Consider the following 57,077-nt stretch of genomic DNA (forward strand, 5'->3'; position numbering starts at 1 on the left):
GGCCGCCAGGAGGTAGCCGGTCGCGTGCGCGACGCGGGTTCCGGTCGGCGCGGGGATCTCAGCGGTCACGAGGCGGCGTCCGCGTCCTCGAAGCGGGCGCGCCATGCCGCAGCCGACGCGAGCCGGGGCGCCGCTGCACGATACTCGCGCGAGAGGGAGGGCCAGGCGAGCCAGAGCCGCACACGGAGTCCGATCGCCCGGCGCACGGCGCGGCCCGCGATCCCGCGGTCCCGTCGGGCGACGAAGACGCCGGTGCCCGTGGCGCTGTCGACCGTGGCGGCGTCGAGCCGCCCGAGCATCCACCATCGTCCTTCCGCCCGGGTGAGGGCGACGGGGGCATCGGGTCGAGGACGGCGCAGCTGGTGCAGGAGCACGGCGGCGAGACGGCTGACCGTCGCGGCCCGGCCGACCGGGCGTGCGGGGAGCCCTGTTCCCGGACGCCCCCGGGCTCCCGGCTCGGTCACGACGGTCTGACCGAACCGCTCGAGGATCTCCTGGGAGCGCCGCGGGCCGGCGCGCAGGGTGTGCTCGAGGTGCGCCGGCCCCTGCAGCACGTCGAGCAGCGCTCGACTGCGGACCGCGGTCGAGCCGTACTGCAGGCAGAGCACGTGATTGAGGTCCTGCGCGAGCGACGACAGCAGCATCCCGCTGCCGCGGCGTCGGGCACCGTGCACGAGCCCGGTCACCAGACGCCCGCGGAGCTGGAAGTACGCCTGCCAGTCCAGTCCGTCGTCCTTCGCGGTCCACGGCATGTGCCAGAGCGCGGCGCCGGGAAGCGTGACGGTCCGAACGCCTGCGTCGGCGCTGCGCAGCCCGTACTCCGCGTCGTCCCACTTCAGGAACAGCGGCAGCGAGGCCCCCGCACGACGGATCAGCCCGGTCGGGATGGCGCACATCCACCAGCCGTTGAAATCGACCTCGTGCACCCGGTGCAGGGCGGGCGTCGTCGCGAGCGGATGGGTCGCGAGGTCGACGGGCGCGAGGGCCGGGTCCACGGGCGTCCACCAGAACGCCCCGCGGTCGACGCGCTCGCCCATCGTGTGCAGCAGGGTGGGCTCGGTGAGGCTCAGCATCTGCCCGCCGACCACGATCTCGGCGGGAGACTGCTCCGCCAGCGAGAGCATGCGCAGGATGCTGTCGGTCTCCAGGCGCACGTCGTCGTCGAGCAGGATCGCATGCGTGGCGCGCTCCCGCGCCTCGAGCATGCCCCGGCTGAATCCGCCGGATCCCCCGAGATTGGCCTGCTCGATGAGGACGAGGAGCCCGTCCAGGGCGGCTGCGGCCTCCGCATAGCCCGCGGCGTCGCGGAGGCGACGGGATCCCTGATCGACGACGATGATCGCCGAGAGCCGGGCACGGACCTCGGCGTCGTCCGCGAGCCGGCGCAGCACCTGGATGCAGTCGTGCTCGCGATTGACCGTCGTGATGCAGACGGCGCCGGTGGCCGGGGTCTCGGGCGCCGGCGCGCTCCAGCGCGCGTCCCGCACGATGACGGCCTCGGTGGCGTCGACCTCCGCCCAGGCCCAGCCGAGGTCCTGCCCCTCCGGGATCTCGACGTGGAGGGCGACTTCGCCGGTCGCGCCGGCGATCGTCTGCACCACGGTCCTTTCGGCACGGGAGTTCGTGCGGATCAGGCGCACGTCGGCGATCCCCTCCACGACGAGGTCGAGACGGAACCGGCGCACGGGGGTGGCCGAGGCCCAGACGCCGATCGGAAGCGCGCCGAAGTAGGACGCGAGCGAGAGACCTCCCCCGGCCTGCACGCGCACCGACTCCCGCGAGAGCACCTCGACGCCGTGCGATGATCCCGCATCGAGGTACAGCGGGAGGACGTCGCCCTGCTCGCCCGTCGAGGGGAAGAGGACGCGCTGGACGGTCCTCCCGGCGGTCATCGCATCCGCCGTTCGCGACGCCAGCGACGAACCATGTCCGTCGCGCGCTCGCCCAGCGAACGGCGCTCGTCGAGCTGACGGGCGATCTCATCCTGGAGGAATCGGGTGAGATACAGCGGCAGACCTGCGCCGTGCTCGGCGACGTACGCACGAAGGGCCTCGTCGCGCACCATCATGTCGTAGTCGTCGTGGTCCTGGGCGAGCGCGAACATGCTGTTGCCGAGCTCCCCCTCGACGCCCGCGCGCTGGTGCCAGAAAGCCAGGGGCTCCTCGCCGAGGAAGCCGATCGGGTGCAGCGCCGCCACCCGGAGATTGAACTCCCAGTCCTCCGCCGCGTGCACGTCCTCGCGGTAGAAGCCGACCTCGTCGTGCACCGCGCGCCGGTAGAGGTACGCGATCGGCACGAAGCGGTTGACCCGGAGCAGCTCGGAATAGGTGATGCGGTGCAGTCCCGGCCAGAACGGCGCGCGGCCCACCTCGACGAAGGCCCCGTCGCGTTCGGCCTCGTAGACGATCTCCGTCCGGACCGCCACGCCGACATGACCCGGGTGGGCGTCGAGCCAGCGGACGGTCCGCGCCAGGAAGCCCGGTGCCCAGCGGTCGTCGTCGTCGTGCAGCACCGCGTACTCGGTGTCGAGCCGGCGGATCCCGGCGTTGGCCGCAGCGGAACGGCCCTGGGAGACATCGTGGTGGACGACGCCGACGCGCGCGCGCACGGCGTCCGGCAAAGCCGAGAGCACCCGGTCCACGGCGGCCGCGTCCCCGCCGTCGTCGACCACCTCGACCCGCCAGTCCTGATAGGTCTGGTCCGCGATGTCCGCGAGCGCCCGGGCGAGGAGCTGCGGGCGGTTCTTGGTGCGGACGACGATCCCCACGCGCGCCTCGGTCGGATCCATGCTCACCTCTCCTGCGGGAAGTCCCACGCCTGCGGGAAGCCCCAGCCGAGGGTATCAGCGCACTCCGAGCGAGAACCTCCCAGACGCGCGGCGGAGGGCCGGGTATCATCGTCGCGGAGGCGCACCCCTCACCGTGATCGGCATCGCTCTCGCCATGACTCGTCCGTCACAGCTCTCCCGCCCGAGCCCTCCCGGAACGAGAAGAACCATGACACCTATCGCCCGACTGCTGACCACCGTCCTCGCCGGGCTCGCCCTATTCCTCTCCCTCGGCGCCTGGTCGCTGAGCTCTCCGGTCGGGGCCGCACCCGACGACGACTTCCACCTCGCCAGCATCTGGTGCGGTGACGGCGTCCGGGAGGGACTGTGCGAGCCGGGCTCCGACGCGAAGCACTGGCAGGTCCCGAACAAGATCATCCAGTCGACCTGCTATGCGTTCCATCCCGAGGTCAACGCGTCCTGCCAGGGTCCCGGATACCTGGACGAGGGCTTCCGCCTCGCGGAGACGGATCGCCTCAATGCGGGTTCCCACCAGTACCCGCAGGGGTTCTACTGGTGGATGTCGCACCTGGCGGGTGACAATGTCGCGGCGTCCACGATCGCGATCCGGCTCGTGAACGCCGCCCTGTTCTCCGTGCTCATGGTCGGCACCTGGCGCCTGCTCCCCCGTCGGTTCCGCTTCACCCTCTCCGCCGGTGCGGCGCTGACCGCCGTGCCCCTGGCGATGTTCCTCATCCCGTCGGCCAACCCCAGCAGCTGGTCGATCATCTCGATGGCGATCATGTTCCCCGCGATGCTCGGCTACCTGGCATCCCGCGGCTGGCGTGCGGTCGCCCTCGGCGGGATCACGGTCCTGTCCGCCCTGCTCGGACTCGGCGCCCGGGGCGACAGCGCGGCATATGTCGTGGTGGCGGTGTGCGCGGCCCTGGTGCTCTCCTTCCGCCGCGAGCGGGACTTCTTCCTGCGCGCTCTCCTGCCCGTCGCCCTGGTCGTGCTGGCCGTGGTGGCCTTCCTCGGAGCCGGCCAGACCGGACTCGCGATCGGCGGGATGGGGCACACGCCGGCGACGAGCTCGCGGGCCGCCCTGATCCTCGCCAACCTGCTCGCGATGCCCAACCTCTGGGCGGGCATCTACGGACTCGGCTGGGGCCTGGGCTGGCTCGACACGCTGCTCCAGCCCGTCGTCTGGGCGGGGGCGCTGCTCAGCGTGTGCGGCGTGCTCTTCGTCGCCTTCCGCTGGCAGGGCTGGCGCAAGCTCGTCGCCGTCCTCGGCGTCGCTGCCGCAGCCCTCATCGTGCCGCTCTACATCCTCGTCTCGAGCAATGTGGTGGTCGGCTACGAGGTGCAGCCGCGCTACATCCTCCCGCTGCTCACCCTGCTCATCGCGACGGTCCTCGCGCCCTCCGAGGCGCCGGGCGGCCGGGAGCGCACGGGCATCCTGCTCTCCGGTCCCCAGGTCTGGTTGATCGCGGGGCTGCTCAGCGTCGCGAACGCGGTGGCCCTCTACGGCAACATGCACCGCTACACCGGTCAGGGGACGATGCGGCTGAGCGGCCAGGTCGCCTGGTGGTGGCATTCGGCTCCCACGCCGCTGATCACCTGGGTGATCGGCGCGGGCGCCTTCGCCGTGACCATGGCCGTGTTCGCGCGCTCCGCCACGCTGCGCGCCCGCTCGGACGCCCCCGCAGGGCCCTCCGGCTCCGCGGGCGAGAGCATCCCCGTCGCCCCCTCTGCGGATGCCGCCCCCGGCGCCTCCCGCGACGCGACCGGCACCGCCTCCGCCACGGCGTCGCCCGAGTCGTCGCCGCGGACCGCCTAGACTCCAGGGGTGCTGACCCGCCTGCGACGACTCTGGCGCGCCGCGCGCTCCCTGCCCGTGCTGCGCCCGCTGCTCGGCGCGGCGGATCGGCTCTGGTGGGCGCGGACGATCCGTCGCGCCCGGGTCGTCGACGTCGCGTACGTCGCACTGCAGCTGGGCAGGGCCGTCTCGCCGCGCGGCGCGGTCCGCGCCTATGTCACCGGCGGCTTCCGACGGGGACTGAGCCTGAATCCGCTGTTCTCCGAGCGCCTCGTCTCAGAGCAGCTCCCGGACTCGGCGCGGGTGCCCGCGCTGTACGCGTACCTGGTGACCGACCCCGCACGCATCGACACATCGCTCGCCTGGGACGCCCCCGCGCACGCCGCGCGCGCGGATTCCGCAGCCGTCCCCGGCTCCCCGCTCGCATCGGCGTGGCGCGCGCTGGAGGCGGGCGCGTCCGTCCCGCTCCGCGGCGGAGCACGGGTCGATCTGGCCGACCTGCACGCAGCCGCACGGTCCGTGCTGGAGGGCTCGGCCGACGCGTCGCCGGTCGACCTCACCGGCGCATCCCTCGTGCTGCGATGGACCCTCGACGCCGCCGACGCGGATGCGGCGGCGCTGCGCGCCCCCCTCGAGGTGCTCGACGCGGAGGGCGCAGACCGGGACTCGCGGCGGCTCGTGCTGGCGGTCGGCGACGCCCCCGCCGACGTGCGCCTCCTCGCCGCGCAACTCGCGCTCGGCGACCCTCGGATCGTGCTGACCGAGCGCATCTCCGACTCCCCCGGCGCCGTCGCCGCCGGGGTCCGGGTGATCGAACGCGACCCCGGTGGGATCCTCGACGCCGCGTCGCTGCACGCACTCGTCTCGGCCTCCGGCGGCCCGGTCGCGCCGATCTGGCTCGGACCCGACGGCACTCTCGTGTCCGCCGGCATCCTCGTCCGCGACGGGCGCCCCTGGCGCGCCTGGTCCGGGCACCCCCGCGAAGACGTCGAAGGCGCCGCGGCGGAGATCGCCGTCGCGGCCCTCGACGCACCGGTGCGCGCCTACACGGCAGGACGGGACGGAGAGCCCCGCACCCTCACGGCGGCGGCGGTGCGCGGCCGGGCGCCGTCACGTCCCCCGCTGATGCCCGCGGACGCCGAGGACTCCCCCGCACCGGCTGCCCGGCGCGGGCTCGTCCTGTCGCCCCCCGGCGATGTGCCGCGGATGCTCCGCCATCCCGAGTCCTTCGCTCTCCCCGACGGGACCGTGGTGCCTCGGCTGCGCTGGGCCATCAAGACCGGGGCGCCGGCCGGACCGCGTGGCGAGTCCTGGGGCGAGACGCACTTCGCCCGCTCGCTCGCCGCCGCTCTGGAACGGTTCGGTCAGTACGCGGCCGTGGACGCGCGCCCCGCCCTCGCGCGGGCGACGGGAGACCTCGACGACGTCGTGCTGTCCCTGCGGGGCCCGCACGAGCTGGCGCTTCCGCCTGCCGCCCATCGCCTCCTGTGGATCATCAGCCACCCCGACGAGGTCACCGCCGAGGAGGTCCGCGACGCCGACACGGTCTACGCGGCTTCGGCGCCGTGGGCGCGCCGGGCGACCGAGCGATTCGGCGTTGCCGTGCGGCCGCTTCTGCAGTGCACCGACGCGCACCGGTTCCGTCCGCAGGGGCTGCCGCGCACCGCGGACCTCGTCTTCGTCGGCACGGCACGGGGGATCGCCCGCCCCTCGGTCGTCGAACCGGTGCGGGCGGGCCGCCCGGTCCGCGTGTACGGCCCGGACTGGCGCGGTTACATCCCCGGCTCGGCGATCGCCGCGACGCACATCGCCAACGACCGTCTCCCGGCCGTCTACGAGGCCGCCGGCGCCGTCCTCAACGACCACTGGCCCGCCATGCAGCGCGAGGGGTTCGTCTCGAACCGCCTCTTCGACGTGGTCGCGGCGGGAGGCAGGGCGATCAGCGACGAGGTCGACGGGATCGCCGAGCTGTTCGGATCCGCGGTTCGCACCTACGCCGACGTGCCGGCGTTGCTCGAGCTCACCGCGGCGCCGCTCGACACGCATTTCGGGACGGACGCGGAGATCGCGGAACGATCCGAGCGGATCCGCGCCGAGCACTCCTTCGACGCGCGGGCGCGCACGCTCCTCGACGATGTGATGGCCGCCGCTGCCCGCATCTGACCCGATCGGTCGTTCCGTGTCCCGCGACGCGAGCCAGTAGCATCGAAGGACCTGTCCCGCTTCAGGGCCGTCCAGTTTCAGGGAGCATCTGTGCGCGTACTCGTCACCGGCGGAGCCGGCTACATCGGATCCCACACGGTCCTCACCCTCCTCGAGCGGGGCGACGATGTCATCGTCGTGGACAACTTCGCGAACAGCTCCCCGGAATCCCTCGAGCGCGTGGCCCGCATCACGGGGCGGCACGCGACGGTGCACCGCCTGGACGTCGCCGACCGGGAGGCGCTGGACGCCGTCTTCGCCGCCGAGCGTCCCGACGCCGTGATCCACTTCGCGGGGCTCAAAGCGGTCGGCGAGAGCGTGGCGCAGCCGCTGCGCTACTACTCCGAGAACCTCGGGACGACGTTCTCGCTCCTGGCGGCGATGGACCGGCACGATGTGCGCACCCTCGTGTTCTCCTCGTCCGCGACGGTGTACGGCGACCACCAGCCGGCGCCGTATCGGGAGGACGGCGGCCTGCTCGGCTCCACCAACCCCTACGGCGAGACCAAGGTGATGCTGGAGCGCGTCCTCACGGACGTCGCACAGGCCGATCCGCGCTGGCGCATCGCCCTGCTGCGCTACTTCAACCCCATCGGCGCGCATGAGAGCGGCCTCATCGGGGAGGATCCCCGGGGGATCCCCAACAATCTCGCGCCCTACGTCGCCCAGGTCGCGGTCGGCCGGCTCGCGGAGGTGGGCGTGTTCGGCGACGACTACGCCACCGCGGACGGCACCGGGGAGCGCGATTACATCCACGTCGTCGACCTCGCCGAAGGGCACGTCGCCGCGCTCGAGCACCTGCGCGACCACGAGGGCGTCCGCGCCTGGAACCTGGGCACGGGCCGGGCCACCTCGGTGCTCGAGCTCATCGCGGCCTTCGAGGCCGCCTCCGGGCGTCCGATCCCCTCGCGCGTGCTGCCCCGCCGCGACGGCGACCTCGCGCAGGCCTGGGCCGACACGACGCGCGCCGCGGAGGAGCTCGGCTGGCGCGCGTCCCGCGGCATCGCCGAGATGGCGCGGGACGCCTGGCGCTGGCAGTCCGCGAATCCGAACGGCTACGACGCCGCGAGCTGAGCCCCGGGGTCAGCCGGCGAGGGCGACGCGGGCGGAGACACTGCCCACGCTGGAACCCCCGCCGCGCACCGAGAACATGATGCCCTGCGACAGGCCGTGCGAGCTCGGCTCGCTGACGCCCGCCGCGTTGGCGTTCACGTAGTACTGCCCCTCGCCGAGGTGCACGCTCTCGATGGTGAGGTCGACGGACTGCGGTCCGTCGATCGGATCGAGGGTGACCCCGATCATCTCGGTGTTGCTGGCGAGCACCATCTGCCCCAGCGGGGTGTCGATGCTGAACCCGACCTCCCAGCGTTCGATCCGGTGGAGTCCGTCGACGTTGATGCGGATGGTGAGCGCATCATCGATCCCGATCTCGGAGGTGGGCTCGCCGGCGGCGTCGAGGAGCTCGATGCTCTTGACCTGGATGGGGTGCTGCGTCTCGTCCGGCGCGGCCTCGTCCGCACGGCGCCCCTCCAGCACATTGCGCAGCGCCCGCACCGCCTCGTTGGTGTCCCCGTCGAAGACGACCTCGCCGTGGCTCAGGACGATGCCGCGGTCGCAGAGCTCCTGCACCTGGTTGGCGGCGTGGCTGACCAGGATGATGGTGCGTCCCTCCTGGCGGAACTGCGCGATGCGCTCCATGCACTTGCGCTGGAAGGCCTCGTCGCCCACGGCGAGGACCTCGTCGACGAGGAGGATGTCGGGATCCGTGTGCACCGCGACCGCGAAGGCGAGGCGGACGTACATGCCGGACGAATAGAACTTGACCGCGGTGTCGATGAACTCGCCGATGCCGCTGAAGGCGAGGATGTCGTCGAAGCGCGCGGTGATCTGCTCCCGGCTGAGCCCGAGCAGCGAGGCGTTGAGGTAGACGTTCTCCCGCCCGCTCAGGTCGGGGTGGAATCCGGCTCCGAGTTCGAGCAGGGCCGCCATCCGCCCGCGGGTCTGCACGGTGCCGCGGGTCGGCGAGACGATGCCGCCGATGAGCTTGAGCAGGGTGGACTTGCCGGATCCGTTCGCACCCAGCAGACCCACGGTCGTCCCGGCCTCGATCGCGAGCGTCACGTCGCTGACGGCCGTGAACGTCGAGCGGTGCTCCTCGCCGAGCCTGCCGAAGTGGACGATCCTGTCCTTGAGGCTGTTGTCCTTGCGGACGCGGAACTCCTTCACCACGCCGTTCAGGCGGACGATGTCGGGACGGTTGTCGTTGTCGGTCATCACAGCTCCTGCGCGAAGTTCCCCTGCATCCGGGTGAACGCACGGTGCGCCCCCCAGAGCAGGACGACGCCGATCACGGCAGCGATCAGCATGCGGAGTCCGAGGTTCGCCGGATAGTCGGCGTCGGTGCCCGCGCCCCAGAAGGCGCGGTGGAAGCCCAGCACGCCGATCGTGAGGGGATTGGCCGCGTACACCTCGAGGATCCAGGTCGGCAGGTGGAAGCGCTCCAGGGCGCTGCGGACCATGGAGTACGAGTACACGATCGGGGACGCCCACATCGCGAGCATCATCACGACCTCGGTGAGGTACTGGATGTCGCGCAGGTACACGTTCAGCGCGGCGAGCAGCAGGCCGATCGCGACCCCGTAGACGATCACCACGAACAGCGACGGGAAGAACCAGAGCATCTCCACGGGTGCCGGAAGCGCTCGGAAGCCGATCGCGGCGACCAGCAGCACGAGCAGCTGGACGAGGAACATGAATCCCGCCGCGCCGATGCTGGCGAGCGGGAACACCTCCCGCGGGACGTAGATCTTCTTCACCAGCCCGGCGTTGCCGACGATGGATCCGGTCGCGCCGAACACCATGTCGCTGAAGAAGCCGAAGATCGTGAGTCCGGAGAAGAGGTAGATCGCGAAGTTCGGGACCCCCTCCGCCGCGCGCAGGAACTGCCCGAGCACGAGGTAGTACATCAGGAACTGGATCAGCGGGCGGATCACCGTCCAGAGGAATCCGAGCACGCTGTCCCGGTAGCGCGCCTGGAGGTCGCGACGGACCAGGAGGAACAGCAGCTGGCGGCGCGAGATGATCTCGCGGATCTTGCCGCCGCGGACGCGCAGCCCGCGGGCGTCGATCGTGGAGAACGGCTCGGCGGCGACGCGCGCGAATCTTTCCGTCGTGTCCAATGTGCTCATACTTCCGTGATTCCCGTCTCAGAGGGCTGCGGTTGCGGATCCGGCACGGTCATCATCGACCGAGGACCCGCCGCAGGGCCGTCCGCGGTCTCCTGACCGCTCGGGCGACCTTGCCGACGATGCTCGGTGAGGCCATGACGCTGCGCAACCGCGCGCCGGTTCCGGGAAAGTTGACGCGCATGTACATTCTCGCAAAGTCGCGCGCCGATCCGGTACCGACGAACCCGGCCTTGCGGATGAGCTCGATCTGCTCGTAGGCGTAGCCGGGCGTGGTCGCCGAGAGCTCGTCCAGCAGGAAGTCCATCGTCGTGTGGCTGAGCGCCATGTACTCCGCCGTCGCGACCGTGCGCACGTGATACCCGAGCTCCCCCGCCGCGTACACCGGCAGCCGCTCGAGGATGTGCGCGAGGCCGCCGTCGCGATACGCCTCCGCCCCGCCGAAGTCGGCGAAGGTCCAATCGTGCTCGAGCAGGATCCGCAGGGCCTCGGGACGACCGATGTACATGGATCCGAACGGCGCGAGCGGCGACACGTCGTCCAGCGGGACGCGGATGCCGAGCTCATCGCAGAGAGCCTGGGCGCCCTCCTTGTTCACGGACCAGCCCCGGCCCAGCGTGGGGTAGCCGATGTGGATCATCGGGGGGAAGACGAGCCCGAGCCCGGGCTCGCGCTGGAACAGCGCCACGAGGTTGGCGGTGTAGCCCGGCCCGTCGAGGAGGTTGAGGAACTGCTGCTCCTTGAAGTGGCGCCCGATGTTGAACCCGTCCTGCGGTGTCTTCTTCGAGTGGATCTTCACGAAGAGGTCGTAGCGGCCCGAGAGCAGCACGTCGCGGCAGGCGATGAGGAACGCGCTCTGGTCACGGCCGTCGTTCGACTCCAGCACTCGGACCTCGACCTCGCCCCTGGCGTGCCCGCGGCGGCGGATCGCCTCGCGGACGCCCTCGGCGCGATCGGGATCGGGGGTGGTCACGACGAGGTCGTAGCCGCCGGGGAGCGTATCGGCGCGATCGAGCATCTCGTCCGTCATCTCGACGTAGAAGATGTGCGCGAGCACGACCGTGCGCAGCGGGTGCGCCGGGTCGTAGGACACGTCGGCGTCCGGCAGCACCTCGAGCGCAGCCGCGTCCGTGTTCAGATCCTTCGGGGGGATGGTCCGCGCGGCGTGCTGCCAGAACAGCTCCATCGGATACCCCAGCTCAGCCGCCTTCTCCAGCGTCCACCGGCCGACGACCGCATGGCGATCCAGGTAGGGCGGCCACTGCAGGAAGGGCCGCCGCTTCAGGATCGGGCACCCGGCGTCCAGCAGCGCCTCTGCCCGATAGAGCGAGGGGTTCTTGGTGCCGATCTCGGCGGCCGGGTAGGCGACGTCGTGGGTGAAGCCGGCGTCGGCGAACACCTCCGTGAACACCGCCTCATGCTTGAGCACCGCATCGAAATACGTCGGCATCTCCGGCAGCTCCGCCCAATACCGCCGCCACGCCTCCGACAGGAACATCTCCCGCCGCACCGCGATCCAGAACGACTGCAGATGATACGGAAGAACACCCTTCCCCGTGAACGGATTCGGCTCCTGCCGCACATGATCCGTCATGCCCCAGAAATGAACCGGCCGCCCCGCCATCCGATCCAACACCGGACCGAACGACCCCACCGGACCGAACCACGTGTCATTCGTCAGCAGAACCTCATCGAACTCCGCGATCGACTCCCCCACATGATCCAGAGCCTCCTTGTGCGCCCAGATGTCGAACCCCGCATTCGAACGCACCAGGATCTCATCCGACACCGGCTCCAGCTTGGCCCGACCCTCCTCCGACAGAGAACCGTTCACCACCACCAGAACCCGCGACCCCTGCTCCCGCAACCCCGCCAGAGCAAAAGGAACGAAATCCTCCACACCCCCACGCCGATCCCACACCACATACACGACCAACCGACGACCACCCACAGGAAAAACCACCGGCACGGCTGCCTCAGTCATCGCGACCCCCCTTGACCGTCCGCACCGCGGCCTTGGCCGTACGCAGCCCGAATCGGGCGAACCGCCCGATCGGGTGCAGCACCGGGTGCAGACGGAGCACCACGTCACGGTGATTGATGTTCATGTACATCCGCAGCATCGCCACCGCACCGCCCGTCCCGAACCAGCCGGCCCGGTGCAGGAACTGGATCTGCTCCAGCGGGTAGCCGGGAGTGGTGGAGGCGAGCTGATCGACCTTGTACTCCATCGAGGTGTGGCTGATCGCCGCGTGCTCGCCGGTGATCACCGTCCGGGTGTGGAAGCCGTCCTCCCCGGCCGCATAGGAGACGAGCCGCTCCATGACCTTCGCGAGCGCCGGTACGGCCTTCGAGGTCGGCTTCGCGTAGTCGGCGGGACGGAATCCGGCCTCCACCAGGCGCCGGATCGCCTGCGGCCGCCCGATCCACATGCCGCCGTACGGCGCGAGGGGCGAGATGCCGTCGAGCGGAACCTGGATCCCGAGGCTCTCGCAGATCTGCTTCGCCCGGGGCAGGTAGAACGACCAGGCACGCCCCGGGAGGGTGTAGCCGACGTGCATCATCGGCGGGTAGACCACGCCGAGTCCCGGCTCCTTGGCGAACAGCGCGAGCACGTTGCGGACGTAGCCGGGCGAGTTCAGCAGGTTCTCCAGCTGGTAGCGGGAGAAGTAGCGCCGCGCGTTCGCGGACCGCTGCCTCGGGGTGCGACCATGCACCTTGACGATCAGGTCGTAGCGGTCTTCGGCGAGCACGTCCCGGCAGCCGATGAGCAGCGCGCTCATGTCGCGCCCCTCCGGCGGGACCACGCGGACATCGACGGCGGCCAGCCCGGTCAGGCCGAGCCCTGCCACGGCTGCGCCGACCTCCTCGACGGCTCCGGCGTCGGTCAGGGTGACGTACAGGTCGAACGGATGCGGGATCGCCCGCAGGGCACCGATGACGCGGGGGACGTCGTCGGTCTTGGTCAGGTGCGCCACCGCGGCGAGGCGGGGCGGGTGCTCCGGATCGGGCTCCCGCGCCTCGTCGGAGAGGACCTCGAGCATGCCGGCATCGGTGTTGAGCACCTTGGGCTGGACGTTGCGCGCCAGGTTGCGCCAGACGAGGTCGACCGGGTAGCCGTGCCGGGCCATCGCCGAGACCACCCGGCGCCCGCTCACCGCGTGGCGGTTGAGGAACGGCGGATAGTGGAAGAGCGGACGGCGCTTGACGAGCGGGCAGCCGTCGTCGACGAGGAGATCGGCGTTGAACAGCGCAGGGTGCTCGGTCGGGTAGTCGCTCTCCGGGTAGGCGACGTCGTGGGTGAAGCCGGCGTCGGCGAACACCTCCGTGAACACCGCCTCATGCTTGAGCACCGCATCGAAATACGTCGGCATCTCCGGCAGCTCCGCCCAATACCGCCGCCACGCCTCCGACAGGAACATCTCCCGCCGCACCGCGATCCAGAACGACTGCAGATGATACGGAAGAACACCCTTCCCCGTGAACGGATTCGGCTCCTGCCGCACATGATCCGTCATGCCCCAGAAATGAACCGGCCGCCCCGCCATCCGATCCAACACCGGACCGAACGACCCCACCGGACCGAACCACGTGTCATTCGTCAGCAGAACCTCATCGAACTCCGCGATCGACTCCCCCACATGATCCAGAGCCTCCTTGTGCGCCCAGATGTCGAACCCCGCATTCGAACGCACCAGGATCTCATCCGACACCGGCTCCAGCTTGGCCCGACCCTCCTCCGACAGAGAACCGTTCACCACCACCAGAACCCGCGACCCCTGCTCCCGCAACCCCGCCAGAGCAAAAGGAACGAAATCCTCCACACCCCCACGCCGATCCCACACCACATACACGACCAACCGACGACCACCCACAGGAAAAACCACCGGCACGGGAAGGGAAGTCATGAGGCGCATCAGCTCCGGATAAGAACACGGGTCGTCCGGTCGTCGCGTCCTGCACGACGACCGCGGATCATCCTAGATCGTGGCGGTTCAGCGACCCTGGGCGAGGGCCTTGAGCAGGTACGCGCCGTAGCCGCTCTTGATGAGGGGCTCCGCACGCTCGCGCAGCTCGTCGTCGGTGAGGAAGCCCATGCGCCAGGCGACCTCCTCCGGGCAGCCGATCGAGAGCCCCTGTCGCTTCTCCACGGTGCGGATGAAGTCGGTCGCCTCGGCGAGGGAGTCGAAGGTCCCCGTGTCCAGCCAGGCCGTGCCGCGGGTGAGCAGCTGCACCTGCAGCTTGCCGCGATCGAGGTACTCGCGGTTCACGTCGGTGATCTCGAGCTCGCCGCGCGGAGAGGGCTTCAGGTTCTTCGCGATCTCGATCACGTCGTTGTCGTAGAAGTAGAGACCCGGCACGGCGTAGTTGCTCTTGGGCTGGGCCGGCTTCTCCTCGAGGGAGACCACCCGTCCCGCATCGTCGAACTCGACCACGCCGTAGGCGGTCGCGTCGTCCACCCAGTAGCCGAACACGACGCCGCCGTCGAGCTCGGTGTACTGACGCAGCTGCGTGCCCATCCCCTGGCCGTAGAAGATGTTGTCGCCGAGCACGAGGGCCGCCGAGTCGGATCCGACGTGCTCCTCCCCGAGGATGAACGCCTGCGCGAGTCCGTCCGGAGAGGGCTGCGTCTTGTACGTGATGGAGACGCCAAAGCGCGAGCCGTCGCCGAGGAGGCGCTCGAACGCCTCTGCATCGTGGGGCGTGGTGATCAGCAGGATGTCGCGGATCCCCGCCAGGATGAGCGTCGACAGCGGGTAGTAGATCATCGGCTTGTCGTAGACAGGGACGAGCTGCTTCGACGTGCCGAGGGTGATCGGGTGCAGCCGGGAGCCGGTGCCACCGGCCAGGATGATTCCACGCATGGAGCCATTCTCCCCCATCCGCCCCGTCATCCTGGGAATTCGCCCCCGCTGCCGCACCGGTGCGGCCCCGACGCCCCACTACCCTGGAAGTCATGCAGAGACTGCTCGTCACCGGCGGGGCCGGCTTCATCGGTTCGAACTTCGTCCACCACGTCGTGGAGAACACCGAACACCACGTCACCGTGCTGGATGCGCTCACCTACGCCGGCAACCGCGCCTCCCTCGACGGTCTCCCCGCCGACCGGGTGACCTTCGTGCACGGCGACATCACCGATGCCGAGCTCGTGGACACGCTGTTCGCCGACGCCGACGCCGTCGTCCACTACGCGGCCGAGTCGCACAACGACAACTCGCTGCACAGCCCCCGTCCGTTCCTGGACACGAACATCGTCGGCACGTACACGCTGCTCGAAGCGGCCCGCAAGCACGACCGCCGGTTCCACCACATCTCCACGGACGAGGTCTACGGCGACCTCGAGCTCGACGACCCGGAGCGGTTCACCGAGAGCACCCCGTACAACCCCTCCTCCCCGTACTCGTCGACGAAGGCCGGATCCGATCTGCTCGTGCGCGCCTGGGTGCGCTCGTTCGGCGTGCGTGCGACGATCTCGAACTGCTCGAACAACTACGGCCCCTACCAGCACGTGGAGAAGTTCATCCCGCGTCAGATCACCAACGTGATCCGCGGCATCCGGCCCAAGCTCTACGGCGCCGGCGAGAACGTGCGCGACTGGATCCACGCGAACGATCACTCCTCCGCCGTGATGACGATCCTGGAGAAGGGCGCCATCGGCGAGACCTACCTGATCGGCGCCGACGGCGAGCGGAACAACAAGGACGTCGTCGAGCTCATCCTCGAGCAGATGGGCCAGCCCCGCGACGCCTACGACCACGTCACCGATCGCGCCGGGCACGACCTGCGCTACGCGATCGACTCGGCCAAGCTCCGCACCGAGCTCGGCTGGGCCCCGCAGTACGCCGACTTCGAGTCCGGGCTCGCCGCGACCATCGACTGGTACCGGGCCAACGAGGCCTGGTGGGCGCCCTCGAAGGACGCCACCGAGGCCTTCTACGCCACCAAGGGACAGTGATGACCGTCGAGTTCGGCAAGCAGCTCCAGGTCGTCGAGACGCCCATCCCGGGCATGATCGTCCTCGAGCTGCCGGTGCACGGCGATGCGCGCGGATGGTTCAAGGAGAACTGGCAGCGCGAGAAGATGACCGCGCTCGGCCTCGCGGACTTCGGCCCGGTGCAGAACAACATCTCGTTCAACGACGCCGTCGGCACGACGCGCGGCATCCATGCGGAGCCCTGGGACAAGTGGGTCTCGGTCGCGACCGGACGCATCTTCGGCGCCTGGGTGGATCTGCGCGAGGGCGAGAGCTTCGGCACCGTCTTCACGATCGAGCTGGATCCTTCGCGTGCGATCTTCGTGCCGCGCGGGGTCGGCAACTCGTACCAGACGCTCGAACCGGACACGGCGTACACCTACCTCGTGAACGACCACTGGTCGCCGGACGCGAGCTACTCGTTCCTGAACCTCGCCGATGAGACGGCCGCGATCGACTGGCCGATCCCGCTCGCCGACGTCGAGATCTCCGAGAAGGACAAGAACCATCCGCGTCTCGCGGACGTCACCCCGATCGCGCCGCGCAAGATCCTCGTGGTCGGCGCGAACGGTCAGCTCGGCCTCGCCCTGCGCGCCGAACTCGGCGAGGCGGCGCACATCGAGTACGCGACGCGCGCGGATCTCGACCTGGCGGACGCGCAGCTCGGCACGGCGCGCCGCTGGCGCGACTACGGCACGATCATCAACGCCGGCGCCTACACGGCCGTCGACCTCGCGGAGACCCCCGAGGGTCGTCGCGACGCATGGACCGCCAACGCCGAGGGCCCTGCGCGCCTTGCCCGCATCGCGGCCGAGAACGGCATCACGCTCGTGCACGTGTCGAGCGACTACGTCTTCGACGGCACGGCCGACCGGCCCTATCGGGAGGACGACGCCCTGGCGCCGCTCGGGGTCTACGGTCAGTCCAAGGCCGCCGGCGACATCGCCGCGGCGACCGCCCCGCGGCACTACATCCTGCGCACGTCGTGGGTCATCGGCGAGGGCAAGAACTTCGTCCGCACGATGGCCTCGCTCGCCGAGCGCGGCATCGACCCGAAGGTCGTCGACGACCAGACCGGCCGCCTGACGTTCACGGACGACATCGCCCGGGCCATCGCGCACCTGCTGCGCACGGAGGCGCCGTACGGCGTCTACAACGTCACCGGGTCCGGCGAGCCCGCCACCTGGGCGGACATCGCGCGCACCGTGTTCTCCGCGACCGGGCACGACCCCGCGCGGATCACCGGCGTGAGCACGGAGGAGTACTTCGCCTCCGCGAGCGCCCCCGTCTCGCCCCGGCCGCGCAACAGCGTCCTCGATCTGACGCGGATCACCGGCACCGGCTTCTCGCCGAGCGATCAGGACGCGGCGCTCGCTCGATACCTGAGCGCCTGAGACCGCGCCGGGCACCCGAGACCGCGCCGGCGCCGCCGCTCACCAGGAGCGTGCGGCGCCGGCGGCGTCCGAGGGCGGAGCGCGGAGGGGTCAGCCCACCGTGACGGAGAGGCAGCGGATCTCGACGTTCCCGCCGGCGCCGTTGTTGATCCCGTAGATGCACACATTGTGCGTGCCGGGCGTCGCGGTCATCTTCGCGGTGAAGCCGTGGTTCGTGCCGGTCCCCGGGTAGGCGGCGGCGACATCGGGGCGCGGTATGTCGGCCGTGAACGCGGCGCCGACGGAGTCCACGTACATGTGCACGGCGATCGGCGACGTCGTGTCAGGATCCAGCGCCCAGCCGCTCACCGTGATCGTGCCCGAGGAACTCGTGACCGCCTCGACGTTGCCGAACGGCACGCGACCGGCATCCACCGTCGGCGCCGACGGCACCGTGACCGAACGGCAGCCGAGCAGGACGTTCCCGCCGGCGCCGTTGTTGATCGCGTAGGCGCAGACGTTGTGCACGCCCGGGGTCGCGGAGACGCTGGCGGTGAATCCGTGGTTCGAGCCTGAGGCCGGATACGCGGCTCCGACGTCGCTCCGCGGCTGATTGGCGGTGTACGCCGCTCCCGCGGCATCGACGTAGACATGCACCGCGATCGGGTCGGCGGTGTCGGGATCGATCGCCCAGCCCGCCGCGGTGATCTTGCCGACGGTCGCGGAGGCGGCCTCGAAGTTCCCGAACGGCGGACGACCCTGATCCACGTTGCCGCCCGCAGTCACCGTCACGGTGCTGCACGCGAACTGCACGTTGCCGCCCACACCGGTGTTGATCCCGTAGACGCACACCGAATGGCTTCCCGGGCCGACCGCCACCGTGGTCGAGAAGCCGTGCTTCGTCCCGTACACCGCATAGGCCGCGGGGATCCCGCTGCGCGTCTGGTCCGCGGTGATCGGCTTGCCGACGCCGTCGACGTACACGTGCACGGGGATCGGATCCACGACATCGGGATCGAGGGCCCAGCCGCTGATCTGGAGGGAGCCGTTCGCCTGCTTGATCTCGTCCACGGCGCCGACCGGGCTGCCCACGAGCGGGGTGACCGTGCGGCATCCGAGGAGCACGTTGCTGCCCGGACCCTGGTTGATCGCATAGACGCAGACGTTCTGGTCGCCGGACGTGGTGACCGGCACCGTCGCGGAGTAGCCGTGCGCCGCTCCTCGGCCGGGATAGGCCGCCGCGACATCGGGGCGATTCGCGTCCGCCGTGACCGGGACGCCGGTCGCGCCCACGTAGACGTGCACCGCGATCGACGAGGTCGTATTGGGATCGAGCGCCCAGCCCGCGACCGCGATCTGCCCCGGCTTGGCCTGCAGCAGCTCGATGTTGCCGAACGGGTTGTCCGCCGCGGGGTTGCTCTGCGTCGATCCGAACCAGTCGGTGAAGTAGTTGTAGAAGTTCCGGTTGCCGTACGCGGAGCAGCCGTCGCCCTCGCCGTACCCGGCCCGCAGAGCGGCGGGGTTGGGCTGATAGGGCGTGTAGTAGTAGAGCGCCGCCGTCGCCTTGTTGGCGATGTAGACCGGACCCGAGCCGCAGCCCTGGTTCGGGTTGTAGAGGATGTTCCAGGTGTTGCCGGGCGCGTACCAGGTGAACCAGCGGCCCTCCATGTAGATCTGCATCTGGCGCGCCGCGCCGTAGATCTGCTGGAAGAAGCCCACGTAGCTCGGGTCGCAGGGCGCGTCGTCGGGGCAGCCCTGCCCCAGGGCGCTGTCGTAGCGCCAGCCGCTCGGCCAGGTGTGCGTGACGAGGCCCTGCTCCTTCTGGAGCATGACGATGAGCACCTGGGGGTTGATGTTGCACGACTGCGAGACGCGGTAGATGATGCTCGCCGCGCTCTCGTTCGCCGTTCCGGAGTATCCGCTGCAGTACGCGTCGGCCGGCCGGTTCTGGGACGTGACGCGGAAGTCCTTGAGACAGGTGTAGCCGCTCTGGCAGCTCGGCACCTTCGCGTTGAAGAAGTTCTGGATCTGGTCCGCCGACATCGTCGACTTGCTCGTGAAGACCGCATCGCTGATGATGTTGCCCGCGTTCCACCCGTCGAGGGTCATCGGACGGACCGAGCTCGCGGCGGCCGGAGCGACGGCGGCGGGGGCGGCCGAGGCGGGTGCGGCGCCGGCGACCGCGGGCGTCAGCAGGGCGAGGACGACGGCGGCGATGACGAGCATGCCGGTCGTCCAGCGTCGGGGCGCATGAGCGCGCACGGGACCCGGGACATGTCCAGTCATGGTGATATTCTGCGGCCCCTCCGCCGGTTTTCCCGGCGGGACACGCACAGATCCGCGCAAGAGCGCGGGCCGAGCCAATCGTCAGAGCTCGGCGTGCAGCGTCCAGACGCGCTCCGCGGAACTGTCCCACGCATAGGCGCGCGATCGATCCGCCGCGAGCACGGAGAGCCGTCGTGCTCCGTCCCCCGCCGCGTCGTGCACCGCGTCGGCGAATCCGTCGGGGCCGACGAGCACGCCCCCCTCGGCGAGCACGTCGCGATGCACCCCGCCGTCGGCGGCGATCACCGGCACGCCGAGGGCCAGCGCCTCGACCATCCGCCACGGCCAGGCCGCGACCTCGTCGGCGGCCGTGAACGCCAGCGCGCCCGCGAGCAGCGCGGCCCGGTCGGGCGTCTCGAGACGCGGGGAGACGTGCACGCGGGGAGCGGGGAGCCCGGCGGACGCGGCGGCCTCGGCGACGGCGGGCGCGGTCCCCTCGGGGGCGTCCCAGACGAACACGTCGGCATCGGCGGCGACCGCCGCGGCGAACACCGGTGTCAGTCCCTCCGCCCTCCCCGTCGCCACGAGATAGCGCGCCGGAGCCCCGAGCGCCGCCCGGCGCTCGGCCGCGTCGAGGGGGATCGAGAAGTCCTCGGCGGCCGCGCCGGGGATCACCCGGATCCGGTCCCCGAAGCGTCCCAGGTCGGCGATCCGCGCGGCCATCGCGTGCGTGGGCACGACGATGGCGTCGGCGTGGCGGACGGCGCGTTTCAGCATGCCGCGCTGCCACAGCGCGCTCGCCCGCGGCACCTGCTCCGGCGACGTCCACGCGCGGAGGTCCCAGACGGTCGCCACGGTCTGGTCGTAGTCGTTGGCCCTGTCGTGCTTCACGAGCGGGGCGAACAGGGTCGGCGCATGGATCATGCCGCCGCCGACTCCGGCGACCATGCCGAGCTGCCAGGCGGCGGCGAGCTCTCGACGGGCGAGCCCGAGCCGGTGCACGGCGCCCACGCCGTCGGACCCGGCGTCGCCGCCGGACGGCACGATCGCCTCGATCTCGCAGCGGGGCGGGGCGGTCCTGGCGAGCGCGTGCATCAGGGAGCGCGACGCCTCGGCCTGATCGGCGTCCACGACGTCGTTCACCTGGTCGAGGACCACCCTGAGCACAGCCATGCTTCGACCCTATCCAGCCGTGGCCGGACCTCGTCCGAGGCGCTCCACGGCCCGCCCGATCAGCTCGTCGGGGTCGGCGACGGCTCCGGGTGCAGAGCCGCCTTCACCTTCGCGTGGATGTCGTTCCAGTCGGGCTCGAACTCGTCCACGCCGTTCGCCGGCGTGAGATCGATCGTGGTGAGCTTCTGCTGCTTCGCCTTCATCATCAGGTCGAAGAACTCGGGCAGCTTGTCCTGGGGCAGGTCGGTGTCGACCGCCGAGGTGCCGGCCGCCGCGATCTCGTTGAAGTGCGTGAGCACGTTCTGCGGGGTGAACTGCTTCAGCAGCGCGTCCTGCAGCTCGCGCTGACGGCGCATCCGGTCGAAGTCGCTGGTCGTGTACCGGGAACGGGCGTACCACTGCGCGGTGTCGCCGTTCATGTGCTGCTGACCGGCCTCGATCCAGCCCGTCGCCCACTCCTCGGCGTTGTCGGAGTTGCCCCACTCCGGGACGTTGCCCTCGGGGAGCCGCTCCTTGACGTCGATGTCGACGCCGCCGAGCGCATCGATGAGCTTCGCGAAGTCGTTCATGTCGAGGAACACGTAGTACGGGATCTTGATCCCCAGCACACCCTCGGCCGCGTCCTTCGTGGCCTCGACCGCAGGACGGGACCCGTGCTTGGTCGCCTCGGGATACAGCGAGGGACCGGTGTGGCACGTCTCGACGGCGTTGGTGAGCTGGTTGATGCCGCTCCCCCAGCCGCACTCCTCATCGTCGTGCGCCTGCAGTCCGTCGGGGTACAGATCGTGCATCGGGCCCGGCGCGAACGGCACGTGCGGCATGTCGCGGGGGATGCCGAAGATGGTGGTCTTGCCCGTCTCGGCGTTCACGGACACCACGGAGATGCTGTCGTAGCGCATGGAGTCGCGCCCCAGCCCGCTGTCCGCGCCGAGCAGCAGGACGTTGTAGTAGCCGTCGCTGGGCGGCAGGCTCGGGCCGCCCGATCCGAACAGGGTGCTGATCGCGTTGCGGCTGGAGCCGACGATGTTCGCGGCCGTGGCGGTGGCGCTCCCGCACAGGGCCAGGACGAGCACCGCCACGAGCGGGATCGCGATCCTCGCGTAGTTCTTGGTGCGCACGAGCCGGACCAGACGCAGGGCATCGAAGGTCAGCACCACCCACAGCACGATGTACGCGAAGCAGAGGACCTGGATGAGGGTCAGCACGAGCCAGCTCACCCAGCCTCCGCCCACCGTCAGCCACAACAGGGCCTGACGCCAGAGCAGGGCGGTCAGCGCGGCCACGACGACGAGCGTCCACATGAGCAGCGTGGCGCCGAGACCGAACCGGCCCAGGCGCCGGTTGCCGGCGAGCACCTGCGCGGAGCCGGGGACCAGCACGTTGAGCGCCACGAGCCACCAGCCCCGGCGGGTCATGACCTCGGGCGAGCCGAAGTCGGGGTCGCGCATCGGCCGCGTGCGGATCAGTCCGGCGCTCGACGCGGAGACGGCGCCGGGCCGGGACAGGAGCTGGGTCACAGGCTGTCCTTCAGCCGCCGGTTCTTCTCCTCGACCTGCGCCTCGAGGTCGCGGGCGTAGGACTCGATCCGATCGGCGAGGGCCGGATCCGCGGTGCCGAGGATCCGGGCCGCGAGGATGCCGGCGTTGCGCGCACCGCCGATCGAGACGGTGGCGACGGGGATCCCCGCGGGCATCTGCACGATCGAGAGGAGCGAGTCCATGCCGTCGAGATAGGCGAGCGGGACGGGGACGCCGATCACGGGCAGCGCCGTCACGGAGGCGAGCATGCCCGGGAGATGGGCCGCTCCCCCGGCGCCGGCGATGATGACCTTCAGCCCGCGCTCGCGCGCCTCGGTGCCGTAGCGGTGCAGCTTCTCCGGCGTGCGGTGCGCGGACACGACCTCGACCTCATGCGGGATGCCGAACTCGGTCAGCGCTTCGGAGGCGGCGCTCATCACGCGCCAGTCGGAGTCGGAGCCCATCACGACGCCGACGAGGGGCGCGGCCGATGCGTGCAGTGTCCCAGTCACCCGTACAGGCTACGGGCGACGGCTGGGAGAACCCCGCTGCGGCGCGCCCCGAGGGCGGACTGCGCTCAGGCGAATGCGGCGGCGGCGGCGCGCGCCTCGGCGAGCACGGCGTCGAGATCGGCTCCGTTCGCGTTCACGTGCCCGACCTTGCGGCCGGGACGCGGCGCCTTGCCGTAGGTGTGCACCTTCGCGTTCGGGCTCGCCGCGAGGGCGGCGGGGACGCGATCGAGCATCCCGGCATCGGCGGGACCGCCGAGGATGTTGATCATCACAGACCAGTCCGCGTGCGGGGTCGTGTCCCCGAGCGGAAGATCGGCGACCGCGCGCAGGTGCTGCTCGAACTGACCGGTGACGGCGCCGTCCTGACTCCAGTGGCCGCTGTTGTGCGGTCGCATCGCGAGCTCGTTCACGAGGATGCGGCCGTCGTCGGTCTGGAACAGCTCGACCGCGAGCATGCCGGTGACGTCGAGCCCTTCGGCGATCTCGCGGCCGATGCGCGCCGCCTCGGCGAGGTGCTCGGCGTCGACACCGGGAGCCGGTGCGATCACCTCGGCGCAGACCCCGCCCTTCTGCACGGTCTCCACGACCGGATACGACACCGACGCGCCACCGGGACGGCGGGCGACCTGCTGGGCGAGCTCGCGCACGAACGGCACGAGCTCCTCGACGAGCAGCGCGTCGCCGTCACCGAGAGCGGAGAACCAGTCCGCCGCCTCCTCGGCCGCGGACACCACCCGCACGCCCTTGCCGTCGTAGCCTCCGCGCGGGGTCTTCACCACGCCGCGCCCGCCGTGCGCGTCCAGGAACTCCTGCAGCTGCGCCGTGTCGGCCACCCGCGCCCAGTCCGGCTGCGGGGCCCCGAGCTCGGCGAGGCGCGCGCGCATGTCGAGCTTGTCCTGGGCGAAGCGCAGGGCGTCGGGCCCGGGATGCACGGCCACGCCGTCGGCGACGAGCGCGCGCAGCACGTCCTGCGGCACGTGCTCGTGGTCGAAGGTGATGACGTCCACGTCGCGGGCGAAGCGGCGCACCGTCTCGAGGTCGCGGTAGTCCCCCACCGCGGTCGCCGCCAGCTGCGCGGACATGCCCTCGTCCTCCGCGAGCACGCGGATCTCGATACCCAGCTCGACCGCCGGAGCGATCATCATCCGCGCCAGCTGTCCGCCGCCGATCACACCCACACGCAACGCCATCGGTTCTCCATTCCTCGGGATCCATTCTTCCGTACGCGCGGAGCAGGATCCCTCGCTGCCTGGGCCCCCGGTCAGGCGCCGAAGCTCGCGGCCTGGGCGTCGCGGTGCGCGAGGATCTGCCCGACCTCGACCTGGTCGGCCAGCGTCTCCTGCACGAGCGCGACGTTCGGAACGTCGCGCAGACGCAGCGGGGCGTCCACGCCGTTCGAGAGCAGGATCGTCCCGGCGCCCACCAGGCGCTGCAGCGCCCCCCGGCGCACCGTGATCGTGTAGCCGCGGGCGTGCGACATCTCGGTGCTGTTGCGGGATCCGATGCCGTCGCGCACGATGACCCGCCGCGTCGTGATCGAGACCCGACGGGAGAGCCAGACGAAGAACGGCACCAGGACGAGCAGCAGCACCACCGCCCCCGCGGCCGCCCACAGCATCCAGTCCTTGGCCCAGCCGGCGACCGGCGCCGGCAGGTTCCCGGTGAAGTACCCCGTGGCGCCGGCGACCGCGATGAGCACGAGGGCGGACCAGAACAGGTGCCGCGCGTGCGGATGGAACCGCGCGATCAGCCGTTCCTCCGCCGGCACGCCGGGCGGCGGCGTCAGGGGCCGCCCGCTCAGACTCACCGGTTGCGTCACGCGTCCATTCTGACCCGTGCCGCCCCCATCCGCGCGGCCCGCGGAGGGTGTGTCCGGACGGGGCCCTACACCACCAGGGCGATCGCGACGCCGTCCCACCCCTTGATGCCGACCGTCTGCAGCGCGGTCGCGTCGAAGCGCGGATCCCGCCCGAGCATCTCGAGCCCCGCGCGGGTGCCCCGCACCTTCGAGTCCGAGGAGCCGGGGTCCACGATGTCGCCGTCCCGGCCGATGTTGTCCAGGACGACCACCGTGCCGGCACGCCCGAGGCGCGCCGCCCAGTCCAGGTAGAGGGTGTTCGACTCCTTGTCCGCGTCAATGAAGACGAGATCGAACGGACCCGGATCCGCGAGGGACGGCAGCACGTCCGCCGCCCTGCCGACCAGGATCTCGACGCGGTCGCCGACGCCCGCCGCGTCGATGCTCGCCCGCGCGACCGCGGCGTTCGCGGGCTCGGCCTCGATCGTGACGACCCTTCCGCCGTCGCCGACCGCGTTCGCCATCCAGATCGTGGAGTAGCCGCCCAGCGTGCCGATCTCCAGGACCCGGCGCGCCCCGCTGATCCGCACCAGCAGGTTCAGCAGCTTGCCGCTCACCGGGGCGACCTCGATCGCCGGCATCCCGGCGTGCTGCTGCGCGGCGAGCGCCGCCTCGAGAGCGGGGTCATGGCCGACCAGGGTGTCGGCGAGGTAGTCGTCGGCGGCGCGCCAGTTCACGGGAGTCGGTTCGGCCATGCGCCCAGCTTCTCCGCTTCCGGCGCGCGGATCAAGGGCGCGGACCGGCGGGCGGCTCCCCCGGTGCTCCGCCCGCCTCCGGCGAGGCCGGCGCGGAGGGATCCGCGCCGATCGGCGGAAGGGTCGAAGGCAGGGTCCGCGGCCGGTCCGCGGCGAGCGCCGGCTGCCGGCGGAACTGCCCGGCGAGGATCAGCACGACGATGACCGCCGCGCCCACGATCCAGCCCGAGACGCCGAGAGGGAGCACGAGAGCCGGATCCGGCTTCGAGCCCGCCGCGAAGAACCAGAGGTACATCCCCGCCGACGCGTTGAAGGAGCCGTGCGCGAACACCGCCGGCCAGATCGACGCGGAGCGCAGCCGCAGCCAGCCGAACAGCACGCCGAGCACGATGCAGCCGCCGGTCATCAGCAGCACGCCGCCGAGGTCGACACGACCGAAGTTGTAGCCGAGCAGGATGATCGGCGCGTGCCAGAGCCCCCAGATCACGCCGCTGATCAGGAGCGCGGGCCACGTGCCCCAGCGCCGCAGCGCGGGAACGAGGAACCCGCGCCAGCCGAGCTCCTCGCCGAACGCGGCGATCGCGTTGACAGTGGCCGCGGCGATCGGGATGCTCGCCGCCTGTGCGGCGATCAGGACGGCCGTGGGCGGCAGCGGCGTGCCGGCGGGGACCTTCTCGGCGATGAGAGCGGCGAACCCCGAGAAGCCGACGAGATCGACCGTCAGCCATCCGCAGAGCACCGCCAGCGCCGTCGACGCCAGGACCAGCAGCGGCGGCACGAGCAGGCCGATCACGACCATCCCGACGACGCGTCCCGCGGGCCGCAGCGGCCAGAGTCCGAGGAACCGGAGCCTGCGGCCCTTCGGAACCGGGCGGAACACCGCCAGGACGATCAGCGCGGCGGCCGCGGGCGTGTACATCATGACGGTCATGAGCGGCACGGCGTACGGCTCGCGCAGTCCGTCGCCGAGCCAGAGCGGCAGCACGACCAGCCAGGCCAGCCCGCACGCCAGCACGATGTAGGCGACGATCGCGCCTGCGCCGAGGCGCACCGGCTGCTCGACCGTGCTCTGCGCGCCGTCGCCCGTCGTCATGCGTTCCTCCGTCACGATCCTGCGCTCCCCTCGCGACCCGCCGGCGCCGGAGCCCGCCCCAGGTACGCCTGCAGCACCGCCGCACCGACGGCGGCGCCGTCGACCGTCACGACCAGGGGCCGCTTGTCACGGCGTTCGACCTCGATCGCCGGGCCCCGGCGCAGCACGATGCCGGTGCGCCCGTCGAGGCCGAGGCGCCATCCGAAGCCGCCGAACTCGCCGAACGGGTTGCACTCCACCGCGCGCACCGAGACGATCTCGTCCAGCGGGACGTGCACGCGCGGGAACCCGATCTGCGAACGCACCGAAAGTCCGTCCGGTCCCACGCGCACCCGGAACGATGCGGAGGACGCGAAGGCGCCGCCGATGAGCAGCAGGGTGAGCAGCGGCACCCACATCCGGTCGGTGAAGCGCAGCGCCATGAACGCGGTGACCCCGACCACGACCACCATCAGGGCCGAGATGAGGATCACCGCCAGCCGGGACAGACTCGCCGTGGCGAGCCAGACGACCCGTTCTCCGCCGGCGATCCCGTCGATGTGCGCAGGCTGGAGCGGGGCGGCAGGAGCCGGGTGGATGTGCGGCTGCACCAGCCAGCCGACCCCGATGAGCACGACGAACACCGCGAAGGCGACGACCATGTGCCAGCCGACGTCCGGCACCTGCGAGGCATCCGCGACGCCGCGCTGCACCCCGACGGCGCTGAGGCTGATGACGGCGCTGAGGCCGGAGATCCCCAGCGCCAGGGCGGCGAGCAGCCGTGCCGCACCGCCCCAGTGGTCGCGCACGCCGAGCACCGTCACGATCGTGAGGACGGCGGGCAGGACGAAGCCCAGCAGCACGCTCATCCACGCGAACGTCGCCGGGGGGCCGAAGCCGTCGGCACCGGACGGTCCCCAGTGCGTGACCGCGGGCGAGGGCAGTTCGGGCAGCCACGACAGCACGAGTGCGAGCACGACCCCCGAGAGGACCAGGGGCACCGCGACGCCCACGACGAGGGCGATCAGCCGCGCCCGGCGCAGGTCCCGCGCGGGGATCGCCGTCACCTCGCGCTCCGTGGGTCTTGAGCGATCGTTCGTCATGTCGTCTTTCCTTCCTGCCGCTGCGATTCGTCCGCCGCTACCGGTCCGCGGCCGCGGATCCCTGAGCCGCGATCAGCGCCGCGAGGGTCGCCGGGGTGAGGCCGAGCGCGGCACCGCGCCGGACCAGCGCCGCGATGTCGTCGGCGATCTCCGCGAGCGGGGCCGCCGTGGCCGACAGCACGGCGCCGCGACCGCGGCGGAGGTCCACCAGCCCCTCGTCGCGCAGCTCCTGATAGGCGCGCAGCACCGTGTGCACGTTCACGTCGATCGCCGAGGCAACGTCGCGTGCAGCGGGAAGCCGGTCGCCCGGGCGCAGCCTTCCGGCGAGGACCTCGGAGCGCACCGAGGCGGCGATCTGCTCGAACAGCGGGCGCCCGCTGTCCGAATCCATTCGGATCAGCATGTCGCCCTCCCTCGCCTGCCCGTCCTCGCCTATTGGCATTATTCTATGGCAACTAGATTAATTGTGGAAGCAATTGTGGAAGAGATCCAGGCGATTCCCCGTCGACGCGACCGCGCGGTGAGACTGGAGGCATGCGCATCACACCCCGTCGCCTGGCCATCGGCATGAGCCTGTGGATCCCCAACCTCTTCAGCGGCATCAGGGTCCGCCGCTTCAGCCCGGACTGGACCGGCGCCACCGTCGAGCTGCACGTGAACCTCTTCACCCGCAACTACGTGAAGACCGCGTTCGGCGGATCGATGCAGGCGATGACCGATCCGTACTTCTTCATGCTCGTGATGCATCAGCTCGGCCGCGACTACGTGGTGTGGGACACCCGCGGCGAGATCGAGTTCGTCAAGCCGGGACGCGGCGTGCTCACCGCGCGCTTCGACGTGCCGGCGCACCGGGTCGACGACATCCGCGACCGCGCCGAGGGCGGTGCGAAGGTGCTCGAGTGGTTCGAGACCGAGATCACCGACCGCTCGGGCGCCGTGGTGGCCCGGGTGCGGCGCGAGGTGTACGTGCGGGAGAAGAAGCGCGTCACCGCCGCCCGGGCGTGACCCCGCGCAGGCTCGAGGCGCGCTCGACCAGGGTCGGCGCGAGGCGCACGGTGTCCCGCGAAAGGGACGTGCCGGAGACCAGGCCGAGCGCGAGCTCCAGCGCGGCGCGCCCGCTCTCCTCGAACGGCTGCCGCACGGTCGTGAGACCGAGCCCCTCGGCCAGCTCCCCGTCGTCGTAGCCGATCACGGGCATCCTCTCGCCCTCCGGTCGGGCGCGCTGGAGGTCGAGCAGGGCCGCCGCGAACCGGTCGTGATTCGCCACGATCGCGGTGGCGCCGGCGTCCCGCGCCGCACGCAGGATCCGCTGGTCGATCCCGGACGGCCCGTCCACCGCCGCCGACACCACCCCGACGTGCCGCTGCAGCCCTTCGATCCGCAGCATCCCCGCCGAGACATAGGCCGGCGAGCGCTGCGGCTCGTGCACGAACAGCGCCGTGCGATGGCCGAGCTCGACGAGGTGACGGCCGATCTGCTCGCCTCCGTCCCGATCGTCGACGAGGACGACCGGGCCGCCGACGTGGCCCTTCGCGGGGACGACGTCGACATGGACGACGGGGATCCTCGCCGCCCTGCTCGCGCGGCGGGCCGCTCCGCCGAGGGGCACGCCCATCACGATGAGGCCCGACGCGTCGGTGCGCGCCGGCAGCACATCGAGCAGCGGTTCGTCCGCCGCGGCCGCCGAGTCGAGGTCGTAGGGGATGATGTCGACCGCGACATCGCGCGCAAGCCTCAGCATCCCGGCGAGTCGACGCAGGTAGGACGGGTAGCTCGTGAAGGGCGCCGCGACCGCGATGCGGGCGGCCCCCACGCGGCGCCCCTGCGTCATCCGGTAGCCGAGCGCGGTGGCGGCCGCGACGATGCGCTCGCGCGTCTCCGGTCGCACCCGGTGCGGTGCGCTCACCGCCAGCGAGACCGTCGAGATGCTCACCCCCGCGCGCGCGGCGACGTCGTAGATCGTGACCCGTCCGGGACGTGCACGCATGACTCGGATCCCCTCTTCATCGAAGTTCTTCGATTGCTCAGACTAGTCCGCAGCCCGTCGAAGGAGATGACCGATGCCGCGAGGCTCCCGCTACCGCCGTCCGATGCTCGACCGCGCCGTCGCCGCGCACGAAGCCGAGATCGCGCCCTTCCTCGCTCCCGAGCCGAGCGACCCCGCGGGACGCCGCCGCGTCGCGGGCGAGAACGACACCGCGGTCAGCGCGGCCCTCGGGGTCTCGCCCCGGGACAGCGCCACGGCGGAGCACACCGTGCCCGTCTCGGACCACCCCGACGTGCGGGTGCGCGTCTACTGGCCCGGGCCTGAGCCGACTCCGCCGGGCTCAGGGCTGCCGATCCTGGTGTACTTCTACGGCGGAGGCTTCACGATCGCCGGGATCGACTGGGTCTCCTGGGACGCGCGGTTCCGCGAGCGGGCGCACGACGCCGGGATCGTCATCGTGGCCGCGGACTACGCCCACGCACCCGAGCAGCGCTTCCCCGCGCAGCCCGAGCAGTGCTGGAGCGCGTTCGACTGGGCGTTCGCGCATGCGGAGGAACTGGGGGGCTCCGCCGACCGGCTCGCCGTGGGCGGCGCATCCTCGGGAGGCGATCTGGCAGCGGCGGTGACGCTCCTCAACCGCGACCGCGCGGCGCGTCCGGTCGTGCTGCAGCTGCTGGAGAACCCGGCCCTCGACCTCACCATCGGACATGCCGACGCGCGCGGCGTCAGCGCAGGGATGCCCGGCGTCATCGTGCGCAAGGCCGGCCGGATGCTGGTGCGCCAGTACATCGGCGACGACCCGAAGGCGGCCCGCAACCCGTACGCCTCGCCGCTGCTCGCCGACTCCCACGCCGACCTTCCCCCGGCGCTCATCATCACCTCCGAGCTCGATCCGCTCCGCGGCGACGGCGAGGCGTACGCCAGGGCGCTCTCCGACGCCGGAGTCGACGTCACGGCCGTGCGGTTCGTCGGTCAGACGCACGGCTCCCTCGGCGCGACGGGCTCCGTCCCCTCCGCGGACGTCGCCCACCGCCTCATCGTGACCGAGCTGCGCCGGCTGCGCGCGGACTCATGAGCATCGCCGACCCGCTCGCGCTCGACGCGCCCGTGCGAACCTGGCTCCGCCGGATCGACGAGATCATCGCCGACCTCCCCGAGCACGGCTCGCCCGACCCGGCTGCCCATCGTCGGGCGGCCTGGATCCTGAGCGATCTGCTGGCCGCCGAGTTCACCGATCCCGCTCCTCCGGGGATCGAGGCGGACGAACTGCGGCTGGCCGGCCCCGACGGGCCGCTCCGCGCCCGGCGGTTCCGCCCTGCCGCCGCACCAGGTCCTCTCCCGACCATGCTGTGGCTGCACGGAGGCGGCTGGGTGGCGGGCACGATCGACGAGCTGCTCAACGAGCGCACGACCGCGGACCGCGCCCTGCGCTCCGGCGTGCAGATCGTGGCGCTCGAGTACCGCCTCGCGCCGGAGCACCCGTTCCCGGCGCCCGTCGACGACGCCGTCGCCGCCCTCGCCGCCCTGCGTGCGCGGGCGAGCGAGCTGGGGGTCGACCCGGAGCGTCTCGGCATCGGCGGCAACTCCGCCGGAGCCACGATCGCGGCGTCCGCCGCCCTCCGGGAGCGGGACGCGGGCCGGCGGCTGCATCATCAGGCGCTCGAGGTGCTGCCCGCCACGCTGCGCCCGCTCGGCGGTCCGTCGGATCCGCGGCGTCGCGCCTCCGGCATGGACGGCGCGGAGCACCTGGCCGAGATCTACCGCGCGGGTGCGCCGCTGGCGGACTGCTCTCCCCTCGACGCCGCGGACCATCGCGGCCTCGCCCCCGCGCTGATCCTCGCCGCCGAGCTCGATCCGCTCCGCGACGGAGCGATCGCCTATGCCCGCACTCTGGAGGAGGCCGGAGTCCCGGTGGCCCTCCGCGTCGGTGCCGGGCACGTCCACGGCTCCCCCGGGCTCACCGCCTGGCCGGGCGCCCGAGACTGGCGCGACGTGTTCGTCGCCGAGATCGCCGCCGCCTACGCGTCCGAACGTCCGCACCACCCGACCCCCGACCCGAGAGGGAGACGATGATGTCCGCCCATGCCGCAGAACCCGTGATCCCCTTCCCGCCCGCCCCGGCGCCCGGCGCCGACGGCGTGCCCGGCGAGCGCCAGACCTGGTGGTTCTGGGTCGCGTTCGTCCTCACCTGGCTCGCGACCGGCATCGCCCAGGGTGTCGCCGGCGTCGCCGTGCCGCAGCTCCTCAAGGAGTGGGATCCCGACCAGGCGACCGGGAACCTCAGCATCGTGCTGACCGCGGGCGGCGCGGCGATCCTCGTCACCACCCCGATCTTCGGACGCCTCAGCGACCGCTCCCTCTCCCGCCTCGGCATCCGGCGCCCGTGGATCGCCGCCGGAGTGCTCCTGGCCGCGATCGGCTACCTCCTGCAGGCGTTCGCGCCCTCGCTCCTCCCGCTGGGTGCGGGTGCCGTGCTCGTGCTGATCGGTTGGGGCGCCGTGTCGATGACGATCCACACGCTCTTCGCCGACCAGATCCGGCGTCGCATCCGCGCGATCATGTCGGCCGTCACGGGAGCCGCGACCACGGTCGGCATCTTCGGCGGCGTCGCCCTGGCCGGCGCCGTCGCAGGCACGGGACAGCTCGGCATGTTCCTCATCCCCGGCGGCATCGCCGTCGTGCTCGCGATCACCCTCTTCTTCGCGCTGCGCGATCTGCACCGCACGGTTCCCGCTCCCCCGCTCGACTGGCGCGCGGTGATCGAGACCTTCTGGCTGAGCCCGCGCCGCTACCCGGACTTCGCGTGGGCCTGGGCCTGCCGCTTCTTCATGACCGCCTCGATCGTGTCGGTGACGAGCTACCTCTACCTCACGATCTCCAGCCGTTTCGGCATCGACGACCCGGCGCAGATCGCCGCCGTCCAGACCCAGGCGACCGCAGCGTTCACGATCATGAACCTCCTGCTGGCCTTCGTCTTCGGCGTGATCTCCGACCGCACGGGGCGCCGCAAGCCGACGGTCGCGATCGGGGCGCTGACGAGCGCGGTCGGACTCGTCGTCGCCGTCTCGGTCGGGGACGTCACGGTCTTCCTCATCGGGATCGGGATCGTCGGCGCCGGTCAGGGCGCCTACATCGCCGCCGACGTCGCACTTATGACGGAGTGCCTGCCCTCGATGGAGGACGCGGGCAAGGACCTCGGCATCGTGGCGCTCGCCTACCTGCTGCCGGGCATCCTGGTACCGGTGTTCGCGTTCTTCGTGACGCGCATCGGCTCGCCCACGGGGGAGAACTTCGTCGCGCTCTACGCCGGCGCGGTCGTGATGGCGCTGTTCGCCGCCTTCGCCGTGACCCGGGTCAAGGCCGTGCGATGACCGCGGGCGATCGGCTCCCCTGGACGGCACGCGCCGAGTACCGCCGGCTGTGCGCGGCCCCCGACATGCCGCCGCAGACCCGCAGCGGCGTGCAACGGGTCTCCGGCATCGCGGTGCCGGCGGACGACGGCGTCGCGCTGCTCACAGATCACTGGGCCGCGGAGGACGCGGGCCCGCACACGGTGCTCATCCGCACGCCCTACGACCGCGACGGCGTCGCCGCCGTGGCGCGCTTCCTCGCCGAGCGCGGGCATCACGTGGTGGTGCAGAGCTGTCGCGGCACCTTCGGGTCCGGGGGCCGCTTCCGGCCCCTGCACGACGAGGTGGCCGACGGCCAGGCGACGCTGCGCTGGCTGCGCGCGCAGCCCTGGGCGACCGGCCTCGTGCACTCCTGGGGCGGCAGCTACTTCGGGGTGACGCAATGGGCCTACTGCGACGGCGAGCTGCAGCCCGACGCCATGGGCATCGCGGTGTCGGCCCGTCGCTTCGACGAGGCGATCCTCTATCTCGGTCGCGGCTTCTCGATCGACACCCCGCTCGCCTGGGCGTACGCGCTCGGGGTCCAGGAACGCCGGTTGCCGGCGCGCCTGTGGAGACTGCTGCGGGCGCGCGGAGCCCTCGCACGCGGAGCGCGGACCGTGCCGCCGTCCGAGGCCGTGCCCGCGGCTCTCGGCGACGACCCGCGGTTCTTCCGCGACTGGGTCGAGCACAGCGATCCCGGAGACCCGTGGTGGGATCCGCTGCACTTCGCCTCCGATCCCGCAGCGGTGCCTCCCGTGACTCTGCTGGCCGGATGGCAGGACCTCTTCCTCGTCGGCCAGCTCCAGGACCACGCCGCGCTGCAGAGCGCCGGCGTGCGCACGCGGCTGATCGTGGGCGACTGGATCCACGGTGCTCCCGAGATCACGGAGATCGGGGTGCGCGAGGCGCTGCGGGCGCTCGGGGGCGAGCCGGAGACGGCTTCGGTGCGCGTCGAGATCAGCGGGGGCGGCGGATGGAGGGACCTGCCCGCCTGGCCGCCGGCGAGCACGCCGCATCCTCTGGAGCTGACGGCGGACGGCCGGCTCCTCGCCTCGGGGACCGCCCACGAGGCCGGCGCTCTGACCTCCCGCTACGACCCCGCCGATCCCACCCCCGACGCCGGCGGTCGCACGCTCAACCCGTTCAGCGCCGGGCGCCGGGATCAGCGTCGCCGCGAGGGCCGCGACGACGTGCTGCTGTTCACGGGCGAACCGCTCACCGCGCCCCTGCTCGTGATGGGCTCGCCCGAGATCGGGCTCACGCTCGCCTCCACGAACCCGCGCGTCGACGTCTTCGTGCGCCTGTGCGAGCTCGACGAGCGGGGCAGATCCCGCACCGTCACCGACGGCTACCTGCGACTCCCCCCACCGGCAGCGGCAGGCGAGCCGCGCGAGGTCCGTATCGTGCTCGCGCCGATCGCCCATCGCTTCGCCGCAGGCGGCCGCCTCCGCGTGCAGGTGTCGTGGGGCGCGCACCCCCTGCATCTGCGCAACCCGGGGACGTCGGACCCGGTGCGCGATCACTCGCGCCTCGTGGCCAGCACGCAGACGCTCTTCCTCGGCGGCGCGACGCCCGCCGTGCTCGCCCTGCCGCTCCCCGACGACGCGGCACCCGCCGTTCACCCGGGCGTGCCACGATGACGGGATGCCCCTCGCCCGACGCCTGACGCTCGCCGACGCGGTCGCGATCGGTCTCGGATCCATGATCGGCGCGGGGGTGTTCACCGTGTGGGGTCCCGCCGTCGGGGCGGCCGGATCCGGCCTGTTCGTCGCACTGCTGCTGGCCGGGGTCGTGGCGTTCTGCAACGCGACGTCCTCGGCGCGTCTCGCCGCCGCGCATCCGGTCTCGGGAGGCGCCTACGCCTACGGCCGCGCCGAGCTGGGGCCGTGGTGGGGCTTCGTCGCCGGCTGGTGCTTCGTGATCGGCAAGCTCGCGAGCTGCGCGGCGATGGCGATGACGGTCGCCGCCTACGTCGCGCCGACCGCGTGGCAGCGGCCTGTCGCGATCGGCGTGGTCGCGCTGCTCACCGCGGTCACCTGCTTCGGCGTCACGCGCACCGCGCGCCTCACCCAGGCGCTCGTCGCCGTGACCCTGCTGGGACTCATCGTCGTGCTCGCGGCGGCAGGGGCGTCGCCGCCCTCGAGCGCTCCTGCGCCGCTCCCCGTCGGCACCGCCTACGGCGTCCTGCAGGCCGCGGGACTGCTCTTCTTCGCGTTCGCCGGCTACGCGCGCATCGCGACCATGGGCGAGGAGGTGCGCGACCCCGCGCGCACCATTCCTCGCGCCATCGGGATCGCGCTCTCCGCCGTGCTCGTCGTGTACGTGCTGGTCGGCGCGGCGGTCGTGCTGACCCTGGGCGGTGCCGCGACGACGTCGGCCGCACCGCTCGTCGGGGTGGTCGACGTCGCCGGATGGCACGCCGCCGCGCCCGCGATCCGGGTCGCGGCAGCCGCCGCGGCGACCGGCGCGCTGCTGGCCCTGCTGTCGGGCATCGGACGCACGTCGCTCGCGATGGCGCGGGAGCGCGATCTGCCGTCCGCTCTGGCCGCGATCGACCGCCGTCACCACGTCCCGCGCCGCGCCCAGCTGGCGGCGGGCGCTGTCGTGGTCGCCGTCGTCGCCGTCGCCGACCTGCGCGGCGCGATCGGCTTCTCCTCCTTCGGCGTGCTGCTGTACTACCTCGTCGCGAACCTCAGCGCCGCGGCCCGCTCCCGCGCGGTGCCTCCGGCGTCGCGACCACCGCGCGCCGCTTGGCTCGTCCCGGTCGCGGGCGCCATCGGCTGTGTCGCCCTCGCGGCGACGCTCCCGCCGCTCTCCGTGCTGATCGGCGTCGCCGTGGTCGCGGCCGGCGTCGCCCTCCGCGGGATCAGGATCGCCCGGGATCGGCGCCGGCGCGATACGACGACGCCGTGATGCCCAGCACCGCCCGGAAGTCGTTCGCCAGGTGGGCCTGGTCGGCGTAGCCGAGCTCGGCCGCGACGGTCGCCAGATCCGCGTCAGGATCGGTGCGGATCCGCTCCGCCGCCTCCTGCAGCCGGCGCCGACGGATGATCGCGGCCGGCGAGAGGCCGACGTGCCGGTGGGCCATGCGCTGCAGGGTGCGCACGGAGACGGCCAGCCGGGCAGCGGCCTGCTCCGGCGTGCGCACCGACGCATCGGAGATCAGCAGCTCGGACATCGCGTTCGCGTGCCGCGCGGGCGCCGTGACCTCCCCGACGCGCTCCCGCAGCCACGTGCACAGCACCGCGACCGCGCGCTCCCGATGCCCCTCCCCCGTCGCCATCGCGCGGGCGACCGCATCCGGCAGCCCCGGCGCGGGGAATCGCTCGACCCGGTCGAGCAGCGCGGACGGCGCATCGGTCAGCGCCGCCACGGCGGCCGGCCGCAGCAGTGCGCCGACGGCCCAGCCCCGGCCCGCCAGGTCCCGGGAGCTGACCCGCGTCGTCGCCCCCGACAGCACGGCGCCGCCCGCCTCGACCACGAGATTGAGCGCCGGGAACGAGACGAGCTCCTGCCGCGACGAGCGCCCCGGTTCGATGTCCCACTCCGGGATCCAGCACCACTGCACGAGCTCCGCGGCAGCGGCCGGCGGCGGCAGCCGGTGGAACTGCGGCAGGCGCGCCGGATAGAGCACGCCCCGCGTCGGATCGACCATTCCTCGAGCGTAGGAGGCGGAGCCGACATCCGGGCGGAGGCCGGATCGGGCGGCGGACACCGTGGCGCGAATCTCCAAGCGCCGTCGCGGAGCGCCGTTCTAGCCTCGACCCATGAGCGAAGAGACCTCCCCCACAGGCGCCCTCGGCGCCACCGGCCGCTACACCACGAACGGACGGCCGAACTCGGCGACGTCCCTCACCCCCTTCCTGGCGATCCCCGACGCCCGCAGCGCGATCGCGTTCTACCGGGACGTCTTCGGCGCCCGCGTCGTCGATGTGACCGAGTTCGGCGGCGTGGTCGCGCACGCCGACCTCGACTTCGGGCTCGGGATGCTCCAACTCGGCGATCCCAACCCCGAGTACGGGCTCGTCGCGGCACCCGGCGGCGACTCCGACTGCTATTCGATGGGGCTCTACGTCTCCGACGTGGACTCCGTCGTCGAACGCGCCGTGGCCGCGGGATCCACCGTGCGGGAGGCGCCGTCGACGTTCGTCTCGGGCGACCGCTACGCGAGCATCCGCGACCCGTTCGGGGTGCGGTGGTCGATCATGACCCGGGTCGAGGACCTCTCCGAGGAGGAGAGCGCCGCGCGCGTGGCGGAGTGGGCCGCGTCGTTCAGCGCGACGGAGGGCTGAGCAGCTCCTCGACCGTGTCGGGGAACCGGGCGGCCGAGGTCAGCGCCTCCTCGGCCGCCGCCACCACCGCCGGGAGCAGCGCCTCGGCGGTGCGGCGGTAGCCGAGGGCGCTCGGGTGGAAGCGGTCCAGGCTGAACATCTCCTCCGGCTGGTCGAAGAACATCGCCCCGACCGCCCGTCGCAGATCCACCGCGGTCGCGCCGTGCTCGATCGCCGCCTGCGCCTGCGCCGCGGCCAGGCGCCGCGACATCCGCGACGCGATCGAGCGCAGCGGCTGCGGCACGGGACGCAGCGCCCCCAGATCCGGGCAGGTGCCCACCACGACGCCGGCGCCGAGAGCGTGCAGCCAGCCGATCGCGTCCTCCAGGTGCTGCACCGAGAGCGACACCGGGATGCGGTGCGTAACGTCGTTCCCGCCGACCACCACGACGGCGACATGCGGCAGATAGTCCGTCTCGAGCGCGGCCAGCTGGGCGTCCAGATCGGTCGACTCGGATCCGACGATCGCCGCCGTCCGCAGCCGCACCGGGCGCCGCAGTCGTCGCGCGAGCCCCTTCGCCAGCCGGCCGCCGAGTGTGTCCTTGCGCCGCGGTGCGCCGAGTCCGGCCGCCAGGGAGTCGCCGAGCAGGAGGAGCTCCACGGGCTCGCCGGCCAGCCGGCGCCGCCACACCCGATCCGCATCGACGGCGTCCTCGCCGAGCGGCTTGCCGATCCGCCTCCGCGCGATGCGCGCCTGGCGGCCCAGCGCGAGACGGGCCGCCACGGCGGCGCCCGCGATCGCGAGCCCGGCCGCGCCGAGCACGCCCGTGGAGAGCCTCAGGGACCGGGTCCGACGACGGTCGACAGCGTCCATACGCCGATCAGACCGCATCAGGGTGAACGCCGCGTTACGCCGCGGCGGATCCTCGGGGACGGCGAGCCGACCGGCCGGACGGGTCAGTTCAGCGGCTTTACCTCGAGCGCCTCCGGAGCCTCGCCCGCGCGCACCGGAGCGAACCCGGTGTAGCCGTCGGCGGCGGCCCGCTCCAGCAGGGCCTTGAGGTTCTTCGTGCGCCGTTCCAGCCGCACCCGCGCTCCGCCGGCGATGAGGGCCGCCTTGTGGGCGACGAGCTCCGCCACCGGGACGTCGGCGTCGTGCACCAGCACCACCGCCTGCGCCGCCGCGTCGTCCGCCGACTCGAGCAGGTCGACGATGCGCTCGAAGCCGATCGAGAAGCCGACCGCGGGCACCTGCTGGCCGAGGAAGCGTCCGATCATGCCGTCGTAGCGACCGCCGCCGCCCAGCGAATAGGAGACGGAGGGGTGTGCGAGCTCCATGATCGTGCCCGTGTAGTAGCCCATGCCGCGCACGAGGAACGGGTCGAACTGCAGCGGGATCGGGTCGATCCCCTCCGCGGCGGGCCGCGCCGCGGCGACCGCCTCACCCAGTCCCACGAGGTGCGCGACGAGGTCGTCCGGGGCGTTCTCCGGCAGCGCCTTGCGGATCTGCCGCTCGCCGTAGGGGTTGTACTCGAGCGTCTGCGGACGGTGCAGGAACGCCTCGAAGGCTTCCACCGCCGCGGCGGTGGCGCCGCGCTCGCGCAGCTCGGCGACGATGCCGTCGGGGCCGATCTTGTCGAGCTTGTCGATCGTGATGAGCACGCCGGGGCGCTCGTCCTCCGCGAAGCCGAAGGCGTCCAGCATCCAGTCCAGCGCGCGGCGGTCGTTCACGCGCACCATGCCCCCGGTGAGACCGAGGGCGTCGATCGTGTCGAGCGACGCGACGATGAGCTCGGCCTCGGCGCGCGCCGAGTCGTCGCCGATGATGTCGATGTCGCACTGCACGAACTGGCGGTACCGGCCCTTCTGCGGGCGCTCGGCGCGCCACACCGGACCGATCTGGATCGAGCGGAACACCCCGGGCAGCTGGCCGCGGTTCGTCGCGTAGAAGCGGGCGAGCGGCACGGTCAGGTCGTAGCGCAGACCGAGATCGCTGAGCGCGGCCGGATCCTCCGCCGCGGCGGTGATGGCCTCGGCGTCGAGACCGCGGCGCAGGATGTTGAAGGAGAGCTTCTCGTTGTCGCCGCCGATGCCGGCGTGCAGACGGTCGTACTCCTCGACGACGGGCGTCTCGATCTCGTCGAACCCGTGCGCGCGGTAGCGCTCGCGGATGACGGCGAGCACGCGCTCACGACGGGCCTTGTCGGCGGGGAGGAAGTCGCGCATCCCGCGCGGAGGATTGACCGTTGCCACGGATCCATTCTTCCAGGTCCGTCAGGGCGTCTCCGATCCCTCCGCGGCGCGCACCTCGTCCTCGAGGATCCTGACCCGCTCCCGCAGGGCGCGCTCGGCGTCCCAGCCGTGCGCGCGGGCCGCCACGACCAGGTCCAGCAGCTGGTCGCCCAGCTCGGCTTCGCTGAGCGCAGCGGGCTCCGCAGGAGGCGCGGGCGTCGGACCGACGATCGCCGGCGGCGGGTCCTCCTGAGCCGGCGCGGACGGCTCTTCGGCGACCTCCACGCCCGCCTTCGCCGCGCGGCCCAGGATCTTCTGCGCACGGGACAGCGCGGGCATCCCCGGCGGGATCCCGTCGAGCACGCTGCGGCGATCGCGCTTCTCGCCGGCCTTCGCGGCGTTCCAGTGCACGAGGACCTCCTCCGGCGTGCGCGCGATCGCGTCGCCGAACACGTGCGGGTGACGCCGGGTCATCTTCTCGGCGAGCGTCCGGGCCACATCGTCGATGTCGAACGGATCCTCCGGATCCTGCGCCGCGATCGCCGCATGGAACAGCACCTGCCAGAGCAGGTCGCCGAGCTCCTCGCGGAGCTCCGCGCGGTCGTCCCGCTCCACGGCGTCGATGAGCTCCGCCGACTCCTCCACGAGGTACGGCACGAGCTCCCGGTGCGTCATGGCCTGCGACCAGACGCACCTTTCCCGCACCTGCCGCATGACCTCGGCGGCGGCGCGGAGCGGATCGGCCTGCTGCGGGAAGTCGGGGTCAGCGCTCACTCCAGGGCTCCTCTTCGTCGTCCTCGTCCTGCTCCTCCTCGGCGTCGCCGGCGGCCCGGTGCGCCCTCGCGCGCCACGACACCAGCACCGCGGCGATCACCAGCGCGATCACGGATCCGAGCAGCACGGCGAGGATCGCCTCGTCGCGCACATCGGGGTGCGCCGCGAAGGCGAGATTGGCGAGCAGCAGCGAGACCGTGAACCCGATGCCGCCGAGCGCTCCGGCCGCGAGCAGATCCGGGAAGCGGATCGCGGGCGGGGTCCCGGGCGGACGGATCCGCTGGGCGACGAGACCGAACAGCGAGACGCCGAGCAGCTTGCCCACCGGCAGCGCGACCAGGATCGCGAAGAACGCCGGGGACAGCGCCTCCACCGGGACCTGCGGGATCACCACGAACGCCGCCACGAACGCGAACAGCGGCAGCACGAGCCCGTTCACCCACGGCTCCAGGACGTGCCGGGTGCGATCCGAGGCGCGGGGCGCCATCACGAGGCCGAGCATGACGCCGGCGATCGTGGCGTGCACGCCGGAGGCGGCGAACAGCCCCCACGCGACGATCCCGACGACCACCATGAGGACGATCAGCACCGGCCGCGACCACCCGTCCCGCCGCAGCAGGCGGCTCAGCACCGCGAACACGACGACCGCGACGAGCCCCAGCGCCAGCAGCACGAGGTCCAGGCCGTGCGCGAACAGCACCGCGATGAAGACGATCCCGACGATGTCGTCGAGGATGGCGAGCGCGAGCAGGAAGGCCCGCACGGCCGACGGCAGTCCTCGCCCGAAGACGGCGAGCACCCCGAGGGCGAAGGCGATGTCGGTCGCGGTGGGGATGGGCCACCCAGTGGCGCTCGGCCCGCTGCCCGCGATGAGCAGGTACAGCGCGATGGGCACGAGGATCCCGCCGGCCGCGGCGATCGCCGGCTGGATCGCGGCGCGCAGGCTGTTGAGCTCGCCGCGGGTGAGCTCGTACTGCAGCTCGAGCGCGACGACGAAGAAGAAGATCGCGAGCACCCCGTCGGACACCCAGTGCGCGACGGACAGATCGAGCCCGGTACCGGGCACGGCCAGGTGCGCATCGAGGATCCCGGCGACCGTGTCGTGCGTCGGGAGGTTGGCCAGCAGCAGCCCGAGGCCCGCGGACGCGAGCAGCAGGATCGCAGGGAACTGGGCGGATCTCAGAAGGCGGCTCGAGCGACTCATCCGTTCCACCGTATCGCGCCCGCCGTGCCGTCACGAGGGAGAGAGGAGACGGATGGCATACCTCTCGGCGCGCACCGTCACGCTGGTCTCCGGGCGCGCCGCGTCGGTTTACGCTCGAACCGTGACCCCCGACACAACCCATACCGAAGCCATCCGCATCGCCATGCGGTTCGAGGCAGGGCGCGAGCTGCCCGAGGTGATGCGCGCGGACGTGCGCATGCTCGGAGCACTGCTCGGCCAGGTCCTGCGCGAGTCCGGCGGCGACGACCTGTTCGACGACGTCGAGCGCCTGCGCCAGGCGACCATCGAGGCCTACACCGACGAGTCGGCCGAAGCCTTCGACCGCGCCACCCGCATCGCCGAGGAGTTCTCGGTGCAGCGGGCCGACGAGGTCGCCCGCGCCTTCACCGCCTACTTCCACCTCGTGAACCTCGCCGAGGAGCACCAGCGCGTGCGCGTGCTTCGCGAGCGCGGCGACGACCCCACAACGGGCTCGGGCAACGGCGCGAGGACCGACACGGTGGCGGGTGCCTTCGCGCAGCTGACCGCCGAGGTCGGCGAGGAGGAGGCGCGCCGCCGCCTCGGCGCGCTGCGCTTCCACCCGGTGTTCACCGCCCACCCGACCGAGGCGCGTCGCCGCGCGGTGTCGTCGAGCATCCGGCGCCTCGCCGACCTGCTCAGCGCGCACGATGCCGCGGCCCCCGGAAGCGCCGATGCGCACCGCGCCCGCCGGCGCATGCTCGAGGAGGTCGACACGCTCTGGCGCACGGCTCCGCTGCGCGCGCAGAAGCCGGAGCCCACCGACGAGGTGCGCACCGTGATGAGCGTGTTCGACGAGACGCTGTTCACGACGGTGCCGCACGTGTATCGCCGCATCGACGACGTGCTCCGCGGCGAGGAGTCGGGCTCGACGGCGCCGATCGTCCCCGCGTTCGTGCGCATCGGCACGTGGGTCGGCGGCGACCGCGACGGCAACCCGTTCGTGACCGCCGCGGTCACCCGTGAGGCGGCGGCCATCGCCGCGGACCACGTGCTGCGCGGTCTCGAGCGCTCTCTGGAGCGGATCGGCCGCACCCTCACGCTCGATGCCGAGGGCACGCCCGCGTCCGCCGAGGCGACCGCCCTGTGGGAGGCGCTGCAGGACGCGCACCCCGAGGTCGCCCGGGAGGTCGCCACCCGCTCCCCCGGCGAGCCGCACCGCCGGATCCTCCTGCTGCTCGCCCATCGCGTGGAGGCCACCCGCCTCGGCGACGAGGGCGCCTACACGGATCCCGAGCAGCTGCTCGCCGACCTGCGCGTCGTGCAGACGTCGCTGGAGGGCGCCGGCGCGCACCGGCATGCGTTCGGCGGCGTGCAGCACCTCATCTGGCAGGTGCAGACCTACGGCTTCCACCTCGCCGAGCTGGAGGTGCGCCAGCACTCCCAGGTGCACGCCAAGGCCCTCGCCGAGCTCGACGCCGCGGCGGGCGGATCCGACGGTTCCATCAGCGCGCAGACCGAGGAGGTGCTCGCGGTCTTCCGCACGGTCCGCAAGATCCAGCGCACCTACGGACCGCGGGCCGCGGGACGCTACGTCGTGTCCTTCACCCAGTCGGCCGACGACCTCGCGAACGTGCACCGCCTGGCCGCATACGCCTGCGGCGACGACCTGCCGGTGCTCGACGTGGTCCCGCTGTTCGAGACCTTCGCCGATCTGCAGGCCGCCCCGGGGATCCTCGCCGAGATCGTCGCGCACCCGGCCTTCGCCGCACGGCTGGCGGCGACCGGCCGACGGCTCGAGGTCATGCTCGGCTACTCCGACTCATCGAAGGACGTCGGGCCGGTCGCTGCGAACCTCGCCCTCTACGAGGCGCAGGCCGAGATCGCCGCCTGGGCGCAGCGCGAGGGAATCGAGCTCACGCTGTTCCACGGCCGCGGCGGCGCGCTCGGACGCGGCGGAGGGCCGGCGAACTCCGCCATCCTCGCGCAGCCCCCGCACTCGGTCGACGGCCGGTTCAAGCTCACCGAGCAGGGCGAGGTCATCTTCGCGCGCTACGGTGAGCCAGCGATCGCGATGCGGCACATCGACCAGGTGACGGCCGCGACGCTGCTGGCGTCGTCGCCGGGCGTCGAGCAGCGCAACAGCGCGGCCGCGGCCAGGTTCGCCGAGGTGGCGGGCACGATGGACCGCGCCTCCCGGGAGCGCTTCTTCTCCCTCGTGAAGGCGCCGGGGTTCGCCCCCTGGTTCGCCACGGTCACGCCGATGGAGGAGATCGGGCTGCTGGCGCTCGGATCCCGGCCGGCGCGCCGCGGGCTGTCCGTCGAATCGCTCGAGGATCTCCGCGCCATCCCGTGGGTGTTCGCCTGGACCCAGGCGCGGATCAACCTGGCCGGCTGGTTCGGCCTCGGCACGGCGCTCGAAGCGGTGGGCGACGAGGACCTGCTGCGCACGGCCTATCAGGAGTGGCCGCTGCTGCGCACGATGGTCGACAACGTCGCGATGAGCCTGGCGAAGACGGATCCGCGCATCGCACGCCGCTATCTCGGCCTCGGCGACCGCGACGATCTCGCCGCCCTCGTGCTCGAGGAGATGGAGCTGACCCGGTCCTGGGTGATCCGGCTCACCGGCGGCGAGCGCCTGCTGGAGAACAAGCCGATCCTGCAGCGCGCGGTCGCCATGCGCAGCCCGTATGTCGACGCGCTGTCGCTGCTGCAGCTGCGCGCACTGCGCGCCCTCCGCGCCGGAGAGACGGCCGCTGAGGGTCTCGAAGGGCCCGCACCGGACCCCGAACTGCAGCGCCTGCTGCTGCTCTCGGTCAGCGGCGTCGCCGCCGGCCTGCAGAACACAGGCTGATCAGAGGCGATTTCTTGCGGATTCCTCATCCCCGTCATGACCTCGGGGGTGAGGAATCCGCTGTATTAGAGTGAGGTTTCCGCCGTACCCGGCTGTCTGCGCACGACACGATCACCCGCGCTCCCTCCGCATCCCCCTCCCGAAGGCATCCCGAGTGACCGACATCATCACCGAACCGACCACCACCGATTTCCATCCGCTCTCCCCTCTCGCTCAGCCGATCTTCGACGGCGTCCTCGCACTGAACCCGAACGAGCCGGAGTTCCATCAGGCCGTGCACGAGGTGCTGCATTCGATCGGCCCCGTGCTCGAGCGGCACCCCGAGTACGTCGACGCCGGTGTGCTGGAGCGCCTCGTCGAGCCCGAGCGTCAGGTGATCTTCCGGGTGCCGTGGGTGGACGACGCCGGCAGGCTGCAGGTGAACCGCGGCTACCGCGTTCAGTACTCCTCGGTGCTCGGCCCGTACAAGGGCGGCCTGCGCTTCCACCCCTCGGTGAACATCTCGATCATCAAGTTCCTCGGCTTCGAGCAGATCTTCAAGAACGCGCTCACCGGCCAGGGCATCGGCGGCGGCAAGGGCGGATCGAACTTCGACCCGCACGGCCGCAGCGACGCCGAGATCATGCGGTTCTGCCAGTCCTTCATGAACGAGCTGTACCGCCACCTCGGCGAGCACACCGACGTCCCCGCCGGCGACATCGGCGTCGGCGGACGCGAGATCGGCTACCTGTTCGGCCAGTACCGCAAGATCACCAACCGGCACGAGTCCGGCATGTTCACGGGCAAGGGCATCGGCTGGGGCGGCGCGCAGGTGCGCACCGAGGCCACCGGCTACGGCGCGGTCTTCTTCGCGCAGGAGATGCTCGCCGTGCACGACGAATCCCTCGAAGGGAAGCGCGTCGGCGTCTCCGGATCCGGCAACGTCGCCATCTACGCGATCCAGAAGGCCGCCCAGCTGGGAGCGCTGGCCGTGACCGCGTCCGACTCCTCCGGCTACGTCGTCGACGACGCCGGCATCGACGTGGAGCTGCTGCGCCGGATCAAGGAGGTCGAGCGCGGCCGCATCGTCGAGTACGCGAAGCGCCGTCCCGGCGCCCGCTTCGTCGAGGGCGGGTCCGTGTGGGAGGTGCCCGTGGACATCGCGGTGCCGTCTGCCACCCAGAACGAGCTGGACGGCGCGAGCGCCGCCGCGCTCATCGCGAACGGCGTCCGCGCCGTCTCCGAGGGCGCCAACATGCCGAGCACCCCGGAGGCCGTGGCCCTGTTCCAGGACGCGGGCGTGCTGTTCGCCCCGGGCAAGGCGGCGAACGCCGGCGGCGTGGCGACCTCCGCCCTCGAGATGAGCCAGAACGCGGCGCGCCAGCGCTGGGGCTTCGACGACAGCGAGCAGAAGCTGCGCGACATCATGGCCGACATCCACCACGCCGCGTTCGACGCCGCCGAGCGCTACGACGTTCCGGGCGACTACGTGGCGGGGGCCAACATCGCCGGCTTCGAGCGGGTCGCGAACGCGATGCTCGCACAGGGCGTGATCTGAGCCGGATCCGCTCCCACGCCGAAGCGCCGGTCCCGTTCCCCGGGGCCGGCGCTTCGCGATTCCGGGGCTAGCGCGCTCCGGTCGGATCCCGTTCGTCGTCGAGGTCGTCGTCGAGCGGGCGCTGCGGCGCCGGCACGGGCAGCTTGTTGAACCCGGTGACCGCCTCGTTCTCGTCGAAGGAGGCGACCTTGCGACGGAACCCGCGCGTCAGCACCAGCAGGTAGAGCAGTCCGATGACCGCCCAGACCGTGCCTCCGATGAGGGCGTCCTGGTGCAGGTTGGCCCAGAGCAGGCCGGTGAGCAGCATGCCGATCGCGGGCATCACGATGTAGCGGAAGATGTCGCCGGGAGTCTTGCGCCGCCCCTTGCGGACCGCGAACCAGGCGATCACCGACACGTTCACGAACGTGAACGCGATGAGCGCGCCGAAGTTGATCCAGGCCGCGATGAGCTCCAGCGTGAACGGGATCGCGAGCAGGCAGATCGCGCCGACGAGGACGATGTTGAACGTCGGGGTGTGCGTGCGCGGGTTGATGTAGCCGAACACCTTCTTGGGCAGCACGTTGTTGCGCCCCATGACGAGCAGCATGCGCGAGACCGAGGCGTGCGAGGCGAGGCCCGAGGCGAGCGTCGCGCAGAAGCCCGCCGCGGTGAGGACGGCGCGCAGCACGTCGCCGCCGACGAGGTGGCCGATGATCGGCAGCGTGGAGTCCTCGACGTACTGCATGTCGCCGCCCGGCGCGAACTCGTTCCAGTCCGGGAACCGCAGCTGCGTGAAGTAGGCGGCGACGAGGAAGATCGCCCCGCCCAGGATCACCGTGAGCAGGATCGCCCTCGGCATGATCTTCGGGTCCTTGGCCTCCTCGGCGTACATCGTCACGGCGTCGAATCCGATGAACGAGAAGCACACGATCGTCGCGCCCATGAGCACGGCGCCCATGGTGACTCCGTCGTGCAGGAAGGGGGCGACGGACGCGACCGTACCGGCGCCGTGCCCCTGCGCGAGCTGCGCGATGACCATCACCACGAACACCGCCATGACGATGATCGAGAACACCAGGAGGACCATGTTCGCGTTCGACGTGCCGCGCATCGTCAGGTAGATGATCGCCGTCACCAGGACGCAGTAGATCACGACCCAGATCCAGCCGGGGATGTCGGGGAAGAGCGCCTCGAGGTAGCTCCGGATGATGAGGCAGTTCACCATCGGGAGCAGCACGTAGTCGATGAGGGACGTCCAGCCGACCATGAAGCCGAGGTTCGGGTGGATCGACTCGCGGACGTACGTGTACGCGGATCCCGCGCTCGGGATCGCACTCGCGATCTTGCCGTAGCTGATCGCGGTGAACACCATCACGACGAGGGCGACCAGGTACGCCGCGGGCACGGCGTTCGCGGTGTCGCGGCCGACCATGCCGAAGGTGTCGAACACGACCGTCGGGGTCATGTACCCGAGGCCGAGGCCGACGATGGCCCAGAGGCCGAGGTTCCGCTTCAGCGTCCCGCCGCCCTGCGCGAGCGGCTTGGTCTTCATCGACATGCATCCTCCTCTGGATCTGCGGACCCGCCGGCGGCGTTCGGGCGCCGGGCGGATGCTCGCTGCGCAGCGCTGCGCAATCGATTGGAGAACATTATGCCGGTCGAGCGGATCCCTCGCGACCATCGATTCTCACGAGGGATTCCGCACCGGATCCTGAAATCCGCATCGATATCCGTAGATCGGGTCGTCGGCTCCGCTCACCAGCCCTCGGTGAGGACCCGGTCGAGCGCCGCCACGACGACGTCCGCGCTGGCGGGCGTCAGGCACAGCGGCGGCTTGACCTTCAGGACGTTCGAGCGCTCGGAGGTGGTGAGCACGATGACGCCGAGCTCGCGCAGCCGCTCGCAGATCGCCGCCGCCTCGCTCGCGGCCGGCTCCATGCTGGTGCGATCGCGGACGAGTTCGACGCCGAGATAGAGGCCCTCGCCGTGCACCGGACCGATCAGCGCGTGGCGCTCGGCGAGCGCGCGGAAGCCGTCCGCCAGCCGGGCGCCCACGACGCGGGCGTTGTCCTGCAGTCCTTCCTGCGCCATCGCGTCGAGCACGGCGATGCCCACGCGGCAGCTGAGCGGATTGCCCCCTGCGGAGGAGAAGAACTGGCCCTGGGTGGCGAGGGCATCGGCGACCCGCTGCGAGGTGATGACCCCGCCGATCGGGAACCCGTTGCCCATCGGCTTCGCGATCGTGACGATGTCGGGCACGACCGCGGACTGCTCGAACCCCCAGAACGTCGATCCCATCCGGCCGAAGCCGACCTGCACCTCGTCCGCGATGCAGAGTCCGCCGGCGGCCCGCACGCGGGCGTAGGCGTCGGCGAGGTAGCCGTCCGGGAGCAGCACGCCGCCCGCGTTGCCGAGCACAGACTCGCAGATGAACCCGGCGACGGGGCGCCCGGCGGCGGCGAGCCGATCGAGATCCGCCCCGAGGTCGGCGGCGTACCGTGCGCCGGTGCCCTCTCCCCGGTAGGTGCCGCGGAACCGGTTGGGCACGTCCGCGACGTGCACCCAGTCCGGACGGGTGGCGAGCGCGTCGGGGTTGTCGTAGGCGCTCGTCGTGACCGCGTCGCTGGCCATCGTCCAGCCGTGATAGGCCTCCCGCAGCGACACCACGGTCCGGCGCCCGGTGGCCGCCTGCGCCAGCCGCAGCGCGAGATCGACCGCCTCGGAGCCGCTGTTCACGAGCAGCACGGTGTCCAGCGCCTCCCGGTCGGCGTCGCCGCGGCGGGCCTGCTCCGGCAGCAGCGTGAGCAGCCGCTCGCTGTACTCGGCGAGCTCCCGGTACAGGAACCGCGAGTTGGTGTTCAGGATCCGGATCTGCCGGTTCACGGCGTCGGCCACGCCGGGATGGCCGTGCCCGAGGCCGGTGACGTTGTTGACCATGTCGACATAGGCCCGTCCCGTCGTGTCGACGAGGTGGTGCCGCCAGCCGCGCTCGATCTGAGGCGGCCGCTCGTAGTAGCGCTCCTGCGCGCTCGCGAAGATGCGCGTGCGCCGGGCGAGCTCGGCGGATGCCTCGTCCTCCTGCGCGAGTCGCGGAAGACCGAGCCAGGGCGCGGGGTCGGCACTGAACCGGCGCCAGGCGGGCACCCGATCGGGCTCGACCAGGTGGGCGCCCTCCGCGCCCGCGGGCGGCGCAGGAGCCTCCGTCGACAGCACGCGGACCACGAGCGAGCGCACCCGGGCGCTGGCGGCCAGCACGCCGAGCGGGGCGCCGGCGACGACGTCCGTCGTCCCCGGCCCTCGGAGCTCCGCCCCGGCGATCTCGAGCGCCCAGTGCTCGGACAGCAGGATCCGGACCGCCGTCGGGCCGAGCGGCACCGCGCGTCCGGACGCCGGAGCCCGCAGGGCGACCTCCTCCCCCGCCGGCAGGTGGATCACCGCGGCGATCGGCCAGGTCGCCGCGGCATCCGCGCTGTCGATGCGCGTGCGGGTGAGCCGGTAGACGCCGTAGGGCATCACCGCCGCCGCGGCGCCGCGGGTGAACGCGGCCCGCACGAGGGCGTCCTCGGCGTCCGGATCGAGCCAGGCGCCCGCCGCGAGATCCTCGGACTCGACGCCCGGATCGATGATCGCGACGTCTCCGCCCAGGTCGGGCAGGAGAGCGGCGAGCGGTCCGGGCGCCGCGTCCGCCGGCGCCGGGGCCGGCACGGCCGGGGGGAATCCCAGGCGGTCCAGGACGAGCTCGACGACCTCGGCGAGCGGGACCGCCGTCGCGGCGTCGAAGATCGCCTGTTCGCCGGCGATGCGCTCCCTGGCGTAGTCGTTGCCGCCGTCGATCGCGAGCTGGTGCCAGCCGCTCGCGACGAGCAGCGCCGCCCGCAGCACGATCAGCGGCCACACCGCGCGGCCCTCCGCCGCGCTGAGCGGCGCGTCGGCGTGGAACGCCGCGATGGTCTCGAGGACGCGCAGAGGGCGCTCCGGCTCGTGATGCAGCATCGACGAGGCGCACACCGCGAGCTCCGCGACCCGCCAGCCGAGCGCGAGGTCGCCGAGATCCAGCACCGTGCGCGGATGCAGCCGGGAGTCCGATCCCCGCTCGCCCATGACGTTGTCGTCGGTGAGGTCGCCGTGGACGGGCTGGACGGGCAGCTCCGCCGCGACGGCCGCGAGGGCGCGCTCCGCCTCCGCGATCGCGATCTCCACCTCTCCGCGCAGCGCCGGATCCCCGATCGACGGCAGTAGGCGCCTGGCCTCCTCCGCGGCGACCCGCATGTCCCACATGTGCCGGCGGTCGAGACCGGGATGCCCGAGCGCGGACAGGGCGTTCACCGAGGCCGCGGCGAGCGCGCCGAACTCGCGCAGCACGACGGGGGCGAAGTAGCCGGCGTCGACCATCGCCTCCCCCTCGGCGAAGGCGCTCCGGCGGACCGACAGTCCTCGCCAGCACTGCGTGAGGACGCCGTCGAGCCCCGGCAGCGCCGCGGGGACCGCGACGCCCGCCGCACGATAGGCGTCGAGAGCGGCGTGCTGGGCGTCGCGGGCGCTGTCGCCGAACACCGGATTGTCGACCCGGAGCACGCTGCGGGTGCCGTCCCCCTCGGTCAGCAGGAAGTTGCGATCCTGGTTGCTGCCGAGCTCGGTCGCCGTGACCGCGATCCCCCAGTGGTCGAGGGCGATCGCGACGGCGTCGGATGCGGTGACGTCGGGGCGCACAAGACCCCCGGCGGGCTGTTCGGGCACAGCGGTCCCTTCGTTCGGAGTGGGAGGGTCGGAGGGCGGATTGCTCAGAGCACGCGGTCGTCGCTGTGCCGGGCGAGGGAGCGCGCGTACCGCTCGGTCAGCTGCACCATCAGGTCGGGGGTCGAGCGGTCGACGCCGAACACGTAGCCGGGGAAGTCGAGCTCGTGCTGCGCCTCCCAGATCGACTCGTGCTGCTCGGGCGAGAGGATCCGCACCGGGTCTCCGACCGCGACCCAGCCGATCGGCACGACGCTCTCCGGCGGCAGGGTCGTGCGCAGGTGCACGACCGCGTTGATGCGCACCTCGCTGCGTGCACCGATCACGGCCCCGTTGAAGATCCTGGTCCCGGTGGCGAGGAAGACCTCCTCGGCGATCGTCGCGCCGGAGATGCTCGCCATCGGCCCCACCAGCACGTGGTCCGCGATGTGCACCGGGTTCGCGGCCGTGGCGCGGATGAGCGCGTTCTCCATCACGATCACATGCTCGCCGAGGGTGATCGGGCCGCCCTCGGCCGTGATCACCGCGCCGTGCAGGACCTGGCAGTTCGGCCCGATCGTGACGTCGCCGGAGATCACGGCGGACGGCGCCACGACGGCGGTGTCGTGGACACGGGGCCGAGCCCCGAGGTGCTCGTACATCATGTGACGAGCGTAGTGCCGCGCCCCGGTTTCGTCAGGCTCCCGCGGGGCGGCGACGCCGGGAGTCGGCCCCGGCACCCCGCGTCATCCGGCTCCGGCGAGCCCCCGACCTCGGGGAGCGATCTCGGGTTCGCTCCCCGAGGTCGGGGGATCATCGGGAGATTTCCACAGGACTCGACGGCATGCCACGGAGGAACGACCGCCCCGATGGCACGATAAGAGTGCCGCACCGAGGCGCGACGCGGCAGCTCTGGGGGGCCAGCATGCACAACGATCGACCACAGCCTGGTCACGCACTCATTCACGTGGGCATCGTCGACGATCATCCCGTCGTCAGTCTCGGCGCTGCCGCAGTCCTGAACACCCAGCCCGACATCTACGTCACGGCGACGGCGACCACGGTCGAGGCCCTGCAGGCCTACGGACAGTGGCTCGACGTCGTCCTGCTGGATCTCGGGCTCGCGGACCTCACCGACTTCCGCCGCAACATCCGGCTGCTCTCGAACGACGGCGCCCAGGTCCTCGCCTTCGCGACGGACGCCCGCCCGAAGACGATCCGGGATGCGATGCGCGCGGGGGCCGTCGGCGTCGTGCAGAAGGCCGCGACGACCGAGGTCATCGTCCGGGCCGTCCGCCAGGCGGCGCACCGGGACCACCCCGGCTCGGCTCGCCCGGACGGCGACGCCTCGCCCCGGGATGCCGGTCTGAGCAGCCGGGAGCGCGAGGTGCTGGCCCTGTACGCCGCGGGCGACACCGCCGCGCGCGTGGCGGAACGCCTCTTCATCTCCCGGGAGACCGTGTACGACCACATCCGGCGCATCCGGGGGAAGTACGCGGTCGTCGGGCGCCCGGCGCCGTCGAAGGTGGATCTCTTCCATCGCGCCGTCGAGGACCGGGTGATCGCGGGGCGGTAGCGCTCCGCGCGTCCGACCGCGATCCCGCGGCCCGGGCCCGATCCACGAAGTTGAGGTAAACACCGTCCCGGTTGAGGGATCCGCGCCGAATCCCGGTGCCGGCACCCGGCGACCTGCCAGGGTGGGAGCGTCGCCGGGGGTCTCGGGTCCGATCCGCACCCTCCGGCACCGCGCATGCACATCGCCATCCGGGGGGAGGTGAGTCAGATGCCCATGCCCCGTGACCGTCCGCGTCCATCGCGCCCGCCGCGCGCGCCGACGCCGGGTCCGCCGAGGCCTGCGATCGCAGCGACCGGGGACTCCCCGAGACCGGTCGCACCCCGAGCCGGCCCCGCTCCCCGCTGCAGGGGCACCATCCGACGTTCCTCCGATCCGCAGAGGCCTGACTCTTCACCACCATGGACTTCGTTCTCACCAACCTCCCCTTCCTCGTCCTGATCGCGCTCTCGGGCGGCGCCTGCCTGCTCCTGCTGGCCACGCGGCGCAGCGCGCGGTGGTTCGAGCGCCGCTTCCGGAAGGGACACGTCCTGCGCGGCACGCTCGCGGTCGCCCTCGTGCTCATCCTGAGCGTCATCGTGACCGCTCCGCCGCTGCGCACCCGGGGAACGGTCCTCGTCCTCTTCGCGCTCGCGATCGTCGCGCTGCTCGTGGTCACCTCCGTCGCCGCCGTGCAGCTGCGCCGAAGGGGCGCTCCGGCGCGAAGCCGGCGGAGGATCCTCGCCATCGGCGCGCACCCGGACGACATCGAGCTCGCCTGCGGCGCGACCCTCGCCAAGCTCGCCGATCGCGGTCACGAGATCCGGACGGTCGTGATGACCGCGGGATCCTCGGGGGGCGACGCCCCGACGCGGCTGCGCGAAGCCCACCGCGGCTCGCGGCACCTCGGAGCGGGGACCACCGACGTGCACGAGCTGCGCGACACCCGGCTCGCGCGGGACGACCACGCGATGGTGCAGATCATCGAGCGCGCCATAGAGGACTTCGCGCCGGACCTCGTCCTCACCCATTCCAAGAACGACTACCACCAGGATCACGAGGCGGTGCACTTCGCCACCCTGCGGGCCGCCCGTCGGCACGGCTCGGTGATCTGCTTCGAGAGCCCCTCGGCGACGGGCGACTTCGCCCCCGTGCTCTACGTGGACGTGACCGAGCATCTCGAGGTCAAGGTCGATGCCGTCGAGCTGCATCAGGACCAGCGCGGCAAGCCGTACATGGCGGCGGAACGGGTGCGCGCCGTCGCCGCCTTCCGCGGCGCCCAGGCGCGGGCGCGGTTCGCCGAGGGCTTCGAGGTCGTGCGCCTCCAGGGCTTCGCGACGGAGGGTCTGTGAGCATGCGGATCCTCGTCACGGGCATCGGCGGACCGGCAGGGGCCGCCCTGGGCCGTCAGCTCCGCAGCCTCGGGCACTGGGTCGGCGGGACGGACCTCCGCGCGCTGGACGCGCCCGCCGCGGACGCGTTCCAGCGGGTGCTGCGGGCGGACGATCCCGGGTACCCGGAGCAGCTGGCGGAGCTGGCCGGGCGGTGGGGCGCCGATGCCGTGGTGCCCAGCGTGAGCGAGGAGCTCGTTCCGCTCGCCCGCGTCGCGGCGGCGTTCCCGGTGCCCCTCCTCCTCGGCGACGAGGCGGCCGTCCGCATCGCCGACGACAAGTACGCGACCGCCGAACGGCTCCGCGCCCACGGGGTGTCCGTGCCCGGCTTCCTGCTGCCGTCCCAGGCGAGCAGCGCCGCCGAGGCGGTCGAGCGCCTGGGCGGATCCGTCGTCATCAAGCCGCGGATCTCGCGCGGCGGCCGCGGCGTGCGGGTGATCGACGCGGAGCACGCTGCACGCGCCGACGCCGTCGAGGCGTGGCGCACCGCCACCGACGCGCTCGTCGTGCAGCGGTTCGCACCCGGCCCGGAGTTCGCGCCCGTGGTGTACTCCCCCGTGACGTCGCTCGGCTCCTCGCGCTGCGTCGTGCTGCGCAAACTCGCGCTGCGAGAGGGGCGCACCGGCAACGCCGTCGGGGTCACCCGGGTCGCGCCCGAGGGCGCAGAGGTCGGAGACCTGGCCGTGGCGGCGACGCACGCGCTGGGGCTCTCCGGCCCCGTCGACGTCGACGTCCGACTCCTGGCGGACGGGACTCCGGCCGTCCTCGAGGTCAATGCGCGCTTCGGGGCGAACAGCGCCTCCGCGCCGGAGCTGCTCCGCGAGGCGCTGGTCGAACTCGCGCACCTGGCGGGGGCGCGATGATCGGCCTCGGCGCGCTCGAGCTCGGTGCGCAGGTCATCGGATCCGGCCTGCTGCTGATCGCCACGGCGAAGCTCGCCTACGTCCCGATCGCCTCCTGGTTCGAACTGCGCATCCGTCTCACCTCCGGGCGGCGAGCGCGCCTGGCGGCGGGCCCGCGTCCCGGATTCCGCGGGATCGCCCGGGGCGGCGACACGGAGGCCGCCCCTCGCCGCACCCTCGTGTACCCCGGGGATGCGATCGTCAGCGTGATCGTTCCCGCGTACAACGAGGAGGTCGTGCTCGACGCCTGCATCGCCTCGATCGTCCGGTCGGCATTCCCGCGTCTCGAGGTGATCATCGTCGACGACGGCTCGACGGACGCCACCTGGAGCATCGCCCGCGGGCTCGCGGAGCGGCATCCGTGCGTGCACGCGGTCCGCCAGGACAACGCCGGAAAGGGCGCGGCGCTGAACCGCGGCATCCGGATGGCCGTCGGCGACATCCTGCTCTTCGTCGATGCCGACGGGCTGTTCGACCGGCACACCGTCGAATGGCTCATCGTCCCGTTCTCGGACCGCCGCGTCGGCGCCGTGTGCGGAGACGACAGGCCCTCCAACGCGGATCGCCCGCTCACCCGCATGCTCTCGATCCTCAGCCACGTGGGGACCGGGCTGGTGCGCCGGGCGCTCTCCCTCCTCGGCTGCCTGCCGATCGTATCCGGCAACATCGGAGCCTTCCGCGCCGAGGTCGTGAGATCCCTGGGCGGGTTCCACGAGCACACGCTCGGCGAGGACCTGGAACTCACCTGGCGCGTGCACGCCGCGGGCTTCCGGGTGCTGTTCGAGCCTCGGGCGATCGTGTTCGCCGAGTCTCCGTCGACCGTGCGCGGCCTGTGGCGACAGCGGGTGCGGTGGGCACGCGGGCTCCTGCAGACGACCTGGATGCACCGCCGGATGATCGGCAGTCCTCGACACGGGATCTTCGGCGCCTACCTCGCCCTCAACACGCTCACGGCGATCGTCGGTCCGGTCCTTCAGCTCGGCCTGCTCCTCGTCCTCCTGCCGCTGGCGATCGGCGGTCGGCAGGCCGTCGGCCGGGACGCCTGGGCGGTGCTCGGATGGCTCGGGCTCGTCTCCACCGCCCTCGTCGTCGTCCTGGCGCTCGTCCTCAACGGCGCCTGGCGGGAACTCCGCAACGGCTGGACCGTCGTGCTCTGGCCCCTGTACTCGTGCCTGATGGGTCTCACCATGGTCTGGGCGATCCGGGACGAGCTGCGACGCGCCCCGCAGCGGTGGAACAAGCTCCATCGCACCGGGATCGTCGCCGGAGACGCGAGGCTCGCGGCGGCGCACCCGACTCCGGACCCCGCCCGCTCGCTGCCCTGATCCTCAGCGCGCCGCGTCCCGGGGCACCTCGGCGACGCCCCCGGCCGGCGCCCGCTCCCCGCCTCCCGACACACCCCCGACCGTCAGGCCGGGAAAGACCTTCACGTCAAGAAAGGAAGACACACATGAGACGACGACAGGAACGATCCGCGCTGTGGGCGCGCCTGGGAGGGGCCGCAGCGGTCGTCGCCGCGACGCTCGCCCTGGCGGCTCCGGCGGCGGCGGCGCCCCCGTACGCGACGACGGCCACGATCGATGACATCCGCTTCACGGAGTCGGCGGTCCCGGGAGGATCCTCGGTGGCGCTCGAGGCCGACTGGTCGCTGCCCGACGGCGCGCCGGGACCCGCCGGGTTCGTCATCGATCTCCCCCAGGGACTCCAGGGGCTCCAGGACGCGTTCCCGCTGCTCTCCCCGAACGGCGAGGCCGCCGGTCGCTGCACGGTGACGACGACCCGCCTGCAGTGCGATGTCGATGCCGGCTATGCGGCGACGCACCCGCGCAACCTCCACGGCACCGTGCGGTTCTGGGTCGACATCCGCACGGAGGTCACCTCGGACACGGTGATCGACTACGTCTTCGATCGGCTGACCGCGACCGTCACCGTCACCCCGCCCACCGGTCGGTGCGAGCAGGACTGCGCGTTCGAAGGACGCCGGAACGGGAAATGGGGCGCCGAGGATCGCGCGAACGGTCTGATCCACTGGACGGTCGCCGTCGCCGCCCCGCGCGGCGGAATGGCGGGCGGCGAACGGATCGTCGTCACCGATCGCCCGGCCGGGGACCAGGCCCTGACGCTCGACGGGACGACCGGGACGGTGATGCAGTCGCACATCCTGGTGCGCAATCCCGACGGGTACGAATGGCCCGGCGATTGGCAGCCCAAGCCGGCCGCGGAGGTCGCCGTGTCGGCCGACGGATCGACGGTGTCGTTCGTCGCCCAGCGGGGCTACTACTACGAGGTCAAGTTCACGACCCGCGTGACCGGGGCGCCGAGCGACAGCTACACCAACACAGCCACCGTCGCCATCGGCACCGAGCGCACGGACACCGTCGCCGCGACCGTCGTGCACCACGGCGGGAGCGGCACCGGGACGGGCGACGGAGTGCCGCCGACCCCGACCGCCACTCCGACGCCGACCCCGAAACCGACCGTCACCCCGACGCCGACCCCGACCGCCACTCCGAAGCCGACGCCGACAGTCCTCCCGACGCCGGCCGTCACCCCGGCGCCGACCGTCACGCCTGCACCGACCCCCACGGTCACGCCCTCGCCGACGGTCAGCCCGGTGGCGACCCCGCCCGGGGCAACGCCCCCGGCGCCGCCGTCCGCGGGCGCACTCGCGAACACCGGAGGAGCGCTCGGCCTGGGCCCCCTGGGCGTCGCCGGCGCACTGCTGCTCGGCGGAGCGATCCTGCTGCGGGCCCGGCGGAGGCGTGGTCGTGACGGCGCTGAGACCGGCCCCT

At 72.1% G+C, this 57,077-nt stretch carries 46 protein-coding genes (2 of these 46 only partly in view); 19 read left to right on the forward strand and 27 right to left on the reverse strand.

What is annotated here, in order from left to right; all coding sequences use genetic code 11:
• The 3 genes in view from J8G10_RS12285 to J8G10_RS12295 are tightly spaced (each overlapping or abutting the next) and all read right to left on the reverse strand, a layout consistent with a single transcriptional unit that may run on beyond the window.
• Nucleotides 1-69: the beginning of a lipopolysaccharide biosynthesis protein gene (locus J8G10_RS12285; RefSeq protein WP_251445077.1), read on the reverse strand. 1,155 nt of this gene lie to the left of the window's left edge; only the first 69 of its 1,224 coding nucleotides appear in the window; its start codon is at nucleotides 67-69; its stop codon lies beyond the left edge, outside the window.
• Nucleotides 66-1,892 carry a glycosyltransferase gene (locus J8G10_RS12290; protein ID WP_251445080.1) on the reverse strand — a complete coding sequence of 609 codons (1,827 nt, stop codon included), beginning with the start codon at nucleotides 1,890-1,892 and terminating at the stop codon, nucleotides 66-68. Before J8G10_RS12290 ends, J8G10_RS12285 begins: the two co-directional genes overlap by 4 nt.
• Nucleotides 1,889-2,788, reverse strand: a complete 900-nt coding sequence (locus tag J8G10_RS12295) for a glycosyltransferase family A protein (RefSeq protein ID WP_251445083.1) — start codon at nucleotides 2,786-2,788, stop codon at nucleotides 1,889-1,891. Before J8G10_RS12295 ends, J8G10_RS12290 begins: the two co-directional genes overlap by 4 nt.
• A gap of 208 nt (nucleotides 2,789-2,996) precedes the next feature.
• Here J8G10_RS12295 and J8G10_RS12300 point away from each other — a divergent pair, with 208 nt between their 5' ends.
• The 3 genes from J8G10_RS12300 to galE all read left to right on the forward strand — a co-directional run bounded on the left by J8G10_RS12300 (nucleotide 2,997) and on the right by galE (nucleotide 7,862).
• Nucleotides 2,997-4,607 carry a DUF2142 domain-containing protein gene (locus J8G10_RS12300; RefSeq protein ID WP_251445086.1) on the forward strand — a complete coding sequence of 537 codons (1,611 nt, stop codon included), beginning with the start codon at nucleotides 2,997-2,999 and terminating at the stop codon, nucleotides 4,605-4,607.
• A 9-nt stretch (nucleotides 4,608-4,616) separates the two neighbouring features.
• Nucleotides 4,617-6,749 carry a glycosyltransferase gene (locus J8G10_RS12305; RefSeq protein ID WP_251445089.1) on the forward strand — a complete coding sequence of 711 codons (2,133 nt, stop codon included), beginning with the start codon at nucleotides 4,617-4,619 and terminating at the stop codon, nucleotides 6,747-6,749.
• Nucleotides 6,750-6,839: 90 nt separating this feature from the next.
• Nucleotides 6,840-7,862 carry a UDP-glucose 4-epimerase GalE gene (gene galE / locus J8G10_RS12310; protein ID WP_251445092.1) on the forward strand — a complete coding sequence of 341 codons (1,023 nt, stop codon included), beginning with the start codon at nucleotides 6,840-6,842 and terminating at the stop codon, nucleotides 7,860-7,862.
• A gap of 9 nt (nucleotides 7,863-7,871) precedes the next feature.
• Here galE and J8G10_RS12315 read toward each other — a convergent pair whose 3' ends face one another.
• The 5 genes from J8G10_RS12315 to rfbA form a co-directional block, all read right to left on the reverse strand.
• The gene (locus J8G10_RS12315; RefSeq protein WP_251445095.1) at nucleotides 7,872-9,062 is read right to left on the reverse strand and encodes an ABC transporter ATP-binding protein; all 1,191 of its coding nucleotides are present in this window, start codon (nucleotides 9,060-9,062) and stop codon (nucleotides 7,872-7,874) included.
• Nucleotides 9,062-9,976 carry an ABC transporter permease gene (locus tag J8G10_RS12320; protein ID WP_251445098.1) on the reverse strand — a complete coding sequence of 305 codons (915 nt, stop codon included), beginning with the start codon at nucleotides 9,974-9,976 and terminating at the stop codon, nucleotides 9,062-9,064. Before J8G10_RS12320 ends, J8G10_RS12315 begins: the two co-directional genes overlap by 1 nt.
• A gap of 52 nt (nucleotides 9,977-10,028) precedes the next feature.
• Nucleotides 10,029-11,957, reverse strand: a complete 1,929-nt coding sequence (locus J8G10_RS12325; RefSeq protein ID WP_285814264.1) for a rhamnan synthesis F family protein — start codon at nucleotides 11,955-11,957, stop codon at nucleotides 10,029-10,031.
• On the reverse strand, nucleotides 11,950-13,890 hold the full coding sequence (locus J8G10_RS12330) for a rhamnan synthesis F family protein (RefSeq protein WP_308220698.1): 1,941 nt from the start codon (nucleotides 13,888-13,890) through the stop codon (nucleotides 11,950-11,952). Before J8G10_RS12330 ends, J8G10_RS12325 begins: the two co-directional genes overlap by 8 nt.
• Nucleotides 13,891-13,968: 78 nt before the next feature.
• Nucleotides 13,969-14,838 (reverse strand): glucose-1-phosphate thymidylyltransferase RfbA, encoded by an 870-nt coding sequence (rfbA, locus tag J8G10_RS12335; RefSeq protein WP_251445107.1) that lies wholly within the window; start codon nucleotides 14,836-14,838, stop codon nucleotides 13,969-13,971.
• A 92-nt stretch (nucleotides 14,839-14,930) separates the two neighbouring features.
• Between rfbA and rfbB the strand changes: the two genes are divergently transcribed.
• The gene (gene rfbB, locus J8G10_RS12340) at nucleotides 14,931-15,929 is read left to right on the forward strand and encodes a dTDP-glucose 4,6-dehydratase (RefSeq protein WP_251445110.1); all 999 of its coding nucleotides are present in this window, start codon (nucleotides 14,931-14,933) and stop codon (nucleotides 15,927-15,929) included.
• Entirely contained in the window at nucleotides 15,929-17,341 is a 1,413-nt protein-coding gene (rfbD, locus tag J8G10_RS12345; RefSeq protein WP_251445113.1) for a dTDP-4-dehydrorhamnose reductase, read from the forward strand. The genes rfbB and rfbD overlap by 1 nt, the downstream gene beginning before the upstream one ends.
• 90 nt (nucleotides 17,342-17,431) lie before the next feature.
• On the opposite strand, the gene J8G10_RS12350 is transcribed toward rfbD, so the two are convergent.
• The 10 genes from J8G10_RS12350 to J8G10_RS12395 form a co-directional block, all read right to left on the reverse strand.
• A complete protein-coding gene (locus tag J8G10_RS12350; protein WP_251445115.1) occupies nucleotides 17,432-19,606 on the reverse strand; it encodes a hypothetical protein in 2,175 nt (724 codons plus the stop codon).
• 81 nt (nucleotides 19,607-19,687) lie between these two features.
• Entirely contained in the window at nucleotides 19,688-20,758 is a 1,071-nt protein-coding gene (locus J8G10_RS12355; protein ID WP_251445118.1) for a glycosyltransferase, read from the reverse strand.
• A 59-nt stretch (nucleotides 20,759-20,817) separates the two neighbouring features.
• Entirely contained in the window at nucleotides 20,818-22,275 is a 1,458-nt protein-coding gene (locus tag J8G10_RS12360) for an LCP family protein (RefSeq protein ID WP_374208777.1), read from the reverse strand.
• Nucleotides 22,272-22,739, reverse strand: coding sequence for a 5-(carboxyamino)imidazole ribonucleotide mutase (gene purE, locus J8G10_RS12365; RefSeq protein WP_251445406.1), 468 nt, complete (start codon nucleotides 22,737-22,739; stop codon nucleotides 22,272-22,274). The genes J8G10_RS12360 and purE overlap by 4 nt, the downstream gene beginning before the upstream one ends.
• A gap of 113 nt (nucleotides 22,740-22,852) precedes the next feature.
• A complete protein-coding gene (locus J8G10_RS12370; protein ID WP_251445121.1) occupies nucleotides 22,853-23,977 on the reverse strand; it encodes a 5-(carboxyamino)imidazole ribonucleotide synthase in 1,125 nt (374 codons plus the stop codon).
• 71 nt (nucleotides 23,978-24,048) lie between these two features.
• Nucleotides 24,049-24,606, reverse strand: coding sequence for a PH domain-containing protein (locus J8G10_RS12375; protein ID WP_251445124.1), 558 nt, complete (start codon nucleotides 24,604-24,606; stop codon nucleotides 24,049-24,051).
• Between the two features lie 65 nt (nucleotides 24,607-24,671).
• A complete protein-coding gene (locus J8G10_RS12380) occupies nucleotides 24,672-25,340 on the reverse strand; it encodes an O-methyltransferase (RefSeq protein ID WP_251445127.1) in 669 nt (222 codons plus the stop codon).
• Nucleotides 25,341-25,371: 31 nt separating this feature from the next.
• The gene (locus tag J8G10_RS12385; protein ID WP_251445130.1) at nucleotides 25,372-26,433 is read right to left on the reverse strand and encodes a CPBP family intramembrane glutamic endopeptidase; all 1,062 of its coding nucleotides are present in this window, start codon (nucleotides 26,431-26,433) and stop codon (nucleotides 25,372-25,374) included.
• 11 nt (nucleotides 26,434-26,444) lie between these two features.
• On the reverse strand, nucleotides 26,445-27,515 hold the full coding sequence (locus J8G10_RS12390) for a DUF1648 domain-containing protein (protein ID WP_251445133.1): 1,071 nt from the start codon (nucleotides 27,513-27,515) through the stop codon (nucleotides 26,445-26,447).
• A gap of 37 nt (nucleotides 27,516-27,552) precedes the next feature.
• Nucleotides 27,553-27,918 (reverse strand): GntR family transcriptional regulator, encoded by a 366-nt coding sequence (locus J8G10_RS12395; protein ID WP_251445135.1) that lies wholly within the window; start codon nucleotides 27,916-27,918, stop codon nucleotides 27,553-27,555.
• Nucleotides 27,919-28,049: 131 nt separating this feature from the next.
• Here J8G10_RS12395 and J8G10_RS12400 point away from each other — a divergent pair, with 131 nt between their 5' ends.
• Nucleotides 28,050-28,520 carry a DUF4442 domain-containing protein gene (locus tag J8G10_RS12400; protein ID WP_251445138.1) on the forward strand — a complete coding sequence of 157 codons (471 nt, stop codon included), beginning with the start codon at nucleotides 28,050-28,052 and terminating at the stop codon, nucleotides 28,518-28,520.
• On the opposite strand, the gene J8G10_RS12405 is transcribed toward J8G10_RS12400, so the two are convergent.
• A complete protein-coding gene (locus J8G10_RS12405) occupies nucleotides 28,501-29,502 on the reverse strand; it encodes a LacI family DNA-binding transcriptional regulator (RefSeq protein ID WP_251445141.1) in 1,002 nt (333 codons plus the stop codon). The genes J8G10_RS12400 and J8G10_RS12405 overlap by 20 nt on opposite strands.
• A 73-nt stretch (nucleotides 29,503-29,575) precedes the next feature.
• Here J8G10_RS12405 and J8G10_RS12410 point away from each other — a divergent pair, with 73 nt between their 5' ends.
• From J8G10_RS12410 to J8G10_RS12430, 5 genes are read left to right on the forward strand one after another with little or no spacing between them, the layout of a single operon-like run.
• Complete coding sequence (locus J8G10_RS12410) at nucleotides 29,576-30,577, forward strand: alpha/beta hydrolase (RefSeq protein ID WP_251445144.1); 1,002 nt, start codon at nucleotides 29,576-29,578, stop codon at nucleotides 30,575-30,577.
• Nucleotides 30,574-31,575 carry an alpha/beta hydrolase fold domain-containing protein gene (locus J8G10_RS12415; RefSeq protein WP_251445147.1) on the forward strand — a complete coding sequence of 334 codons (1,002 nt, stop codon included), beginning with the start codon at nucleotides 30,574-30,576 and terminating at the stop codon, nucleotides 31,573-31,575. The genes J8G10_RS12410 and J8G10_RS12415 overlap by 4 nt, the downstream gene beginning before the upstream one ends.
• Nucleotides 31,575-32,873, forward strand: a complete 1,299-nt coding sequence (locus J8G10_RS12420) for an MFS transporter (protein ID WP_251445149.1) — start codon at nucleotides 31,575-31,577, stop codon at nucleotides 32,871-32,873. Before J8G10_RS12415 ends, J8G10_RS12420 begins: the two co-directional genes overlap by 1 nt.
• Nucleotides 32,870-34,534: a CocE/NonD family hydrolase gene (locus tag J8G10_RS12425; protein ID WP_251445152.1), complete on the forward strand. Its 1,665-nt coding sequence runs from the start codon at nucleotides 32,870-32,872 to the stop codon at nucleotides 34,532-34,534. Before J8G10_RS12420 ends, J8G10_RS12425 begins: the two co-directional genes overlap by 4 nt.
• A 4-nt stretch (nucleotides 34,535-34,538) precedes the next feature.
• Nucleotides 34,539-35,807, forward strand: a complete 1,269-nt coding sequence (locus tag J8G10_RS12430) for an APC family permease (protein ID WP_251445154.1) — start codon at nucleotides 34,539-34,541, stop codon at nucleotides 35,805-35,807.
• On the opposite strand, the gene J8G10_RS12435 is transcribed toward J8G10_RS12430, so the two are convergent.
• On the reverse strand, nucleotides 35,761-36,549 hold the full coding sequence (locus J8G10_RS12435) for a helix-turn-helix domain-containing protein (RefSeq protein ID WP_251445156.1): 789 nt from the start codon (nucleotides 36,547-36,549) through the stop codon (nucleotides 35,761-35,763). The two genes, J8G10_RS12430 and J8G10_RS12435, sit on opposite strands and share 47 nt — an antisense overlap.
• Nucleotides 36,550-36,661: 112 nt before the next feature.
• Between J8G10_RS12435 and J8G10_RS12440 the strand changes: the two genes are divergently transcribed.
• A complete protein-coding gene (locus tag J8G10_RS12440; protein ID WP_251445159.1) occupies nucleotides 36,662-37,186 on the forward strand; it encodes a glyoxalase/bleomycin resistance/extradiol dioxygenase family protein in 525 nt (174 codons plus the stop codon).
• On the opposite strand, the gene J8G10_RS12445 is transcribed toward J8G10_RS12440, so the two are convergent.
• The 4 genes from J8G10_RS12445 to nhaA all read right to left on the reverse strand — a co-directional run bounded on the left by J8G10_RS12445 (nucleotide 37,167) and on the right by nhaA (nucleotide 41,375).
• Entirely contained in the window at nucleotides 37,167-38,039 is an 873-nt protein-coding gene (locus J8G10_RS12445; RefSeq protein WP_251445162.1) for an SGNH/GDSL hydrolase family protein, read from the reverse strand. The two genes, J8G10_RS12440 and J8G10_RS12445, sit on opposite strands and share 20 nt — an antisense overlap.
• Before the next feature lie 83 nt (nucleotides 38,040-38,122).
• Nucleotides 38,123-39,391: a HisS family protein gene (locus tag J8G10_RS12450; RefSeq protein ID WP_251445408.1), complete on the reverse strand. Its 1,269-nt coding sequence runs from the start codon at nucleotides 39,389-39,391 to the stop codon at nucleotides 38,123-38,125.
• Nucleotides 39,392-39,439: 48 nt separating this feature from the next.
• The gene (locus tag J8G10_RS12455) at nucleotides 39,440-40,111 is read right to left on the reverse strand and encodes a MazG family protein (protein ID WP_285814319.1); all 672 of its coding nucleotides are present in this window, start codon (nucleotides 40,109-40,111) and stop codon (nucleotides 39,440-39,442) included.
• 49 nt (nucleotides 40,112-40,160) lie between these two features.
• The gene (nhaA, locus tag J8G10_RS12460) at nucleotides 40,161-41,375 is read right to left on the reverse strand and encodes a Na+/H+ antiporter NhaA (RefSeq protein WP_251445168.1); all 1,215 of its coding nucleotides are present in this window, start codon (nucleotides 41,373-41,375) and stop codon (nucleotides 40,161-40,163) included.
• 163 nt (nucleotides 41,376-41,538) lie between these two features.
• Between nhaA and J8G10_RS12465 the strand changes: the two genes are divergently transcribed.
• On the forward strand, nucleotides 41,539-44,208 hold the full coding sequence (locus J8G10_RS12465) for a phosphoenolpyruvate carboxylase (RefSeq protein ID WP_251445410.1): 2,670 nt from the start codon (nucleotides 41,539-41,541) through the stop codon (nucleotides 44,206-44,208).
• A 166-nt stretch (nucleotides 44,209-44,374) separates the two neighbouring features.
• Nucleotides 44,375-45,745 (forward strand): NADP-specific glutamate dehydrogenase, encoded by a 1,371-nt coding sequence (gene gdhA, locus J8G10_RS12470; protein ID WP_251445412.1) that lies wholly within the window; start codon nucleotides 44,375-44,377, stop codon nucleotides 45,743-45,745.
• Between the two features lie 67 nt (nucleotides 45,746-45,812).
• On the opposite strand, the gene J8G10_RS12475 is transcribed toward gdhA, so the two are convergent.
• The 3 genes from J8G10_RS12475 to J8G10_RS12485 all read right to left on the reverse strand — a co-directional run bounded on the left by J8G10_RS12475 (nucleotide 45,813) and on the right by J8G10_RS12485 (nucleotide 51,105).
• Nucleotides 45,813-47,285, reverse strand: coding sequence for an APC family permease (locus tag J8G10_RS12475; RefSeq protein WP_251445171.1), 1,473 nt, complete (start codon nucleotides 47,283-47,285; stop codon nucleotides 45,813-45,815).
• A 197-nt stretch (nucleotides 47,286-47,482) separates the two neighbouring features.
• A complete protein-coding gene (locus J8G10_RS12480) occupies nucleotides 47,483-50,464 on the reverse strand; it encodes an aminotransferase (RefSeq protein WP_251445173.1) in 2,982 nt (993 codons plus the stop codon).
• Between the two features lie 44 nt (nucleotides 50,465-50,508).
• On the reverse strand, nucleotides 50,509-51,105 hold the full coding sequence (locus tag J8G10_RS12485) for a gamma carbonic anhydrase family protein (RefSeq protein WP_251445176.1): 597 nt from the start codon (nucleotides 51,103-51,105) through the stop codon (nucleotides 50,509-50,511).
• Between the two features lie 302 nt (nucleotides 51,106-51,407).
• On the opposite strand from J8G10_RS12485, the gene J8G10_RS12490 reads away from it, so the two are divergent.
• From J8G10_RS12490 to J8G10_RS12510, 5 genes are all read left to right on the forward strand, one after another.
• Nucleotides 51,408-52,016 carry a response regulator transcription factor gene (locus tag J8G10_RS12490; RefSeq protein WP_251445179.1) on the forward strand — a complete coding sequence of 203 codons (609 nt, stop codon included), beginning with the start codon at nucleotides 51,408-51,410 and terminating at the stop codon, nucleotides 52,014-52,016.
• A 398-nt stretch (nucleotides 52,017-52,414) separates the two neighbouring features.
• Complete coding sequence (locus J8G10_RS12495) at nucleotides 52,415-53,344, forward strand: PIG-L deacetylase family protein (RefSeq protein WP_251445184.1); 930 nt, start codon at nucleotides 52,415-52,417, stop codon at nucleotides 53,342-53,344.
• Between the two features lie 2 nt (nucleotides 53,345-53,346).
• Complete coding sequence (locus J8G10_RS12500; RefSeq protein ID WP_251445414.1) at nucleotides 53,347-54,246, forward strand: ATP-grasp domain-containing protein; 900 nt, start codon at nucleotides 53,347-53,349, stop codon at nucleotides 54,244-54,246.
• Nucleotides 54,243-55,610, forward strand: coding sequence for a glycosyltransferase family 2 protein (locus tag J8G10_RS12505; RefSeq protein WP_251445187.1), 1,368 nt, complete (start codon nucleotides 54,243-54,245; stop codon nucleotides 55,608-55,610). Before J8G10_RS12500 ends, J8G10_RS12505 begins: the two co-directional genes overlap by 4 nt.
• Nucleotides 55,611-55,735: 125 nt before the next feature.
• Nucleotides 55,736-57,077, forward strand: partial view of a collagen binding domain-containing protein gene (locus J8G10_RS12510; RefSeq protein WP_251445190.1) — the 5' portion only. The gene runs 20 nt beyond the window's last position; the window shows 1,342 of its 1,362 coding nt (coding positions 1-1,342); it begins with the start codon at nucleotides 55,736-55,738; the stop codon falls past the right edge of the window.

This window comes from Microbacterium sp. USTB-Y, from assembly GCF_023703415.1.
Classification (GTDB): domain Bacteria; phylum Actinomycetota; class Actinomycetes; order Actinomycetales; family Microbacteriaceae; genus Microbacterium.

Bases quoted from the DNA above. Each gene is read 5' to 3' on its own strand.
- J8G10_RS12325 (WP_285814264.1), bottom strand. From the start codon at position 11,957: ATGACTGAGGCAGCCGTGCCGGTGGTTTTTCCTGTGGGTGGTCGTCGG.
- J8G10_RS12290 (WP_251445080.1), bottom strand. From the start codon at position 1,892: ATGACCGCCGGGAGGACCGTCCAGCGCGTCCTCTTCCCCTCGACGGGC.
- J8G10_RS12465 (WP_251445410.1), top strand. From the start codon at position 41,539: ATGCGGTTCGAGGCAGGGCGCGAGCTGCCCGAGGTGATGCGCGCGGAC.
- J8G10_RS12300 (WP_251445086.1), top strand. From the start codon at position 2,997: ATGACACCTATCGCCCGACTGCTGACCACCGTCCTCGCCGGGCTCGCC.
- J8G10_RS12330 (WP_308220698.1), bottom strand. From the start codon at position 13,890: ATGCGCCTCATGACTTCCCTTCCCGTGCCGGTGGTTTTTCCTGTGGGT.
- J8G10_RS12355 (WP_251445118.1), bottom strand. From the start codon at position 20,758: ATGGCTGTGCTCAGGGTGGTCCTCGACCAGGTGAACGACGTCGTGGAC.
- J8G10_RS12390 (WP_251445133.1), bottom strand. From the start codon at position 27,515: ATGACGAACGATCGCTCAAGACCCACGGAGCGCGAGGTGACGGCGATC.
- J8G10_RS12320 (WP_251445098.1), bottom strand. From the start codon at position 9,976: ATGAGCACATTGGACACGACGGAAAGATTCGCGCGCGTCGCCGCCGAG.
- nhaA (WP_251445168.1), bottom strand. From the start codon at position 41,375: ATGAGTCGCTCGAGCCGCCTTCTGAGATCCGCCCAGTTCCCTGCGATC.
- purE (WP_251445406.1), bottom strand. From the start codon at position 22,739: ATGGGCTCCGACTCCGACTGGCGCGTGATGAGCGCCGCCTCCGAAGCG.
- J8G10_RS12430 (WP_251445154.1), top strand. From the start codon at position 34,539: ATGCCCCTCGCCCGACGCCTGACGCTCGCCGACGCGGTCGCGATCGGT.
- rfbD (WP_251445113.1), top strand. From the start codon at position 15,929: ATGACCGTCGAGTTCGGCAAGCAGCTCCAGGTCGTCGAGACGCCCATC.
- J8G10_RS12440 (WP_251445159.1), top strand. From the start codon at position 36,662: ATGAGCGAAGAGACCTCCCCCACAGGCGCCCTCGGCGCCACCGGCCGC.
- J8G10_RS12495 (WP_251445184.1), top strand. From the start codon at position 52,415: ATGGACTTCGTTCTCACCAACCTCCCCTTCCTCGTCCTGATCGCGCTC.
- J8G10_RS12395 (WP_251445135.1), bottom strand. From the start codon at position 27,918: ATGCTGATCCGAATGGATTCGGACAGCGGGCGCCCGCTGTTCGAGCAG.
- J8G10_RS12445 (WP_251445162.1), bottom strand. From the start codon at position 38,039: ATGGACGCTGTCGACCGTCGTCGGACCCGGTCCCTGAGGCTCTCCACG.
- J8G10_RS12295 (WP_251445083.1), bottom strand. From the start codon at position 2,788: ATGGATCCGACCGAGGCGCGCGTGGGGATCGTCGTCCGCACCAAGAAC.
- J8G10_RS12370 (WP_251445121.1), bottom strand. From the start codon at position 23,977: ATGGCGTTGCGTGTGGGTGTGATCGGCGGCGGACAGCTGGCGCGGATG.
- rfbA (WP_251445107.1), bottom strand. From the start codon at position 14,838: ATGCGTGGAATCATCCTGGCCGGTGGCACCGGCTCCCGGCTGCACCCG.
- rfbB (WP_251445110.1), top strand. From the start codon at position 14,931: ATGCAGAGACTGCTCGTCACCGGCGGGGCCGGCTTCATCGGTTCGAAC.
- J8G10_RS12485 (WP_251445176.1), bottom strand. From the start codon at position 51,105: ATGATGTACGAGCACCTCGGGGCTCGGCCCCGTGTCCACGACACCGCC.
- J8G10_RS12455 (WP_285814319.1), bottom strand. From the start codon at position 40,111: ATGCGGCAGGTGCGGGAAAGGTGCGTCTGGTCGCAGGCCATGACGCAC.
- J8G10_RS12315 (WP_251445095.1), bottom strand. From the start codon at position 9,062: ATGACCGACAACGACAACCGTCCCGACATCGTCCGCCTGAACGGCGTG.
- J8G10_RS12450 (WP_251445408.1), bottom strand. From the start codon at position 39,391: ATGCGCGACTTCCTCCCCGCCGACAAGGCCCGTCGTGAGCGCGTGCTC.
- J8G10_RS12415 (WP_251445147.1), top strand. From the start codon at position 30,574: ATGAGCATCGCCGACCCGCTCGCGCTCGACGCGCCCGTGCGAACCTGG.
- J8G10_RS12400 (WP_251445138.1), top strand. From the start codon at position 28,050: ATGCGCATCACACCCCGTCGCCTGGCCATCGGCATGAGCCTGTGGATC.
- J8G10_RS12505 (WP_251445187.1), top strand. From the start codon at position 54,243: ATGATCGGCCTCGGCGCGCTCGAGCTCGGTGCGCAGGTCATCGGATCC.
- J8G10_RS12405 (WP_251445141.1), bottom strand. From the start codon at position 29,502: ATGCGTGCACGTCCCGGACGGGTCACGATCTACGACGTCGCCGCGCGC.
- J8G10_RS12410 (WP_251445144.1), top strand. From the start codon at position 29,576: ATGCCGCGAGGCTCCCGCTACCGCCGTCCGATGCTCGACCGCGCCGTC.
- J8G10_RS12385 (WP_251445130.1), bottom strand. From the start codon at position 26,433: ATGACGACGGGCGACGGCGCGCAGAGCACGGTCGAGCAGCCGGTGCGC.
- J8G10_RS12350 (WP_251445115.1), bottom strand. From the start codon at position 19,606: ATGACTGGACATGTCCCGGGTCCCGTGCGCGCTCATGCGCCCCGACGC.
- J8G10_RS12425 (WP_251445152.1), top strand. From the start codon at position 32,870: ATGACCGCGGGCGATCGGCTCCCCTGGACGGCACGCGCCGAGTACCGC.
- J8G10_RS12380 (WP_251445127.1), bottom strand. From the start codon at position 25,340: ATGGCCGAACCGACTCCCGTGAACTGGCGCGCCGCCGACGACTACCTC.
- J8G10_RS12500 (WP_251445414.1), top strand. From the start codon at position 53,347: ATGCGGATCCTCGTCACGGGCATCGGCGGACCGGCAGGGGCCGCCCTG.
- J8G10_RS12435 (WP_251445156.1), bottom strand. From the start codon at position 36,549: ATGGTCGATCCGACGCGGGGCGTGCTCTATCCGGCGCGCCTGCCGCAG.
- J8G10_RS12420 (WP_251445149.1), top strand. From the start codon at position 31,575: ATGTCCGCCCATGCCGCAGAACCCGTGATCCCCTTCCCGCCCGCCCCG.
- J8G10_RS12475 (WP_251445171.1), bottom strand. From the start codon at position 47,285: ATGTCGATGAAGACCAAGCCGCTCGCGCAGGGCGGCGGGACGCTGAAG.